This is a genomic window from Amantichitinum ursilacus (assembly GCF_001294205.1).
Taxonomy (GTDB): domain Bacteria; phylum Pseudomonadota; class Gammaproteobacteria; order Burkholderiales; family Chitinibacteraceae; genus Amantichitinum; species Amantichitinum ursilacus.
In genome coordinates this window covers 56,333-114,003 of sequence record NZ_LAQT01000007.1, presented here as the reverse complement: position 1 = coordinate 114,003, position 57,671 = coordinate 56,333, and the positions used below count along the sequence as shown (strand labels likewise).

At 59.8% G+C, this 57,671-nt stretch carries 47 protein-coding genes, 1 tRNA gene, 1 pseudogene and 1 CRISPR repeat array (2 of these 50 running past the window's edge); of the genes and pseudogenes, 32 read left to right on the top strand and 17 right to left on the bottom strand.

What is annotated here, in order from left to right:
• The 3 genes from fabF to pabC form a co-directional block, all read left to right on the top strand.
• A protein-coding gene (gene fabF / locus WG78_RS09145) for a beta-ketoacyl-ACP synthase II (RefSeq protein ID WP_053937508.1) crosses the window boundary here: on the top strand, positions 1-587 show its end. The gene continues 658 nt to the left of window position 1, outside the view; 587 of the gene's 1,245 nt are visible here — the last part of the coding sequence; its start codon lies beyond the left edge, outside the window; it ends in the stop codon at positions 585-587.
• A 147-nt stretch (positions 588-734) separates the two neighbouring features.
• A complete protein-coding gene (locus WG78_RS09140) occupies positions 735-2,039 on the top strand; it encodes an aminodeoxychorismate synthase component I (RefSeq protein ID WP_053937507.1) in 1,305 nt (434 codons plus the stop codon).
• On the top strand, positions 2,036-2,881 hold the full coding sequence (gene pabC, locus WG78_RS09135; protein WP_053937506.1) for an aminodeoxychorismate lyase: 846 nt from the start codon (positions 2,036-2,038) through the stop codon (positions 2,879-2,881). The genes WG78_RS09140 and pabC overlap by 4 nt, the downstream gene beginning before the upstream one ends.
• Before the next feature lie 424 nt (positions 2,882-3,305).
• Here pabC and WG78_RS09130 read toward each other — a convergent pair.
• A tRNA-Ser gene (locus tag WG78_RS09130) sits at positions 3,306-3,396 on the bottom strand.
• A 108-nt stretch (positions 3,397-3,504) separates the two neighbouring features.
• On the opposite strand from WG78_RS09130, the gene mltF reads away from it, so the two are divergent.
• From mltF to WG78_RS09105, 5 genes are all read left to right on the top strand, one after another.
• The gene (gene mltF / locus WG78_RS09125) at positions 3,505-5,034 is read left to right on the top strand and encodes a membrane-bound lytic murein transglycosylase MltF (protein WP_083458878.1); all 1,530 of its coding nucleotides are present in this window, start codon (positions 3,505-3,507) and stop codon (positions 5,032-5,034) included.
• 132 nt (positions 5,035-5,166) lie between these two features.
• Positions 5,167-6,576, top strand: a complete 1,410-nt coding sequence (gene gltX / locus WG78_RS09120; RefSeq protein ID WP_053937684.1) for a glutamate--tRNA ligase — start codon at positions 5,167-5,169, stop codon at positions 6,574-6,576.
• Between the two features lie 8 nt (positions 6,577-6,584).
• Positions 6,585-8,126, top strand: a complete 1,542-nt coding sequence (gene nagZ / locus WG78_RS09115) for a beta-N-acetylhexosaminidase (RefSeq protein WP_053937504.1) — start codon at positions 6,585-6,587, stop codon at positions 8,124-8,126.
• 3 nt (positions 8,127-8,129) lie between these two features.
• Positions 8,130-8,900 carry a heparan-alpha-glucosaminide N-acetyltransferase gene (locus WG78_RS09110; RefSeq protein WP_053937503.1) on the top strand — a complete coding sequence of 257 codons (771 nt, stop codon included), beginning with the start codon at positions 8,130-8,132 and terminating at the stop codon, positions 8,898-8,900.
• Between the two features lie 149 nt (positions 8,901-9,049).
• Complete coding sequence (locus WG78_RS09105; protein ID WP_053937502.1) at positions 9,050-9,445, top strand: hypothetical protein; 396 nt, start codon at positions 9,050-9,052, stop codon at positions 9,443-9,445.
• Between the two features lie 109 nt (positions 9,446-9,554).
• Here WG78_RS09105 and WG78_RS09100 read toward each other — a convergent pair whose 3' ends face one another.
• The 8 genes from WG78_RS09100 to WG78_RS09065 form a co-directional block, all read right to left on the bottom strand.
• Positions 9,555-10,124 carry an NUDIX domain-containing protein gene (locus tag WG78_RS09100; RefSeq protein WP_053937501.1) on the bottom strand — a complete coding sequence of 190 codons (570 nt, stop codon included), beginning with the start codon at positions 10,122-10,124 and terminating at the stop codon, positions 9,555-9,557.
• 74 nt (positions 10,125-10,198) lie between these two features.
• Positions 10,199-12,646, bottom strand: coding sequence for a glycogen/starch/alpha-glucan family phosphorylase (glgP, locus tag WG78_RS09095; protein ID WP_053937500.1), 2,448 nt, complete (start codon positions 12,644-12,646; stop codon positions 10,199-10,201).
• 22 nt (positions 12,647-12,668) lie between these two features.
• Positions 12,669-14,108, bottom strand: coding sequence for a glycogen synthase GlgA (glgA, locus tag WG78_RS09090; protein WP_053937499.1), 1,440 nt, complete (start codon positions 14,106-14,108; stop codon positions 12,669-12,671).
• A gap of 147 nt (positions 14,109-14,255) precedes the next feature.
• Positions 14,256-15,530: a glucose-1-phosphate adenylyltransferase gene (gene glgC / locus WG78_RS09085; protein WP_053937683.1), complete on the bottom strand. Its 1,275-nt coding sequence runs from the start codon at positions 15,528-15,530 to the stop codon at positions 14,256-14,258.
• A 55-nt stretch (positions 15,531-15,585) separates the two neighbouring features.
• Positions 15,586-17,214, bottom strand: a complete 1,629-nt coding sequence (locus tag WG78_RS09080) for an alpha-D-glucose phosphate-specific phosphoglucomutase (protein WP_053937498.1) — start codon at positions 17,212-17,214, stop codon at positions 15,586-15,588.
• Positions 17,211-19,307: a glycogen debranching protein GlgX gene (gene glgX, locus WG78_RS09075; protein ID WP_053937497.1), complete on the bottom strand. Its 2,097-nt coding sequence runs from the start codon at positions 19,305-19,307 to the stop codon at positions 17,211-17,213. The genes WG78_RS09080 and glgX overlap by 4 nt, the downstream gene beginning before the upstream one ends.
• A gap of 3 nt (positions 19,308-19,310) precedes the next feature.
• Entirely contained in the window at positions 19,311-21,488 is a 2,178-nt protein-coding gene (glgB, locus tag WG78_RS09070; protein WP_053937496.1) for a 1,4-alpha-glucan branching protein GlgB, read from the bottom strand.
• Positions 21,489-22,215: 727 nt separating this feature from the next.
• Positions 22,216-23,136 (bottom strand): LysR family transcriptional regulator, encoded by a 921-nt coding sequence (locus WG78_RS09065; RefSeq protein ID WP_053937495.1) that lies wholly within the window; start codon positions 23,134-23,136, stop codon positions 22,216-22,218.
• Positions 23,137-23,242: 106 nt separating this feature from the next.
• Here WG78_RS09065 and WG78_RS09060 point away from each other — a divergent pair, with 106 nt between their 5' ends.
• Complete coding sequence (locus WG78_RS09060) at positions 23,243-24,253, top strand: zinc-dependent alcohol dehydrogenase family protein (protein WP_053937494.1); 1,011 nt, start codon at positions 23,243-23,245, stop codon at positions 24,251-24,253.
• 117 nt (positions 24,254-24,370) lie between these two features.
• On the opposite strand, the gene WG78_RS09055 is transcribed toward WG78_RS09060, so the two are convergent.
• Positions 24,371-25,795 carry a filamentous hemagglutinin N-terminal domain-containing protein gene (locus tag WG78_RS09055; RefSeq protein ID WP_161805089.1) on the bottom strand — a complete coding sequence of 475 codons (1,425 nt, stop codon included), beginning with the start codon at positions 25,793-25,795 and terminating at the stop codon, positions 24,371-24,373.
• 24 nt (positions 25,796-25,819) lie between these two features.
• Entirely contained in the window at positions 25,820-27,535 is a 1,716-nt protein-coding gene (locus WG78_RS09050) for a ShlB/FhaC/HecB family hemolysin secretion/activation protein (RefSeq protein ID WP_152969136.1), read from the bottom strand.
• Positions 27,536-27,763: 228 nt separating this feature from the next.
• On the opposite strand from WG78_RS09050, the gene cysE reads away from it, so the two are divergent.
• From cysE to WG78_RS08990, 12 genes are all read left to right on the top strand, one after another.
• On the top strand, positions 27,764-28,516 hold the full coding sequence (gene cysE, locus WG78_RS09045) for a serine O-acetyltransferase (protein WP_053937491.1): 753 nt from the start codon (positions 27,764-27,766) through the stop codon (positions 28,514-28,516).
• A gap of 127 nt (positions 28,517-28,643) precedes the next feature.
• Positions 28,644-29,141 (top strand): Fe-S cluster assembly transcriptional regulator IscR, encoded by a 498-nt coding sequence (gene iscR, locus WG78_RS09040; protein ID WP_053937490.1) that lies wholly within the window; start codon positions 28,644-28,646, stop codon positions 29,139-29,141.
• 48 nt (positions 29,142-29,189) lie between these two features.
• Positions 29,190-30,404 carry an IscS subfamily cysteine desulfurase gene (locus WG78_RS09035; protein ID WP_053937489.1) on the top strand — a complete coding sequence of 405 codons (1,215 nt, stop codon included), beginning with the start codon at positions 29,190-29,192 and terminating at the stop codon, positions 30,402-30,404.
• Between the two features lie 110 nt (positions 30,405-30,514).
• Positions 30,515-30,898 (top strand): Fe-S cluster assembly scaffold IscU, encoded by a 384-nt coding sequence (gene iscU / locus WG78_RS09030; protein WP_053937488.1) that lies wholly within the window; start codon positions 30,515-30,517, stop codon positions 30,896-30,898.
• Positions 30,899-30,943: 45 nt separating this feature from the next.
• The gene (iscA, locus tag WG78_RS09025; RefSeq protein WP_053937487.1) at positions 30,944-31,267 is read left to right on the top strand and encodes an iron-sulfur cluster assembly protein IscA; all 324 of its coding nucleotides are present in this window, start codon (positions 30,944-30,946) and stop codon (positions 31,265-31,267) included.
• Between the two features lie 243 nt (positions 31,268-31,510).
• A complete protein-coding gene (hscB, locus tag WG78_RS09020; RefSeq protein WP_053937486.1) occupies positions 31,511-32,044 on the top strand; it encodes a Fe-S protein assembly co-chaperone HscB in 534 nt (177 codons plus the stop codon).
• A gap of 87 nt (positions 32,045-32,131) precedes the next feature.
• On the top strand, positions 32,132-33,988 hold the full coding sequence (hscA, locus tag WG78_RS09015; protein ID WP_053937485.1) for a Fe-S protein assembly chaperone HscA: 1,857 nt from the start codon (positions 32,132-32,134) through the stop codon (positions 33,986-33,988).
• Positions 33,989-34,023: 35 nt separating this feature from the next.
• Entirely contained in the window at positions 34,024-34,362 is a 339-nt protein-coding gene (fdx, locus tag WG78_RS09010; RefSeq protein WP_053937484.1) for an ISC system 2Fe-2S type ferredoxin, read from the top strand.
• On the top strand, positions 34,349-34,876 hold the full coding sequence (locus WG78_RS09005) for a YbaK/EbsC family protein (RefSeq protein WP_236692011.1): 528 nt from the start codon (positions 34,349-34,351) through the stop codon (positions 34,874-34,876). The genes fdx and WG78_RS09005 overlap by 14 nt, the downstream gene beginning before the upstream one ends.
• Positions 34,873-35,064, top strand: coding sequence for a Fe-S cluster assembly protein IscX (gene iscX / locus WG78_RS09000; protein WP_053937482.1), 192 nt, complete (start codon positions 34,873-34,875; stop codon positions 35,062-35,064). The genes WG78_RS09005 and iscX overlap by 4 nt, the downstream gene beginning before the upstream one ends.
• Before the next feature lie 139 nt (positions 35,065-35,203).
• Positions 35,204-36,175 (top strand): HD-GYP domain-containing protein, encoded by a 972-nt coding sequence (locus WG78_RS08995; RefSeq protein ID WP_053937481.1) that lies wholly within the window; start codon positions 35,204-35,206, stop codon positions 36,173-36,175.
• A 65-nt stretch (positions 36,176-36,240) separates the two neighbouring features.
• Positions 36,241-36,552, top strand: coding sequence for a DUF2322 family protein (locus WG78_RS08990; protein ID WP_053937480.1), 312 nt, complete (start codon positions 36,241-36,243; stop codon positions 36,550-36,552).
• 66 nt (positions 36,553-36,618) lie between these two features.
• Here WG78_RS08990 and cysB read toward each other — a convergent pair whose 3' ends face one another.
• Complete coding sequence (gene cysB / locus WG78_RS08985) at positions 36,619-37,593, bottom strand: HTH-type transcriptional regulator CysB (RefSeq protein WP_053937479.1); 975 nt, start codon at positions 37,591-37,593, stop codon at positions 36,619-36,621.
• Between the two features lie 165 nt (positions 37,594-37,758).
• Here cysB and WG78_RS08980 point away from each other — a divergent pair, with 165 nt between their 5' ends.
• The 9 genes from WG78_RS08980 (at position 37,759) to WG78_RS08940 (ending at position 47,364) form a co-directional block, all read left to right on the top strand.
• The gene (locus WG78_RS08980) at positions 37,759-38,538 is read left to right on the top strand and encodes a sulfite exporter TauE/SafE family protein (protein ID WP_201782406.1); all 780 of its coding nucleotides are present in this window, start codon (positions 37,759-37,761) and stop codon (positions 38,536-38,538) included.
• A 27-nt stretch (positions 38,539-38,565) separates the two neighbouring features.
• A complete protein-coding gene (locus tag WG78_RS08975) occupies positions 38,566-39,303 on the top strand; it encodes a phosphoadenylyl-sulfate reductase (RefSeq protein ID WP_053937478.1) in 738 nt (245 codons plus the stop codon).
• A gap of 150 nt (positions 39,304-39,453) precedes the next feature.
• On the top strand, positions 39,454-40,332 hold the full coding sequence (locus tag WG78_RS08970) for a glucosamine kinase nucleotide-binding domain-containing protein (RefSeq protein ID WP_053937477.1): 879 nt from the start codon (positions 39,454-39,456) through the stop codon (positions 40,330-40,332).
• Positions 40,333-40,435: 103 nt separating this feature from the next.
• Complete coding sequence (locus WG78_RS08965) at positions 40,436-41,176, top strand: GntR family transcriptional regulator (RefSeq protein ID WP_053937681.1); 741 nt, start codon at positions 40,436-40,438, stop codon at positions 41,174-41,176.
• A 520-nt stretch (positions 41,177-41,696) separates the two neighbouring features.
• On the top strand, positions 41,697-42,953 hold the full coding sequence (locus WG78_RS08960) for an ABC transporter substrate-binding protein (RefSeq protein ID WP_236692010.1): 1,257 nt from the start codon (positions 41,697-41,699) through the stop codon (positions 42,951-42,953).
• A gap of 185 nt (positions 42,954-43,138) precedes the next feature.
• Complete coding sequence (locus WG78_RS08955; protein ID WP_053937475.1) at positions 43,139-44,386, top strand: ABC transporter substrate-binding protein; 1,248 nt, start codon at positions 43,139-43,141, stop codon at positions 44,384-44,386.
• A gap of 95 nt (positions 44,387-44,481) precedes the next feature.
• Positions 44,482-45,348: a carbohydrate ABC transporter permease gene (locus WG78_RS08950; protein WP_053937474.1), complete on the top strand. Its 867-nt coding sequence runs from the start codon at positions 44,482-44,484 to the stop codon at positions 45,346-45,348.
• Positions 45,349-45,396: 48 nt separating this feature from the next.
• Positions 45,397-46,206, top strand: a complete 810-nt coding sequence (locus WG78_RS08945; protein WP_053937473.1) for a carbohydrate ABC transporter permease — start codon at positions 45,397-45,399, stop codon at positions 46,204-46,206.
• Positions 46,207-46,263: 57 nt separating this feature from the next.
• Entirely contained in the window at positions 46,264-47,364 is a 1,101-nt protein-coding gene (locus WG78_RS08940) for an ABC transporter ATP-binding protein (RefSeq protein WP_053937472.1), read from the top strand.
• A gap of 168 nt (positions 47,365-47,532) precedes the next feature.
• Positions 47,533-50,141: a CRISPR direct-repeat array (repeat unit 28 nt; unit sequence CTTCTAAGCCGCCTGCACGGCGGCAAAC).
• 94 nt (positions 50,142-50,235) lie between these two features.
• Here WG78_RS08940 and cas1f read toward each other — a convergent pair.
• The 5 genes from cas1f to WG78_RS08915 are packed head-to-tail and all read right to left on the bottom strand — an operon-like array spanning position 50,236 to position 54,890.
• Positions 50,236-51,195, bottom strand: a complete 960-nt coding sequence (gene cas1f / locus WG78_RS08935; protein ID WP_053937471.1) for a type I-F CRISPR-associated endonuclease Cas1f — start codon at positions 51,193-51,195, stop codon at positions 50,236-50,238.
• A complete protein-coding gene (locus tag WG78_RS08930; RefSeq protein WP_053937470.1) occupies positions 51,192-51,731 on the bottom strand; it encodes a type I-F CRISPR-associated endoribonuclease Cas6/Csy4 in 540 nt (179 codons plus the stop codon). Before WG78_RS08930 ends, cas1f begins: the two co-directional genes overlap by 4 nt.
• The gene (csy3, locus tag WG78_RS08925; protein WP_053937469.1) at positions 51,728-52,855 is read right to left on the bottom strand and encodes a type I-F CRISPR-associated protein Csy3; all 1,128 of its coding nucleotides are present in this window, start codon (positions 52,853-52,855) and stop codon (positions 51,728-51,730) included. The genes WG78_RS08930 and csy3 overlap by 4 nt, the downstream gene beginning before the upstream one ends.
• 38 nt (positions 52,856-52,893) lie before the next feature.
• Positions 52,894-53,808, bottom strand: a complete 915-nt coding sequence (locus WG78_RS08920; protein WP_053937468.1) for a type I-F CRISPR-associated protein Csy2 — start codon at positions 53,806-53,808, stop codon at positions 52,894-52,896.
• Complete coding sequence (locus WG78_RS08915; protein ID WP_152969135.1) at positions 53,805-54,890, bottom strand: hypothetical protein; 1,086 nt, start codon at positions 54,888-54,890, stop codon at positions 53,805-53,807. Before WG78_RS08915 ends, WG78_RS08920 begins: the two co-directional genes overlap by 4 nt.
• Positions 54,891-55,141: 251 nt before the next feature.
• On the opposite strand from WG78_RS08915, the pseudogene WG78_RS23370 reads away from it, so the two are divergent.
• Positions 55,142-55,363, top strand: a pseudogene (locus WG78_RS23370) (hypothetical protein); the annotation flags it as partial.
• 236 nt (positions 55,364-55,599) lie between these two features.
• On the top strand, positions 55,600-57,671 hold the 5' portion of the coding sequence (locus tag WG78_RS08910; protein ID WP_053937466.1) for a P-loop NTPase family protein. The gene runs 637 nt beyond the window's last position; the window shows 2,072 of its 2,709 coding nt (coding positions 1-2,072); its start codon is at positions 55,600-55,602; its stop codon lies beyond the right edge, outside the window.

The window sequence follows — 57,671 nt, the reverse complement described above, 5'->3', positions numbered from 1 at the left end:
CTTCGCGGCCGTGGGATAAAGGCCGTGATGGCTTTGTGATGGGCGAAGGCGCTGGCGTGCTGGTGCTGGAAGACTATGACCATGCCGTCAAGCGCGGCGCAAAAATCTATGCCGAGCTGGTTGGCTTTGGCATGAGCTCCGACGCGCACCACATCACTGCCCCGAGCAGCGAAGGCCCGGCGCGTGGCGTGACCAATGCGTTGCGCGATGCCGGTCTTAACGTCGACCAGGTGGATTATGTGAATGCACACGGCACTTCCACGCCGTTGGGCGACGCCAATGAAACCACCGCGCTGAAGCTGGCGTTTGGTGATCATGCCAAAAAGCTGGTGGTAAACTCCACCAAGTCCATGACCGGCCACTTGCTGGGCGGCGCGGGCGGGGTAGAGGCGGTGTATTCGGTACTGGCGCTGCACAACCAGATTGCGCCTCCGACCATCAATATCTTCGAGCAGGATATCGAAGGCGGTTGCGATCTGGATTACGTGGCTAACACCGCGCGCGATATGAAGATCGATGTTGCGATCTCTAACTCGTTCGGCTTTGGCGGCACCAACGGCACGCTGGTATTCAAGCGCTTCGCGTAATCGCGATGCCGCTGAGCGCAGGCTCAAAAAGACGCCCCGATGGCTTAGGCCTCGGGGCGTTTTGTTTTGTCTCGTGTAGCACCTCACTGCGGGTACTGGAGGACGGTAGGTGCTTGGCTAGCCGAGCGCTTCAGCTAGAATGCCGCCATGTCGCTACTACCCACTTTCCATACGCAGGCGCTTAATACGCCGCCCGATCTGCTGGCCATCCACGCCAGCGATCCCGACCGGTTTCCGATGCTGCTGCAATCCAGCGGCCAGACAGGCTGGGATGTGCTGTTGGCGCTGCCTGAGCACACGCGCTATTACGCCCAGTCCGAAGCTGCGGCGTTTCTGCAAGACCTGGCCAATCTGCCGTGCCATGATGAGTTATCCGCGCCGCTGCCATTTATAGGCGGTTGGGGTGTCTATGCCGCCTACGAGCTGGCGCATACGTTTGAGCCCAGCGTCCCGCTGCGTGCGAGCGATGACGTGCCGCTGGCCGCACTGTGGCGTTGCCCGGCCGCCATCTTGCATGACCGCGCGCATGGCCAGGCGTTGCTGCTGGCGGAGACGGCTGAACAATTGGCCGAACTGGCGCAAGCCGTCGTCACCGTGCCCGCATTCACGCCCACAGAACTGGTCGTCACCGATGTGCAGGAAGATGACCCGCAGGCATTTCTGGACGGCGCGGCGCGCTGCAAACGTTATATCGAAGACGGCGATGTGTTTCAGGTCAATCTGTCGCGCGCTTGGGATATCCAGGTCGAAGCGGCCAGCCCCAGCGATGTCTACGCGCGTTTGCGCCAGGCTAACCCCGCGCCGTTCTCCGCGTTGTGCCGCCTTGGCGCGTACGACGTGGTCAGCTCATCACCCGAACGGCTGGTGCAGGTGCGCGATGGGGTTATCCAGACGCGCCCCATTGCCGGCACGCATCCGCGCTCGACCGATCCCGCCGAAGACGCTGAGCTGAAAGCCATGCTGCTGGCCACGCTGAAAGAGCGCGCTGAACACATCATGCTGGTCGATCTGGAACGCAATGATCTGGGCCGTGTGGCGGTGCCGGGCACGGTGGAAGTGGATGAGCTGATGGCCGTGGCCAGCTATGCCTACGTGCATCACATCGAATCAAATATCCGCGCGCGGTTACAGCCGCGGACCAATCCCGCGCAAGTGCTGCGCGCCTTGTTTCCTGGCGGCACCATCACCGGTTGCCCCAAAGTGCGCTGCATGCAGATTATCCGCGAGCTGGAACAGCGCCCGCGCCATGCCTATACCGGCAGCCTGGGGTATATCAGCCGCGACGGCAGCATGGACCTGAACATCCTGATTCGCACGTTCTTGCAGCGCGATCAGCATTTATATGTGCGCGCGGGCGCGGGCATCGTGGCGGATTCCGACCCCGCGCGCGAATTGCAAGAAACACGGCACAAAGCGCGCGGCTTGTTGCGCGCGCTGGGGCTGGCGGGATGAGCATGCTGGCGCGCATCAACGGCGTGGCGGCAACGCACATTGCGCTAACGGATCGCGGTTTGCAGTTTGGCGATGGCGTGTTTCGCACGCTGCGCATTGATGACGGCCGCATCGCCTTCTGGCAACGCCATAGCGACAAGCTGGCGCAGGACGCTTTGGCCTTGGGCATTACGCCACCGCCCGCGCAATTCTGGCTGGATGAAATCGCCGCGCTGGGTTTGCGCGACGCCACGCTCAAATTGATCATTACGCGCGGCAACACGCCACGCGGCTACGCCTGGCCCGCCGATCTGTCCGCCAATTGCATCGTGCAGGCCCATGCCGGGCCGGCACACCGCGCCGATCCTGCGGGATTAAAACTGTGCGTATGCCAGACGCCTGCCACCTGGCAGCCGCGGCTGGCGGGCATCAAACATTTAAATCGTCTCGAAAATGTATTGGCGCGGGCGGAAATTGCGGCTGCCGGTTGCGACGAAGGTGTGTTGCTGGATCGCGATGGCGCGGTGGTGGAGGGCTGCATGAGCAACATTCTGCTGTTGCTGCATGATCAGCACGGCCCTGCCTTGATCACGCCGCCGCTCCACGACAGCGGTGTGGCGGGTGTGATGCGCAGCGTGGCTATCGATGCGGCAGCGCAATTGGGCTGGGCGATACGCCTACAAGAAATCCGGCTGCCCGACGTGCTGGCGGCGGCACAAGTCTGGCTTAGCAACAGTTTGCTGGGCGTCCAGTATGTCAGCGGAGTCGGACGGCAAATATGGACGCCTACGGTGCACCACGCTGCGCTGCAGCAGTCGGTGCGGGCCTTGCTAAGTAAGGAATGGCACCAATTATTGAGTTAGCCGCCGCGCAAGCAACATGGATTTTCATGCGGACAAAAGGCGTAAAAAAGCGGCTGATCGGCGCTTACGGCACTTAAAGTAACGGATGAGGCGACGAACGGCAGGGAAGGCGGCAACGCGAGCTATAGCTTGAACCGCAGCGTTTCGACGTTTTTGTATGCTGTCGTTCAACTTGCAGCAAGCTGGAATCCGGTTAAGATCAACAACTGTGATTGCTCGCCGCAACGGCCGTCGGGCCGTTTTTTGTCAGACATATCCTGCAAGCGTGGCGGCAGCATACCGACTTACTTTGAAAGAGTTACGGGGCATGATCGGCACCCGTTCTCTGGCAACGCCAAGACGGACAAGCACCGAGATGAGCGCGCAGCAATACCGCGCGCACAAACGAAAAAGGCCGCTTGCGCGGCCTGACTCGTTTGGTTCCTGGCGGAAAGGGAGGGATTCGAACCCTCGATGAAGCGTAGCCCCATACTGGATTTCGAGTCCAGCGCATTCGACCACTCTGCCACCTTTCCGTAAGGAGAGCGGATCATATCGGGTTCACCGGACTTTGCCAAGTACTAACGTTTGTCTCTCGACAACATTGTTGGCAAAATGCCGGTTCCTCATCGATCTGGAGTCGCATGAAACGCTGGTTGATCTCATTGGCCGCAGTGGCGCTAGTCGGGTGTGGGGGCATGAACGAACAACAGCCCACCGTCGCCCCACAGCTTGCGTCATGGAGCGAATCGAAAGAGCTGGTTGTGCTGGTACAAAACGGCCCGACCTCGCTTTATATCGATGCCGAGGGTAACTATGCCGGTTTGGAATACGACCTGGTAACAAGATTTGCCCAATCCAATGGTCTGAAGGTGCGCTTTGTGGTGGAAAGCAGTTATTCCAACCTGATGCGCCGCCTGCAACGCCATGAAGCCCACCTGGCTGTCGGTGTACATGCTGATGAACATGTGGCTTCTGTGTCGTTCGGACCGTCCTATCAATCGGTTTCTCCGGTGCTCGTTTATCGATCGAGCCTGACTGAGAGCGCTGCCCTGGCAAAGCTCTACAGTGGTGAAGCCAGTCTGCGTACCCTGCCGCAATATGTGGCGGCTCTGAATCAGCAACAGAAGAGCCATCCCGCACTGAAGTGGCAAGTCGACGAAGACACCGACAGCGAAGGCTTGATGCAAGCCGTTGCCAGCGGTCAACTGGATTACGCACTGGTTGATTCGCATGCGGCCGATGTCGCGCAAAATTATTTTCCGCAGGTAGCGGCTACGGATGGCATCAGCGATCCGCAAGCGCTGGCGTGGGCCATGACCAATGGCGATACGCAGCTGCAAGGGCTGGTTAAACAGTTCTTTGGCACCATCACGGCGGATGGCACGCTCAACCGGTATATGGACCGCTATTACGGCCACGTAAACCGGCTGGATCAGCTGGACGCGCAAGCGTTTTTAAGCCGGCGTTCCAGTGTGTTGCCCGAGTTCAAGCACTGGTTTCAACAGGCGCAAGACAAAACGGGTATCGACTGGCGTCTGGTGGCGGCCCTGGCTTATCAGGAATCGCACTGGGATCCGACCGCGGTGTCGCCGTATGGCGTGCGCGGTTTGATGATGCTGACCACGCAAACCGCACAACGGATGGGCGTGGACCGGCTGGACCCCAAGCAAAGCATCATGGGTGGGGCGCGTTATATCTCCACCATGCGTGACAGCATTGCTGCGACGATTGCCGAGCCGGATCGCACCTGGCTGGCGCTGGCTGCGTACAACGTGGGCCTGGGCCATCTGGAGGACGCGCGTGAACTGGCGCGCAAACTGAAGAAAAACCCGGATAGCTGGGCCGACGTCAAAACCACGTTGCCGCTGTTGCGCAATCCGAAGTACTTCAGCCAGACCCGCTATGGCTATGCGCGTGGCGGGGAGCCGGTGATTTTTGTTGAATCGCTGCGTACGTATTACGACATCCTGGCGCGCTTTGAGCCGTCGACGGCCCTGGCGGCCGACACGAGCCCGGCGTTGTCCAGTGATATCGAAGTGCGCAATCCGAAGAACCTGCGGCTGGGCATCAACAACCAGTTGCAACCTGCCAAAGCCGACAAGGCTGGCAAGGCGCCGCTGGCCCGCGTAGCCAGTACCGCCGCCAAACTGCAGGTAGCGATGGCGCACTAAACGCCATCCACGCTGCCCGCACCACAAAGCCCGCTGTTGCGGGCTTTGTTTCGTCTGGCGCAAGCGTGCGCACGGGACATCGGCAAGGGCTTTTTTGCGCTGTGCCGCGCAGCCGGTACAATAGCCGGCTTGATGCTTGCAGAGAGTCTTATCGTGACTGTTCGTACCCGTTTTGCCCCCAGCCCCACCGGCCTGCTTCATATCGGTGGCGTGCGCACCGCGCTGTTCTCGTGGGCCCATGCCCGCAAACACGACGGCGTGTTTGTGCTGCGCATCGAAGACACCGATCTGGAGCGCTCCACGCCCGAATCGGTCCAGGCCATTCTGGACGGCATGCACTGGGTCGGCCTTGATTACGATGAAGGCCCGTTCTATCAAATGCAGCGCATGGACCGGTACAAAGCGGTGATCGGCCAGATGCTGCAATCGGGCGAAGCATATTACTGCTACTGCAGCAAAGAAGAACTCGAAACCATGCGCGCCGAACAGGAAGCGCGTGGCGAAAAACCGCGTTACGACCGCCGCTGGCGTCCCGAAGACGGCAAAACCCTGCCGACGCCGCCCGCGGACGTCAAACCGGTGGTGCGTTTCCGTAACCCCATTGATGGCGTAGTGGCCTGGGACGACCAGGTGAAAGGTCGCATCGAAATCAGCAATACCGAACTCGATGATCTGATCATCGCGCGCCCCGACGGCACACCCACGTACAACTTCTGCGTGGTGGTGGATGACTGGGATATGCAGATTACGCACGTGATCCGCGGCGATGACCACGTCAATAACACGCCGCGCCAGATCAATATTTTCAAGGCGCTGGGCGCAACGCTGCCGCTGTTTGCGCATTTGCCGATGATCCATAACGACCAAGGTCAAAAGCTGTCCAAACGGCGCGATGCCGTCAGCGTGGTGGACTACGACAAGGCCGGCTTTCTGCCCGAAGCGCTGCTCAACTACCTGGCGCGTCTGGGTTGGGGCCACGGCGATGATGAATTCTTTACGCTGGCGCAGTTTGTTGAATGGTTTGACCTGAAAGACGTCAGCCCCAGCCCCAGTCGCTTTGATCGCGAAAAGCTGCTGTGGCTGAACGCCCAACATATCAAGGCGGCCGAGCCAGCACGTCTGGCCGAGCGCGTGCAGCAATTTCTGGCCGACAAGGGCGTGGATACCAGCACCGGCCCCGATCTGGCCGCCGTGTGCACGCTGCTGAAAGACCGTTCGCAAACCCTGGTGGAAATGGCCGACCAGGCGGAATACTTCTACCGCGCCCTGGTGCCGACCACCGAAATCGTCGAAAAGCATCTGGGACCAGAAGACGAAGCACGCCTGGGGCTGTTTGCCGAAGGCGCCGCCACTCTGGCCGAATGGGATCAGCCCACGCTGAGCCAATACATCAAGGACTTCGTCAAAGCCCAAGGCGTGAAGATGCCGCTGGTTGGCATGCCACTGCGCGCCAAGGTACTCGGTACCACCTCCACGCCGTCGGTGGATGCCGTGCTGGCGCTGCTGGGCCGCGATGAAGTGCTGAAACGTCTGGCCGCCTGAGCGCAAACATGGCCGATCTCGCCCACCTCAGCCTCAAGCAGAAAATCGGCCAGTTGCTGATGGTGGGCTTTGACGGCTTGCGCGCCAATGCGCACATCGAAACGCTGCTGCGTGATCATCACGTCGGCGGCGTGATCCTGTTTCGCCGCAATGTAGATACGCCGGTACAAGTGGCCGCGCTGAACCGCCAGCTCCAGCAGATCAATGCCGAGCACAGTCAGATTCCGCTGTTGATTGGCGTCGATCAGGAAGGCGGCATGGTGGCGCGCGTGGAGGAGGGCGTCACGCCGTTGCCTTCCGCCATGGCATTTCGCGCTGCGGGCTCGGTGGACGCCTGCGAAACCTTGACGCGTTATGCCAATGCCGAGCTCCATGCGCTCGGCTTCAATATCAATTTCGCCCCCGACCTCGACGTGAATAACAACCCGCGCAATCCGGTGATCGGCGTGCGCGCTTTTGGCGATAACCCCGGCGATGTCATCGAATACGGCATGGCCGCGCTGCGCGGTATTCAGGCTGCGGGCATGGCGGCGACGGCCAAGCATTTTCCTGGTCACGGCGATACCGATGTCGATTCGCACCTCGGTTTGCCGCGCGTGCCGCATGCCCGCGCCCGGCTGGATGCGATCGAACTCGCGCCGTTTCGCGCCGCGATTGCCGCTGGCGTCGATACATTTATGTCGTCGCACGTGGTGTTCCCGGCGTTTGAGGCCGATGTTGATACGCCTGCCACGATGTCGCATGCCGTCCTGACGGGCTTGCTGCGCCAGCAACTGGGCTTCGAAGGCGTGGTGTTTACCGATTGCATGGAGATGGACGCCATCGCCAAAGGCGTCGGCACCGTCGCGGGTGCGGTAGCGGCGTTTAAAGCGGGTGCCGACATCGTGCTGGTTTCGCACACGCAGGCGCTCCAGCAAGGCGCGCTGGCGGCGCTGGAACACGCGGTGACCACCGGCGAAATCAGCGAGGCGCAAATCGATCAATCCGTCGCCCGCGTGCTGGCCCTGAAGGCGAAACGCGCGATGGCGCAATGGAATACGCTCAATACGGACCTGCTGCCGCTGATGCTGCGGCAACCGGCTGCAGTGGCGTTGTCCGAACAAGTACATGCACAGGCCGTCACGCTGGCGGGTCGCTGCGCGCCGCTGCAACCGGCATTGTCGGTGCTGCTGATTACGCTGGAGGTGCGCATGCGCTCCGAGATTGACGAAGTCGCGCGCCGCACGGACACGCTGGCTGCGCCACTGCGCGCGCTGGGCTATACGGTTGAAGAAGTCCGTTTACCCGCGTCGCCCGAAATTGTCGATCTGGAACGCGTGCAACGCCTGGCCGATGCCGCCGCGCAGGTCGTCTGCGTCAGTTACAACGCCGTGCTGAACCCGGCGCAGCAGCGCTTGATTGCGTTATTGCCCACGCAGCGCTTGTGGCTGATCGCGGGACGCTTGCCCTACGATCTCGATCTGGCCCCCGGCGCCGCAGGCCGCATGACCGCATATGCCAATCGGCCCGCAGCGCTGCAGGCGGTTGCGCAACGTTTGCGGGCCCCCTGAAGCATGGCGGTACGGCGGCGCAAACCTCCACGCATCCTCGACGTTACGCCCACGTCCGAGGCTCCGGCACGCTTGCCGATCATCGATGCGCTGCGTGGCTTTGCCGTGTGCATGATGATTGCGTATCACACCTGCTACGACACCACGTTCTTCCGTCTTACCCATTTTCAATTTCTGACCGACTGGCGTTGGATGGCGTGGCGCGATGGCATCGTCACCAGCTTTCTGCTGCTGGTGGGCTTAAGCCTGGTACTGGCCGAGCGCCAGTCTGCCCGTGGTTTTATCAAACGCTGGTGGCAAATCGTGGGCGGCGCGGCATGCGTGTCGGTTGCCAGCTATTACCTGTTCCCGAACTCGTTTATTTATTTTGGCATTCTGCATTTCAATGCCATCGCTGCTTTGATTGGCCGTGGCTTGCTGCCGCTGGGCTGGCGCGTCGGCGTGTTGGCTGTGTTGGCGCTGGCGATTGGCCTTTTTGTGCAAATCCCGGCGATGAACCCCAACTGGCTTAACTGGATCGGGCTGGTTACGCAGAAGCCAGTGACTGAGGATTACGTCCCGCTGTTGCCGTGGCTGGGCGTGGTATTTGCCGGTATGGCGCTCGGTTTTTGCTGGAAGCGCACGCAGTTTGCGCTGCCGCAATGGGTGCGTGCGCTGCAGCCGCATCTGCCCCAACCCTTGCTCTGGCTGGGTCGCCACAGTTTGCTGGTGTACCTGATTCATCAGCCCATACTGTTTGCACTGTTCTACGCGCAGTACACCCTCACGCGTTAGCCGCGCACATATCGTAAAAATTACCGCGCCCAGAATTACGAGACTGCAACGTTATACTGCAACCTTTGCGCGCTTTAAGCGTTAAAACGAATCAGGCTTTTCCAGTCTTCGCACTGGGGCTCTCGATAGACCAAGTTCAGGATTACCCGATGCAACGAATTCTTAAACTGGTGGTTGGCGCGCTGCTGCTGTCTGCCGCCACTGTCTACGCCGATGACGCGCCGCTGCCTTTCGATGACCCATCGTCCATGCCGCCGCCCGCGCAAGTCCACAAAGTAATGACCCCGGCCCACAGCAGCAAGGCCACCGCCGCTCCGGCCAAGGCTGGCAAACGCAGCCACGGCAAAGCGCACAGCAAGGCGGGCAAGAAAGCGTCGAGCAAAGCGGGCAAGGTGCAAACCACCGCTCCAGCCGCCACGCCGAAAGCCGCGCAACCCGGCGTTGGCAAGGCCAAACAGCCGGCGTCCAGCCGCAAAGCCGCCAAACCGGCCCACAGCAGCAAAGCCAGAAAGTCGGCCGCGCCGCGGCACAAGAAAAAGGGCTGATCCCGTCAGGCCTGCTCCCTCAACAAAGCCGGCCTTGCCGGCTTTGTGATTTTGTTTATTCCACTTTTTCTCGCGCAGGATGATTTCAGGATAGTGAGGGCGGTGCGCCTCAATCTTCCTTGATCACACTCATCGCCGCGGGCAAATTCTGCAGCCAGAACGCGCCGGTGATGGTCTTCGCATCTGTTACCTCGCCTTGCAGAATGCCCGTCACCAGCTCCGCCTGGCTGACGGCCACGCATTCCACAAACTCGCCTTCGTCCAGTTGCGCTGCGCCCTCGGTCAGGCCGTGAGCCAGGTACAGGTGGATCATCTCGGTGGTGTAGCTGATGATCGGGTGCAGCACGCCCAGCTTTTGCCAGTGCTGCGCGGTGTAGCCGGTTTCTTCCAGCAGTTCGCGCTTGCCGCATTCGAGCGGATCTTCGCCAATTTCCAGCTTGCCAGCCGGAAACTCCAGAAACACCTGTTTTAGCGGATAGCGGTACTGCCGTTCCATCAGCAAACGGCCGTCAGGCAGCACCGGCACCACCATCACCGCGCCCGGGTGTTCGATATATTCACGCGTGGCGCCGCTGCCGTCGGGCAAGCGCACAGTGTCGCGGTTGATGTGCAGCAGCTTGCCGTCGAACACGCGTTCGGTTGCCACAAAATGTTCGATCAGATGATCATCGTTAGCCATTCTTGTTTTCTTCCGTATAGATAAACACACGGCGGCACCAGGCCGCCGTGTTTCAGAGTATTGCCCCGCCCTGGTTAAAGTTTGACGGGTTTTACGTTCCAGATGTCTTCGGCGTATTCGCGGATGGTGCGATCGGACGAGAACGGCCCCATGCTGGCGATATTGATCGCCGCCGCGCGGGTCCATGCATCCTGCTTGCGGTACAGCGCGTCCACCTTGTCTTGCGTGTCGACATAAGAGCGGTAGTCGGCCAGCAGTTGGTAGTGGTCGCCCCAGTTAACCAGCACATCAAAGATGGTGCGATAACGCTCGGGATCATCCGGGCTGAACACGCCAGACGCCAGCATATTCAGCACTTCGCGCAGTTCTTCGTCTTCGTCGTAGTACTTGCGCGGGTTGTAGCCCTGGGCGCGCAGCGCTTCGACCTGGGGCGTGGTGTTGCCGAAAATAAAGATATTCTCGTCGCCCACCGCTTCTTTGATCTCGACATTGGCGCCATCCAGCGTGCCGATGGTCAGCGCGCCGTTGAGGGCAAATTTCATATTGCCGGTGCCCGACGCTTCGGTGCCCGCCAACGAAATCTGTTCCGACAAATCTGCCGCCGGGATGATCAACTCCGCCAGGCTCACGCCATAGTTGGGGATGAACACCACTTTCAGCTTGTCGCCCACGTTGGGATCGTTGTTGATCTTGCGGCCCACGTCGTTGATCAGCTTGATGATGGTTTTGGCCATCTTGTAGGCCGACGCCGCTTTGCCGGCAAAGATCACCACGCGCGGCACTACGTCTTTCTCGGGATGCTTCAGGATGCGGTTGTAGCGCGTAATCACGTGCAGCACATTCAGCAACTGGCGCTTGTATTCGTGGATGCGCTTGACCTGCACATCAAACAAGGAATGCGGATCGACCACCCCGCCCAGCTTGCGCGCGATATGCAGCGCCAGTCGGCGTTTGTTTTCGAACTTGGCGTCGGCAATGGCTTTGGTAAACGCCGGAAAATCGATGTGCTCGCGCAGTTCAGCCAGCTCATCCAGATTGCCGCGCCAGGTTTTACCGATATAGCGGTCAATCACGCCCGACAGCGACGGGTTGGCTTGCGCCAGCCAGCGCCGTGGCGTAATGCCGTTGGTTTTGTTGTTAAAGCGGCCGGGGAACAGCTCGGCAAAGTCTTTAAAGATGGACTGCACCATCAGTTCGGAGTGCAGCGCCGACACCCCATTGATCTTGTGGCTGGCCACCACCGCCAGCCAGGCCATGCGCACGCGGCGTTCGCCCGACTCGTCGATCAGCGAGATGCGCCGGATCAGCTCGGTATCGCCCTTGTGATGCGCGCGCGTGTCGTCCAGAAAGCGCTCGTTGATCTCGAAGATCAGCTTCATATGGCGCGGCAACACGCGGCCGACCAGATCCACTGCCCACGTTTCCAGCGCTTCCTGCATCAGCGTGTGGTTGGTATAGCTGAAAGTCTTTTGCGTGATGTCCCACGCGTCGTCCCAAGGCACTTCGTATTCGTCCACCAGAATGCGCATCAGCTCAGGAATCGCCAGCACCGGGTGGGTATCGTTCAGGTGGATCGATACCTTGTCGGGGAATTTGCTGAAGTCATCATCGGTCTGGCGGAAGCGCCGGATGATGTCTTGCAGACTGGCCGAGGTAAAGAAGTACTCCTGGCGCAAACGCAGTTCTTTGCCGCCATAGGTGGAGTCATCGGGGTAGAGCACGCGCGATACGTTCTCGGACAAGTTCTTGTCTTCGACTGCGGCAAAATAATCGCCCTGGTTGAATTTGGTCAGGTTGATTTCGTTGGAAGCGCGCGCCGACCATAGCCGCAGCGTATTGGTGGCGGTGGTGTCGTAGCCGGGGATGATCTGATCGTGCGCCTGGGCAAACACGTCATGCGTTTCAATCCAGCGCGTGCGATGGTTTTCTTCTTGCAGACGGCCGCCAAAGCGCACCAGATATTGCACTTCGGGGCGGGCAAATTCCCACGGATAACCGTAGGCCAGCCAGTAATCGGGGGTTTCGACCTGGTTACCGTCGATGATGCGTTGCTTGAACATGCCGTAGTCGTAACGGATGCCGTAGCCGTAGCCCGGCAGCGCCAGCGTGGCCATCGAATCCAGAAAGCATGCCGCCAGACGGCCGAGGCCACCGTTGCCCAGTGCGGCATCGGGTTCCAGCTCGACCAACTCGTTGTAATCCATGCCCAGTTCATCCAGCGCGCCACGCACTTCGTCGTACAGACCCAAGGCCAGCAAGGCATTGGTCAGCGCGCGGCCGATCAGGAATTCCATCGAGAGGTAATAAACGCGTTTGACGTCTTGCGAATACTGGGCGCGCGTCGTGCGCATCCAGCGTTCGATCAGGCGGTCGCGCACCGCCAGGAAGGTGGCATTAAGCCAGTCGCGTTGTTGTGCCGAAATCGGGTCTTTGCCAATGGCAAACACCAGCTTGTTGGCAATCGAGCGCTTGAGCGCGGCAACATCGGTGCCCGGTGAGTCATGGACGAACGACACAGTCATGTTCGAACTCCAGAAGTTTTTGTCAGTGAGCCAACAGTCTTTCGTAGAGGTGGTAGTACGAGCGCGCCGAGGCTTCCCAGCCAAAGTCTTGTTGCATGGCGTTCTTGCGTACCGCTTTCCATTCCTTTTGCTTTGACCATAGCGCAAATGCACGGCGCATGGCGCGGCGAAGATCATTCACATCAAAGTCATTGAACACAAAACCGGTCGCCGTATTGTCGGCGATATCTTCGAGTGTGCTGTCGACAACGGTATCGGCCAGGCCGCCCACGTGGCGCACCAGCGGCAGCGCGCCGTACTTCAATCCGTAAAGCTGCGTCAGTCCACATGGTTCAAAGCGGCTGGGCACTAAAACGACGTCAGCAGCGGCCATGATAGAGTGCGACCACGCTTCGTCATAGCCGATCTGTACGGACACTTGTCCTGGATCACGCATCCCGGCAGCGCTGAAGGCACGTTCCAGCTCGGGGTCGCCGGTGCCCAGCAACACAAACTGGCCGCCTGCGGCCACCAGTTCCGGAAGCAATTCCAGGACCAGATGCAGGCCTTTCTGTTCGGTCAGGCGGCTGACCACGGCAAACAGCGGGGCATCCACATCCGATTGCAGGCTGGTGTGTTCTTGCAGCGCCACTTTGCAACGCGTTTTGTTCTGCGGCTTGGCCACGCTGTAATTGGCGCCGATCAGCGGGTCCGAATCCGGGTTCCACACTTTGGGATCAACGCCATTCAGGATGCCGGTCAGATGCCCGCTGCGATCACGCAACAAGCCATCCAGGCCGCAGCCTTGCTCAGGCGTGGTGATTTCGGCGGCATAGGTGGGGCTGACCGTGGTGATGTGGTCGGCGTAGTACAAGCCAGCCTTCAAAAAAGAAATCTGGCCATGGAACTCAACGCCTTCCACCGAGAAAAAGTCGCCAGGCAATTGCAGTTCGCCAAAGTGATGCGGCGCAAATACGCCCTGATAAGCCAGGTTGTGGATGGTGAATACCGATTTGGCCGGACGGCCGCGCGCAGCCAGATACGCGGGCAGCAAGCCAGCGTGCCAGTCATGGCCGTGCACAACTTCGGGGCGCCAGAATGGATCGCGGCCGCTGGCCAGTTCCGCGCCCACATAACCCAGCAATGCAAAACGCAGATGGTTATCCGAATACGGTTCCTGGCGCGGGTCCATATACGGATTGCCGCTGCGGTTATACAGCGACGGCGCATCAATCACATACACGCCCAGATGCGTGTCGGGCAGGTGGCCGTACAACAAGCGCACCGGGCCGGCGAAGGTATCGAATTCAGCGACCACGCCTTCTTCGACCAGGCCATTGCGAATGGCCGGAAAGCCTGGCAACAGCACGCGCACATCAGCGCCCAGTTCTTGCAAGGCCAGCGGCAATGCGCCGGTCACATCGGCCAGGCCGCCAGTTTTTAATAGTGGAAAGAGTTCGGAGCAGACGTGCAGAACCAGCATGGTCGGTTTCCTTGGTCGCGAAGAGCGGGAGATCTACAGAATGACGCCCGCATCGGTGTCTGCGCCGCACAACGGCAGCAGACCCAGATACAGGCGTAGCACAGCGCACCACCCCACACAGCATACGCAGGCGGGGTGGCAAAGACTTTACAGCGCGGCGAGCATGTCTTTGGTGACCAGCACAATGCCGCCTTCCGAGCGATGGAAACGGCGCTTGTCTTCTTCGACATTCTCGCCAATCACCATGCCTTCAGGGATGGTACAACCGCGGTCGATGACGCAACGGCGCAGGCGCGCCGAGCGGCCGATGGTGACGTCCGGCAGAATCACCGCCGAATCCACCGTGCAGAACGAATGCACGCGCACCTTGTTAAACAGCACCGAATTGAGCACCAGCGAGCCGCTGACGATACAACCGCCCGACACCAAAGAGTTGAGCGTCATGCCGTGGCTGCCGTTGCGATCCTGCACAAACTTGGCGGGCGGCAGTTGTTCCTGGTAGCTCCAGATCGGCCAGTCCTGGTCATACACATCCAGTTCCGGGGTGACGGAGGCCAGATCCAGGTTGGCTTTCCAGTACGCATCCACGGTACCGACGTCACGCCAGTAGGCCGGGCCGGACGGGTCGCTGGACACGCACGACAAATCAAACGGATGCGCAATGGCCGTGCCCTCGGAGACCGCTTTCGGGATCAAATCCTTGCCGAAGTCATGCGCCGATTTGTCGTCCTCGATATCTTGCTCAAGCAGCGAATACATATAGTCGGCGTCAAACACATAGATACCCATCGACGCCAGCGCCACTTCGGGCTTGCCCGGCATCGGCGGCGGGTCGGCCGGTTTCTCGACAAAGTCGATAATCTTGCGATATTCGTCGATGTGGATTACGCCAAACGCGGTGGCTTCTTCACGCGGCACTTCGATGCATGCTACGGTGCACTTGGCGCCTTGCTCGACGTGGTCGAGCAGCATGCGTGAGTAATCCATTTTGTAGATATGATCGCCCGCCAGAATCACGACATATTCCGGGCGGTAGCTGCGGATGATGTCCAGGTTCTGATACACCGCATCGGCCGTGCCGCGATACCAGTGTTCTTCGTCAATACGTTGCTGCGCCGGCAGCAAATCGATGAACTCGTTCATCTCGTTGCGCAAGAACGACCAGCCGCGTTGCAGATGGCGCAACAGGCTGTGCGACTTGTATTGCGTAATCACGCCGATGCGCCGGATGCCCGAGTTCAGGCAGTTGGAAAGCGCAAAGTCGATAATGCGGAACTTGCCGCCGAAATGCACCGCTGGTTTGGCGCGGTGGTCGGTCAGGGCTTTCAGGCGCGAGCCGCGTCCACCCGCGAGCACCAGCGCCACCGATTTATTCGGCAACTGCCGGGCCAGGGTGATTTTGTCCATGATGGGGTACTGCATGGTGTTCTCCACGTGTTGCGGGTGTGCGCCCATAGTTAGCGTCCTGCTACTGGTTTTACGTCACGACGGTGGGTTCTGTCCGCCCGGTTAACTCCGATATCCGTGCCAGATCGCGCGAAAGTTCGATCAGGTCAGACAGTGCGGTTTGCGTTTCCAGACCATGGCGGCTGGGGTTGGCTTCGTACCGTTCAATGTAGACCCGCAGCGTGGCGCCTTCGGTACCGGTGCCGGACAAGCGATAAACGATACGGCTGCCGTCTTCAAACACCAGACGCAGGCCTTGTTTTTGCGACATCGAACCATCAACCGGATCGTGATAGGCAAAATCGTCGGCCAATGCCACTTTGCGACCGCGCAACGGCGTGCCGGTCAGTTGCGGCAGACGCTCGCGCAGGCTGTCCATCAGCTTGTTGGCGGCGTCGGTATCGATGCCTTCAAAGTCATGGCGCGAATAAAAATGGCGGCCGTATTTGGCCCAGTGCGCCTCGACGATTTCGTTAACGCTCTTGCCGGTGGCGGCCAGGATGTTCAGCCAGAACAACACAGCCCACACGCCGTCTTTTTCACGCACGTGGTCCGAACCGGTGCCATAACTTTCTTCGCCGCACAGCGTGGCTTTGCCCGCATCCAGCAGATTGCCGAAGAATTTCCAGCCGGTGGGGGTTTCAAACGCCGGGATATTCAGCGCCTTGGCCACAGCATCCACCGCGCAAGACGTCGGCATCGAGCGCGCTACGCCCGCCAGGCCTTTGTGATAACCGGGTACCAGCGTCGCGTTGGCGGCCATGATGGCCAAGCTGTCGGACGGGGTAACCACCAGGTTGCGGCCCACAATCATGTTGCGGTCGGCATCGCCATCCGAAGCGGCGCCCAGGTCGGCAGCATCGGCGGCGTTCATGTGTTCGATCAGATCGGTGGCGTAGGCCGGGTTCGGATCAGGATGGTGGCCGCCAAAATCTTCCAGCGGAATCCCGTTCACCACCGAGCCTTTCGGCGCGCCCAACAGGCCTTCGATAATGCGCGTGGCGTAGGGGCCGGACACCGCGGAGAGCGAATCAAAACGGATGCTGTGGCCATTGGCCAGCCAGTTCTTGATCGCCGGAAAATCAAACAGCTGCTGCATCAGATCGGCATAGTCTTCCACCGAATCGATCACTTCGACTTCCAGATCGCCCAGTTTGCCCAGGCCCAGCGTGTCGATATCGTAATCAGGCGCATCCACGGTCAGATAGCGTGTGATGGTGGTCGATTTTTCGTAAATGGCGTCGGTGACTTTCTCGGGCGCCGGGCCGCCATTTTCGGTGTTGTACTTGATGCCGAAATCGCCATCCGGACCACCCGGGTTGTGCGATGCCGACAGAATGATGCCGCCCGACAATTTGCGTTTGCGGATCACGCAGCTGGTGCCCGGCGTTGACAGAATGCCGCCCTGGCCCACCACCACGCGCTTGATGCCATTGGCTGCGGCCATTTTCAGGATGGTCTGCACCGCGTTGCGGTTGTAATAGCGGCCGTCGCCACCCAGCGCAATTTCGCGCCCGCGCACGTCGCCCAGCGCATCAAAAATGGACTGGACAAAGTTCTCCAGATAATTCGGTTGCTGGAATACCGTCACCTTCTTGCGCAAACCAGAGGTACCCGGTTTTTGCCCCGCAATCGGTTGTGTGGCGATTTCTTTGCTCATCGTTTTGCTTCCGTTGAAATGTCACAGGTTTGATCCAGCGTGCGCGTCAGCAAAGTCATGCTGCGCGCGCTGGCACGATATTCGTCTTGATGCGCGCCGGTTTGCTGATCGTGCGCGCTATCCAGTTGTACACACCAGTCGCCTGGCGGCAGGCGGAATTCGATCTGGTGCGCGCTGCCGTTGCACAGAATCAGGAATTCGCCGCACAGCAAAATGCCCATCGCGCGCGCGCCGTTGTCTTCCCAATCGTGCTGGCGCAGCGGCCCGCCCGACGGGTTGAGCCATTGCACGTCGTATTCGCCGGTTTGCGCGTCGGGCGTATCTTGCCACCACAAGCCCGATTGCAGCGCCCGGCAACGGCGGCGCAGCCGCAATAGCGCGGCCACAAATTCAATCTGGTCTTGATCGGCATGCGGCCAGTCCAGCCACGTCGTGGCGTTGTCCTGGCAGTAGGCGTTGTTATTGCCTTGCTGGCTATGGCCAAACTCGTCGCCCGCCAACAGCATCGGCGTGCCTTGCGCCAGCAACAAAGACGCCAGCAGGGCGCGGCGCGAGCGTTCGCGCAGCAACAGCACATCGGCGTCGTCGGTGGGGCCTTCCACGCCGCAATTCCACGACTGGTTTTCGTTATGGCCGTCGCGGTTATGTTCGCCGTTGGCGTCGTTATGCTTCTGGTTGTAGCTGGTCAGGTCGGCCAGCGTAAAACCATCGTGCGCGGTGATCAGATTGACGGACGCATACGGCTTGCGGCCGCGGCGCTGGAAAATGTCGCTTGATGCCGCCAACCGTTGCGCCAACTGGCCACGGTTAACGCCGTCGTGCAGCCAGAAGCGGCGCAACGAATCGCGAAACTGGTCGTTCCACTCGGCCCAACCGGCCGGAAATTGCCCAACCTGATAGCCATCGGGGCCAATATCCCACGGCTCGGCAATCAGTTTGACGCGCGACAGCAGCGGGTCTTGCGCCAGCGCGGCAAACAGGCCCGCCTGGGTGGAGAAGCGGCCATTGGCGCGGCCCAGCACAGGCGCCAGATCAAAGCGGAAACCATCCACATGGCATTCGCTGACCCAGTAACGCAGGCTGTCCATCAACAACTGCAGCATGCGCGGCTCGCCCAGGTTGAGCGTATTGCCGCAGCCGGTCCAGTTCTGATATTCGCCATTGCTGCCCAGGTGGTAGTAGGCGGCGTTGTCGATACCGCGCAGCGATAAGGTCGGGCCCAGTTCATCCAGCTCGGCGGTGTGGTTAAACACCACATCCAGAATCACTTCAATGCCGGCCTGATGCAGCGCTTTGACCATATCGCGGAATTCAGACAGCGGTGTGGTGTTGGCGCGGCCGGACCAGAAGCGCGGTTCCAGCGCCATAAACGCCAGCGGGTTGTAGCCCCAGTAATTGCGCAGATTCATGCGCTGCAGGCGCGGCTCGTCGGCGTGCATCGTCACCGGCATCAGTTCCAGCGCGGTAATGCCCAGCTTTTGCAGGTAAGCAATCATCACCGGATGCGCAATGCCGGCATAACTGCCGCGCAATTCGGTCGGGATATCGGGGTGTTGCATGGTCAGGCCGCGCGGATGCGCTTCGTAGATCACCGTTTCTGCCCACGGACGATCCAGCGGCTGGTCGCCTTCCCAGTCATATTTTTCGTCGATGACGCGCGCTTTGGGCGCCAGTTCGCCGTTATCGATCGGGTCGGGCTGGCCGGGTTTGCTCAGATCTTCACCGTTAAAGGCCGGGTGATCCAGTGCGCGGCCAACCACGGCGCGGGCGTAGGGGTCCAGCAGCAATTTGGCCGGATTGTGGCGATGACCTTGCAGCGGCGCGTACGGGCCATGCACGCGATAGCCGTACAGCAAACCGGCCGTGGCGCGCGGCAGATAACCGTGCCACACGCCGTTGTCGTTCACCGGCAGATCAAAGCGTTGCAGCGCATTGCCGCCCAGCTCGTCGTACAGACACAACTCAACGCGCGTGGCATTGCCAGCAAACAGCGCAAAGTTGACGCCACCCGCGTCCAGCGACGCGCCCAGGGGCCAGGCGTTGCCGATCTGTAGCTTGTCGATGGTCTGAGGCGCGGTCTGGCCCAGCGGCATGGTTTAGCCCACCCGCTTCAGGTAGATGGTGGCCAGTGGCGGCACGGTCAGGTTCAGCGACTGGGCATGGCCATGCGCGCCGATGCCATCGGTGTGGACTTCGCCGTTGCCGACGTTGCTGCCGCAGTAATGGCCCGCATCGGTATTCAGCACTTCCACATAGCGACCGGCCAGCGGCACGCCAATGCGATAGTCGTAACGCGGCACCGGGGTAAAGTTGCTCAGCACGATAATCTGGTCGTTCGGGTCTTTAGCGTGGCGGATAAACGAAAACACCGAGTTCTCGCCGTCGTCATGCGCAATCCAGCTAAAGCCCGCGCCTTCAAAATCCACCTGGTACAGTGCCGGATTGGCCTTGTACGTGGTGTTGAGATCGCGCACCAGATCATGCACGCCGCGGTGCCAGTCCACATTCAGCAAGTGCCAGTCCAGGCTCTTGTCGTGGTTCCATTCCGCGCCCTGGGCAAATTCGCCGCCCATAAACAGCAGCTTCTTGCCCGGGTGCGCCCACATAAAGCCGTAATAGGCGCGCAGGTTGGCAAATTTTTGCCAGGTGTCGCCGGGCATGCGCGTAATCAACGAGCCCTTGCCATGCACCACTTCGTCATGCGACAGCGGCAGCACAAAGTTCTCGTTAAACGCGTACACCATGCCAAACGTCATCTGGTGATGATGATATTTGCGGTTGATCGGGTCGGTGCCCATGTATTCGAGCGTGTCGTGCATCCAGCCCATATTCCACTTGTAGTGAAAACCCAGGCCGCCCATTTCGGGCGGACGCGACACGGCTGGGAAGGCGGTTGATTCTTCGGCCGAGGTGATGGCTTCGGGGCGGTTGCTGCCCACGATGCTGTTCATGCGCTTGAGGAATTCAATGGCTTCCAGATTCTCGCGGCCGCCAAATTCATTGGGCACCCATTCGCCTTCTTTACGGCTGTAATCGCGATACAGCATCGAGGCCACGGCATCCACACGCAGACCATCCACGCCGTAACGCTCAATCCAGTACAGCGCATTGCCGGTCAGATAGTTGCTGACTTCGCGGCGGCCGTAGTTATAGATCAGCGTGTTCCAGTCCTGATGAAAGCCTTCGCGCGGATCGGCGTGTTCATACAGATGCGTGCCGTCAAATTGCGCCAGGCCATGCGCATCGCTGGGAAAATGCCCCGGCACCCAGTCCAGAATCATGCCGATGCCATTGGCGTGGGCGGTCTCGACCAGGTAACGGAAGTCTTCGGGTGTGCCAAAGCGCGACGTCGGCGCATACATGCCCAACGGCTGATAACCCCAGGAGCCATCAAATGGATGCTCGTTGATGGGCAGCAATTCCAGGTGGGTAAAGCCGAGGTCTTTAACGTACGACACCAGTTGATCGGCCAGCTCGCGATAGCTGAGCCAGCGGTCGCCTTCTTCAGGCACGCGTCGCCACGAACCCAGATGCACCTCGTAGATGGACATCGGCGCATCCAGCGCATTGGCTTGTTTTCGTTGTTCGGTGGGTTCAATCCACGCGGGCAGTTTGGCCACGCAGGACGCCGTGCTGGGGCGCAATTCAGCCGAGAAACCATACGGATCGGCTTTCAGAAACACATGGCCATTGGCATCGCGGATTTCGTATTTAAAGTTCTGCCCGATTTGCGCATTGGGCACAAACAGCTCCCACACGCCGGCTTCGGCGCGCAGACGCATCGGATGGCGACGGCCATCCCAGAAATTGAATTCGCCGACCACCGAAACGCGGCGCGCATTGGGCGCCCACACCGCAAAGGCCACGCCGCCCACGCCTTCCATGGTGGTGGGGTGGCTGCCCAAGCGTTCAAACGGCCGCATATGCGTGCCCTCGGCCAGCAACCACACATCCACATCGCCCAGACACGGGCCAAAGCGATAAGCGTCTTCCAGCTCCACGGCGCCATCGGGCCAGGTCACTTTCAGACGATACGGAAACCGGTTTTTACGGCGCGGGATGGGGCCGGCAAAAAAGCCGCGCTCATCTACCCTATGCAGTGCGGCAATCTTTTTGCCTGCGGTATCCACCACGACCACTTCGGAAGCGCCCGGTTGCAAGGTGCGCACCACCAGGCTGTCTTCGACGCTATGCAAACCCAGAACAGAAAACGGATCGGCGTGCGTTCCGGCAAATAACGCATCGATGGCGACGGTATCCACGTAGTGCGGCATGGCGTTGTTCTCTTTTTAGCGGTGTGCAGCGGCGAATCCTGATTAGCAAACCAGGCGCTTGCGCTTGCAACAGTAAATTATTTATCGCCAGTATGAAAGCTGGCTGGCGCTTTATCCCAGCAAGACGGCAGAGATATATAAGTTTCTGCTGTTAAAGCGGGGCTTTAAAACCGGGGTTGATGCAATGGGTTGGGGCTGTATCCCCCGTTCATGGCGGCTACAAAACTGCGAGGATGGTAATGGAGGCCGCGTCGGGATTCTGCCGGGTGTTCGCCTACAAAGCGCATGTTTGTTGGGCTTGAAACGTTTGGATGGGTGGCCGCGACGCCCATGTCACTGGCGTGAAAGGCAGCGCAATCCGCAAGGCGCAGATTGCGCAATTAGCGCGCTGATTAGCTTACAAAACAGATGCTTCGGAAAAGCACCGCAATCGGCATCCGAACAGACACTATTGTTTTTTTGTGGCTGGATTTAGCGGCCTCGGCGCATTCGGGCATATCGCGTTTAAAACCGGTTTGCCTGATTGAATTGTTGGCGAATAAAACCAATCGGTTATTTGATTTTCGATATTAGTAATGCCCGAAGATTGATTGCGCAGCACAAAAGTTTTCTGAATAAACCACGGCGACAATTATTTAAAGGCGCGAATCGGACCAGGCGGTGATTTCGATTCCGTCCGCTGCAGTTGAGCGCAGATAGGCTGCTGTTGCGCTGCGCCCATTGCGCCTTAGCGCGGATTAACGCGCACCTCCAGCTGATCCACTAGCAGATCGACCGCTGCGCGAATTTTGGGTGGCAGATGCGGCGTCTTACGCCAGACCGCGTGCGCGACGTGGCTAATGCCTTCGTGGTGTTGCAATACGCGTACCAGTTGGCCATCGCGTAATGCATGGCGCGCCAGCCAACTGGGCAAATGCGCAATGCCGTGGCCCGCAATCGCGGCATCGGCCAACGCCTGCAAGTCGTCCATCAATATGCGATGCGGCGGCAGGATCTCGCGGATGCGGCCATCCGGTTGCGCAAACTGCCACGCCTTCGGGCCATTGCTGTACTTGTAAATCAGGCCCGGCAAATCGGCGAGATCATCCAGACTCTGCGGCGCGCCATAACGCGCCAGCCAATGCGGCGCGGCGTACAGATGCATGTAATGCGTGGCCACCGGGCGCGCGATCAGATCGGCGCGGTCGGCCAGGGTGCCATTACGGATGGCCAGATCAAAACCGTCTTCGACCAGATCGACCAGGCGATCGCTGAATGAAAATTCCAGCGTCAGCTCGGGATGCTGCGTCACCAATTGCGTTAGCACCGGGGCGACGCACATGCGCCCAAACAGCACCGACACTGCCACGCGCAAGCGGCCGCTGACTTGCTGCTTGCCTGATTCCAGCATGTCGGTGGCCATGCGGATTTCTTCCAGCGCGCGTAGGCAGCGTTCGTAAAACAGGCTGCCGTCGGCCGTCAGTTGCTGGCTGCGCGTGGTGCGATGAAACAAGCGCACGCCCAGCCGGTCTTCCAGCCGCGCGATGGTCTTGCCCACGGCGGAGCGCGTCAGATGCAAACGCTCGGCCGCTTCGGCAAAGCTGCCGGCTTCAACGGCGGTAACAAATACGGGAATGTCTTTCAGTTGCTGGCTGGCGTTCAGGCTCATGTTTTTGGTGCCTTGCAGGATGCAATGGTGAGAAATGTTATCGCCACTGGCGCGATGGCGGCAACGATATGCTGGCCTTCCACCAATTCACCACGGAGCCAACACCATGTATCGCTGGAGCATGAATGCCATTGGGCGCGAACACCTGCAGTACAACCAGACCGAACTGCCGCAACCGGGGCCCGGCCAGGTGCGCGTCAAGGTGGGCGCGGTGTCGCTTAATTTTCGCGACAAATTGATGATCGATAACGGCATGGGCTTGCCGTTGCAATTTCCGTTTATCCCGGCCTCGGATATGGCCGGGGCGGTGGATGCGCTGGGGCCAGGCGTTAGCCGTTTCGCGGTGGGCGCGCGCGTGATCTCCACCTTTGCGCCGGGCTGGATCGATGGCAAACCCGGCGGCACCGGGCGCGATCCGCTCTATCACTCTTTGGGCGGACGCGAGCAGGGCGTGCTGGCCGAGTACGTTGTGCTGGATGAAAACTGGCTTGCCGCCGCGCCAGCCAGCTTGAATGACGCCGAAGCCAGCACCTTGCCGTGCGCGGGTTTAACGGCGTGGTTTGCGCTGGTCGAACTCGGGCGGCTGCAACAGGGCGAGAGCGTATTGGTGCAAGGCACGGGTGGCGTGGCGTTGCTGGGTTTGCAGATTGCGCATGCGCTGGGGGCCAAAGTGCTGGTCACATCGGGCGACGCCGACAAACTGCAACGCGCGCTGGCGCTGGGCGCGACGCACGGTATTCACCGCAAGCAGATCGATTGGGCGACGGCGGCGCTGGAGCTGACTGAGGATCGCGGCATCGACCACATCCTCGACACGGTGGGCGGCGGCAATCTGGCGCAATCGTTGCGCGCGGTGGCAGTGGCGGGGCGGATTTCGCTGATCGGCGTGCTGGATGGCTTTGAGGTGTCCGGCCCGTCGGGGCCGTTTTTGCTGAAACAGGTGACGGTGCAGGGCATTACGGTGGGCCATCGGCGTGCGCTGGAAGACCTGGTGCGCTTTGTCGACGCGCATCAGATCAAGCCGGTGATTGATCAGCAATACCGCTTTGCTGATCTGCCCAAAGCGCTGGCGCATCTGGATCGCGGGGCGTTTGGCAAGATCGTGCTGACGCCGTAATCCATGCATAAAAAAAGGCGTGCCGCAGGGGAGGGCACGCCTTGTATCTAACTACACTTGCGGTGTTCTGGTTTTAAAACACTGCGCCGCTGGGTGTCACGATGGCGTTTAGAGCAATCAGATCAGGCCCAGACGCGCCATTTCTTCCATGCGCGCGCGGCGAGCAGCCTTTTCGGCGGCCAGTTGCGCGGCGGCGGCGGCGACCATGGCATCCGCGTCGCCCTGTGGCATGGCTTCCATTTCGGTCTGGCGACGCGCCTGCTCGGCCAGGCGTGCGGCTTCTTCAGCCTGGCGCTGGGCTTCGACGGCGGCGCGTGCGGCCTGGTCTTGCTCGTAGGCCAGTTGCTCGGCGGCGCGGCGCGCCTCGATGCGCGCTTGCTCAGCGGCCGCTTGCTCGGCTTGTGCTTGCTCTGCGGCGGCTTGCTGCGTCGGGCTCAGCAGCGACGGGTTAAACGCGTGGCGTTGTACCCATTGCACTTCGGCCCATTTTTGCGCCTCGTTCCAGTCGTTCATGGCGGCGACGTTGTGCGCAGCGGCCTCGGCGGCAGCGCGGTCACGCATTTGCGCGCGGTTTTGCTCGTAGGCTTGCTGTTCGGTCAGGCCCGCTTGCGCCACCCCGGCCGGCACCACGTACATATGGCCTTCCGCACCGATCAGGCCGTTGTTTTGCAGACGGCCATTAAACAGTTCGACCGCCAGTCCGCCCTGGCCCGCCGCAATCGCGCCGCGGTTGTTAACACCGAGGCCTTTCTCGGAGCCTTCCAGCGTGATCTTGTTGGCATACATGCCGCCCAGCGCCGACACATCGATGGCGTTGAATGCCGGCACCACGCCGTTGACGTTCTGCACCAGTTTGCCGTTGAAGTGGCCTGCGGCGTCACCTTCAAACTCGGTGCCGCCATGCGCTGCGACTTCCCAGCCTTTGACGGCGGCATTGATCAGCGTGGCGCGCGACAGCAGGTTGAGCTGGCCTGCGCCGACATCGATCCCCGCACCATCAACGCGGATTGTGGCCGGGGCCAGCGCGTTATCGGTTTGCGCCACCAGCGCCAGATCGCTGTCAGCCCGCGGAGCAAAGCGGGCAGCGGCCAGCGTCAGTACCGGCGTGTTGATGGTGGTCAGGCCATTGGCCGAAATACCTGCGGCGTTGGCGATCAGCACATGTGCGCCGCTGCCCGCGACCTCAATCGCGCCATTCAGTTGCGAGGCCTGTTTGGCGTTAACGTCAGCCACGATCACTTTGGCGGCCGTGCCGTTGAGGTTGGCATTGGCTTGCAGCTTGCCCGCCAACTGGCTTTGGCCGGCTGCGGTCAGGTTATTGAACACCACGCCGTTGCGGTCGACATTGAACTGCTCGAACGTATTGTGCGAAATGCCCTTGGCGTTGGCGGCATCAATATTGATGACGGGCGTCGCGCCCGCCGCGTTGACTTGCGTATTGCCGGTGGCGACCACACCGGCGGCCAGTGCCGGAACAGCGGCGCTGGCAAGGGCGGCCACGGCGGCCAGATGCAGCAGGCTAAAGCGGTTTTGTTGTTTCATGGTTTGGTTTTCCATCCTGGTAGTTTAAAAAGCCGCGCCCAACTGAACGTTGAACGTGACGGGGTCGGCCTCCAGCCGCACAGGGGCGTACAGCGGGCTGCCAATTAATAGAGAAGCGGCGATGCCGCGGAATGAAGCGCGTGCGCCCACGGCCGCGCCGATGACGTTGCCGCCCGACAGGGGCTCGCCTGCGATCGGGGTGATGCGGCCAGCGTCGAACGCGCCCAGCAGCGTGACCGGGCCCAGCCATGGCGCGTCGAGCTGCCAGTCGATTTCGTTGCGCCAGTAGCCGCCGCTTTCGCCATACAGGTACTGATCTTTAAAACCGCGCACCGAGGTCTCGCTGCCCACGGTCAGGCGTTCGCTGCTGTACAGCGTGTCGGGCGACCACTGCGCATACAGCGCGCTTTGCCAACTGAGCGCGGGCGCCAGCGGCAGCCAGGCGTTGGCGGCGAATGACCATTTGCTGAAGTCGGCCGCCGGTCCGCCGCGGGCGCTTTGATCGACGCTGTGCCACGGCAGGCCACGGCTGAGCATCGGGTTGACGCTGTAATAGCCGTTGCCCGTGCGCCAGGCGTGGTTGAGGCCCAGTCGCACGGTGGTAGCGCGCTCACCGCTGTTTTGCAGCGCGTACTCGTCCAGAAACGCGCTGCTGCGCAGATGACCGAGGCTGAGCGTGGCGTCGGTCTTGCTGCGTCCGTCGCGCGCCAGCGTGCGGGTGGCGCTGATTTGCTGTTGCAGATTGCTGCCGTGGTAATCGAGCGCGCTGCCATAAAACTGCAGCGGCAAGGCATAACGGCCCGCGCTGACGCTGTAATCAAAGGTCCAGTAGCCCCACGGCAGGCTGATCTGCGCGCCGTAGCTGCGTTGATAACGCTCGCGCCCCGGCGTGGCGGTGGCATACAGCGAAATCTGGTCATCCAGCCGCAAGGTATTGCGCAGGTTAAGGCTGGCGCTGGCTTGCGTGTGGCCGGTGGCTGCGCCGTTGTTGTCCACGGCCACCTGGGAGCGCACCGACGGCGACAACTCACCCGACAAGATCAGGCGCGAATAGCCGGGCGCTTCGGCGGCGACGATCTTCAGCTTGACCGGACCCTGCGCGGCACGCTCCAGCTGTTCGATGCCTTGTTCGATATCGCGCAGATTGAGCGGCTTGTCTTGCAGACCCGGCAGCGCCATCCGCACCGCGCCTGCGGCAGCCGGACTATCGGGCTGGAACGCGATGGCGCCGACTTTGCCTTCCACGGCCGCCACCACCAGTTTGCCCTCGGGCAGTGTTTGCTCGGGCAGCCAGGCGTGGCTGGTAATCATGCCGTGCGCCACGTACCAGTCGTTGACGCTGTCCAGCAAACGCGCCAGATCGGGCTGGGTGACGCAGCGGCCGTTATGGTCGAGATCAATCTGCTGCTTTAGCGCGGCGGGCAAAGTGGCCGCGCCTTCAAATAACACGCCTTGCACGGTGCGGCAGACCAGCGCGTCGGCATGCAGCGGCAAGGTGCGCGCGGGCAGGTCGGCCCGCGCGGGCGGTGTGTCGACGGCTTGCAGATCCAGCCGTTGCTGGCGGGCGTTATCGAGGCGGCGTTGTTGTTCTTGCTGCTGCAAGGTTTGGTCAACCGGGCTGAGCCTCTCCGCGCCGTGTAACAGCGAAGCGCAGCCGAGCCACACCCCGCAGCCGCACAGCCACGCCCAACGCGTAGTGCGCAGACGAGCAGCGGACAGAGAGAAAGGGGCAGGGGGCATGGCGATGGTCCGGGCGGTCTTGATCACAAAAGGCCGGATTCTCGGGGGAGGGTATTTCGGGGCGGAATCGGACGCGTCCGAACGGCATGCCACGGTCCTCGACCCCACCCGACGCAAGTGGTCAGCGCCACATCGTGCCTGGAGCCGCTGCCGCGGCGCTGATCATCTGGCCGTCCGTCGATTAGTCGAGTAAAATACTCAGCCTTTCATGCCTCCACCGGGAATGCCATGCTTGATCGCTTGCGTGAGACCATCCGTGTGATCCTTGATCACGACCCAGCCGCTCGTTCGACGCTTGAGGTTGTGCTGTGTTATCCGGGTTTCCACGCGCAGGCTTTTCACCAGGTGGCGCATGGCTTGTGGCAGCGCGACTGTAAATTGCTGGCGCGCATGGTGTCGCATACGTCGCGCTGGCTGACCGGCATCGAAATCCATCCGGGCGCCACGTTGGGCCGCCGTGTGTTTATCGACCACGGCATGGGGACGGTGATCGGCGAAACCACCGTGGTGGGCGATGATTGCACCTTGTACCAGGGCGTGACCTTGGGGGGCGTGTCGCTGAATGAAGGCAAACGCCATCCCACGCTGGAAGCCGGCGTTATCGTCGGCGCGGGCGCCAAGGTGCTGGGCGGCTTTACCGTGGGCGCGGGCGCGCGTATCGGCTCCAATGCCGTGGTGATCAAAGAAGTGCCTGCGGGCGCGACGATGGTGGCCAACGTGGCGCGCGAGGTGGATAAAACCCGCGACAAGGCGCGCGCCGAGCAAGCGCAGAAAATGGGCTTCAGCGCCTATGGTATCTCGGGCGATATGGCCGATCCGCTGGTGCAAGCCATCCACGGCTTGCTGGATCACTCGATGGCCACCGATCGCAAGCTGGAAAGCCTGCTGGCCCGGCTGGAGAAAATGGGCGTGGATTGCACCGAGGAGCGCGCGCAACCCGACGCGTTTGACCCCGGCTATCTGAACCGCATCGTCGAATAAGCGGCCAGCAAACCCAATAAAACCCTACAAATTAGCCGGGAATAGTTGAGCGCAACACCAGGCTTTTTAGTTGACTAAATTTGTAGGGTATTTTACGATTCCATCCGTAGATTAACGAGACAACGCAATGCGACTCACGACCAAAGGCCGGTTTGCAGTGACAGCGATGCTGGATTTGGCGCTGCGTGAAGCCAATGGCCCGGTCACGCTGGCCGGAATCAGCGAGCGCCAGCAGATTTCGCTGTCTTATCTGGAACAACTGTTTGGCAAGCTACGCCGGCGCGAGCTGGTGGAAAGCGTGCGCGGCCCGGGCGGTGGTTACTGTCTGGCGCGCGAAGCCACGATCATCACCGTCGCCGAAATCATCAAGGCGGTGGACGAGCCGATCGACGCCACCCAGTGCGGGGGCAAAGAAAACTGTCTGGAAGAATCACGCTGTATGACCCACGACTTGTGGGCCAGCCTGAATCGCACCATCTATGACTATCTGTCATCGGTGACGCTGGCGCAGCTGATGGAACAGCAACTGGAAAAACAACGCCGCCTGCAGCAATGCCAGGCGAGTGTGCTGCACGACCAACGCCAGCCGCGCCCCGCCGAAGCGGTGGGTGCGCCTGGCCAGTAAGCCCCCAAGATCAATATCAATATCAAGAAAGACGTTACGGAGTACCCCATGGATCGCCAGCTGCCGATTTACCTCGATTATTCCGCCACAACGCCGGTAGACCCGCGCGTGGCCGAAAAGATGATTCCGTACCTGACCAATATGTTTGGCAACCCGGCATCGCGTTCGCATGCCTATGGCTGGACAGCGGAAGAAGCCGTCGAGGATGCCCGTGCTGAAGTCGCCGCGCTGCTGAATTGCGATCCGAAAGAAATCGTCTGGACTTCGGGCGCGACCGAATCCGACAACCTGGCCATCAAGGGCGCTGCGCACTTTTATCAAAGCAAGGGCAAGCACCTGATTACGGTCAAGACCGAACACAAGGCCGTGCTCGACACCATGCGTGAACTGGAGCGCGAAGGCTTTGAAGTCACGTATATGGACGTCAAGGCCGATGGCCTGCTGGATCTGGACGCGCTGAAAGCCACCATCCGCCCGGACACCATCCTGATTTCGGTGATGCTGGTAAACAACGAAATCGGCGTGATTCAGGATGTGGATGCCATTGGCGAACTGTGCCGCGAAAAAGGCATCGTGTTCCACGTTGATGCTGCGCAAGCCACGGGCAAAGTGGTGATCGATCTGCAGAAATCCAAAATTGATTTGATGGCGCTGTCGGCGCACAAAACCTACGGCCCGAAGGGCGTGGGCGCGCTGTATATCCGCCGCAAGCCGCGTATCCGTCTGGAAGCGCAAATGCACGGTGGCGGCCACGAACGCGGTTTCCGCTCGGGCACGCTGGCCACACACCAGATCGTGGGCATGGGCGAAGCGTACCGCCTGGCGCGCGTTGAAATGAATGAAGAACTGGCGCGCATCCGCGGTCTGCGTGATCGCCTGTGGGCCGGTGTATCGAATATCGAAGAAGTGCATCTGAATGGCGACATGGATGCGCGCGTGCCGCACAACCTGAACGTCAGCTTTAACTTCGTCGAAGGCGAATCGCTGATCATGGCGCTGAAAGAACTGGCGGTTTCGAGCGGCTCGGCGTGTACCTCCGCCAGCCTGGAACCGTCTTATGTACTGCGTGCGCTGGGCCGTTCGGATGAACTGGCGCATTCGTCGATCCGCTTTACCATCGGCCGTTTTACCACTGAGGAAGACATCGATTTCACCATCAAGCTGATCCACGACAAGATCGGCAAGCTGCGTGAACTGTCGCCGCTGTGGGAAATGTACAAAGACGGCGTGGATATCAGCCAGATCGAGTGGGCTGCTCACTAAGGAATTTTTCCTGGAGCAAGCCTGGCGCGCAGAGCGGTTGCAAGCCTGCGCATTGCACTAATAGTTAAACGAATGTTGTGCGGGCCGAGATGGCCGCGTGGAGAAAGCAAATGGCATATAGCGAAAAGGTTCTGGATCATTACGAAAACCCGCGTAACGTGGGCTCGTTTGAAAAGGGCGATGACAGCATCGGCACCGGCATGGTCGGCGCGCCGGCCTGTGGCGACGTGATGAAGCTGCAAATCAAGGTGGGTGTGGACGGCGTCATCGAAGATGCCAAGTTCAAGACCTATGGCTGTGGTTCGGCCATTGCTTCTTCGTCGCTGATTACCGAATGGGTGAAGGGCAAGACGCTGGACGAAGCGCTGGCCATCAAGAACACCCACATCGCCGAAGAACTGGCGCTGCCGCCGGTAAAAATCCACTGCTCGATTCTGGCGGAAGACGCCATCAAGGCCGCAGTGGAAGATTACAAGAAGAAGCACGACGCGTAATGGTTGCCGCCGTGATTGCACGGCGGGCTGACAGGAGTTTTTGCGATGGCTTTATCTTTGACTGAACGCGCTGCGGTGCATGTCGCCGGCTTTCTGGCCCGCCGCGGCAAGGGTCTGGGCGTGCGGCTGGCGGTCAAGACGGCCGGTTGTTCGGGCATGGCGTACAAACTTGAGTTTGTGGATGCGCTGAACGAAACCGACATGGAATTCGAGAGCCACGGCGTCAAGATTTATACCGATGCCAAGAGCCTGGCGTATATCGACGGCACTGAACTCGATTACACCAAGGAAGGGTTGAACGAGGGGTTTAAATTTAATAATCCCAACGTCAAGAACGAGTGCGGCTGCGGCGAATCGTTTCATGTCTAAGCGAGCCATCGCCGCGTAGGTGCAGGCTTTGCGTCGCGGTTCAGACCCACCACTCAAAGCCGCAAACAGCACTGATCGGGCTCGGGTTCGTCGTAATCGCAGGTGGCTTTGTACGGTGGGTTACGCCTTGCAGGCTAACCCACCCTATGGTTTCTGCAGGTGGATCCGCAATGGCAGCACGGCAAGTGCGCTGCGCCTGGTTACAATGTCGTTAGTCCCCCGAATCCTTCACTTGCGTAGCCCATGACCTTCGACTTTGCCCAGAACCATTTCGAGTTGTTTCAGCTGCCCATCCTGTTTGCGTTAGATAACAAACAGCTGGACGCGCAATACCGTGCGCTGCAGGCCGAATGGCACCCGGATCGCTTTGCCAGCGGCAGCGACGCCGAGCGGCGCTTGTCGTTGCAGGCCTCCACGCAAGTCAACGAAGCCTGGCAGACCTTGCGCTCGCCTGTGGCGCGCGCGCGTTATCTGCTGGCGCTGCAAGGCGTGGATACGCAAGAAGAAACCAATACCGCCATGCCGATGGATTTTCTGATGAACCAGATGATCTGGCGTGAACATATTGCTGAAGGCAAAGCCTCGCAAAATGTGGAACGGCTGGAAGAACTCAATAGCGAACTGCGCGAAGAAATGGGCGCGCTTGAATCCGAACTGGCCCAACAGCTGGATGTGGCGCAAGACTTTGCCGCCGCCGCGCTCAGCGTGCGCAAGCTGCGCTTTATGGAAAAGCTGGACCAGGAAATCGGCGACGCGATCGAATCCGTGTTGTTCTGAGCGAGGGTTTGATGGCGCCTGGCGTCGTCCCCTGGCTTTACCTTTGGCGCGCGCCTTGACGCGCGCCTTTTGACATCTGAAGACGCTATGGCATTACTGCAAATCTCTGAACCGGGCATGTCCGCCGCACCGCACCAGCATCGCCTGGCGGTGGGCATCGATCTGGGCACCACCAATTCGCTGGTCGCCACCGTGCGCAGCGGCAGCACCGCCTGCCTGCCCGATAGCGAAGGCCGCACTTTGCTGCCGTCGGTGGTGCATTACAGCGCCAGCGGTGTCGATGCAGTCGGCCACAAGGCGCAAGCGCGCCAGAATGCCGATCCGGCCAATACCATTGTCTCGGTCAAACGCTTTATGGGCCGCGGCCTGAAAGACATCGGCGATCTGGCCACGCCGTACCGCTTTGTCGAAGAGCCGGGCATGCTCAAGCTGCATACCGCGGCGGGCATCAAAAGCCCGGTGGAAGTCTCCGCCGATATCCTGCGCACGTTAAAAGACCGCGCCGAAGCCAGCTTGGGCGGCGAACTGGTCGGCGCAGTGATTACTGTGCCCGCGTATTTTGATGATGCGCAGCGCCAGGCCACCAAAGACGCCGCCAAACTGGCCGGTCTGAATGTGTTGCGCTTGCTGAATGAACCAACCGCCGCCGCCATCGCCTACGGGCTGGATAACGGCGCGGAAGGCACTTATGTGATTTATGACCTGGGCGGCGGCACCTTTGATGTGTCGGTGCTGGAACTGACCCGCGGCGTATTCGAAGTCAAAGCCACGTCGGGCGATTCGCAACTGGGCGGCGATGATTTTGATCATCGCATCCACTGCTGGGTGCTCGAACAAGCCGGCCTGTCGCAACTGAACGCGCACGATACGCGTCTGCTGCTGACCCGCGCGCGCGAAGCCAAAGAAGCGCTGACCGACCACGACGTGACGCATATCGCTGCCACCTTGTCGGATGGCCAGGCCATCGATGTTGAATTTACCGTGGCGCAATTCCAGCAACTGACTGCGCACCTGGTACAAAAGACGCTGACGCCGGTCAAGAAAGCGCTGCGCGACGCCAAAATCACCGCCGCCGATGTCAACGGCGTGGTGCTGGTGGGCGGCGCGACGCGCATGCCGCATGTGCGCCAGGCCGTCGAAACGCTGTTTGGCCAGACCCCGCTGACCAATCTGGACCCGGACAAAGTGGTCGCGCTGGGCGCGGCGATGCAGGCCGATGTGCTGGCAGGCAACAAGGGCGAAGACGACTGGCTGCTGCTGGATGTCATCCCCTTGTCGCTGGGGCTGGAGACCATGGGTGATCTGGTCGAGAAAGTCATCCCGCGCAACTCCACCATCCCGACCGCGCGCGCCCAGGAATTTACGACGTTTAAAGATGGCCAGACCGCGATGGCCATCCATGTATTGCAAGGCGAGCGCGAGATGGTGCGTGATTGCCGTTCGCTGGCGCGCTTTGAATTGCGCGGCATTCCGCCGATGGTGGCCGGTGCGGCGCGCATCCGCGTCACTTTCCAGGTGGATGCTGATGGCTTGCTGTCGGTGTCGGCGCGCGAGATGTCGAGTGGCATCGAGGCCAGCATCGCGGTCAAGCCCTCGTATGGCCTGGGCGACGATGAAATCGGCCGCATGCTGATCGATTCGATGAAACACGCCAACGACGACATGACGCAACGCAAGCTGGCCGAAGCGCGCGTGGATGCGCTCAGCCTGCTGCAGGCCACGCAAAATGCGCTGGCGCTGGATGGTGACTTGGTGGATGCCGAAGAACGCGCGGTCATCGACGCCGTGCTGGCCAATCTGCAGCAAAAAATGGCTGCGGACGACGCCGACGCCATCCGCATCACCGCCGAAAAACTTAACGAAGTGACCGCCACGTTTGCGGCGCGGCGCATGGATGCCGCAGTCAAACGCGGGCTGGCCGGCCACAAGATCGGCGATCTGTAAAACAGCCGAGCCGAACAAGACGATCAGGACTCAACATGACACAAGTAGTGGTTTTGCCGCATCCCCAGTTGTGCCCCGATGGCGCTGTGCTCGACGTGGAGCCGGGCGTTTCGATATGCGATGCACTGCTGGACGCGGACATCGAAATTGAGCACGCCTGCGAGAAATCGTGTGCCTGCACCACCTGCCACGTGATCGTGCGCGAGGGCGGCAGTAGCCTGAACGAAGCCGACGAGCTGGAAGAAGACATGCTGGATAAAGCATGGGGTCTGGAGGCGCAATCGCGCTTGTCGTGTCAGGCCATCGTTGCGGCCACCGATCTGGTGGTCGAGATTCCCAAATACACCATCAACCACGCGCGTGAGCATCACTAAGATGACGGCTCCGGTCGAAACGCAAGTCGCGGCCAGCGCCAGTCAGCAGCGCGTGGCCGATGTATTGGCGCAGCACGGCATCGCCGCACGCATCGTTACCTTTGATGCATCTACGCGTACCGCCGCTGATGCCGCCGCCGCCATTGGTTGCGATGTGGCCCAGATCGCCAAATCCATCATTCTGAAAGCCAAGGCCAGCGACCGGCTGGTGCTGGTGGTGACCAGTGGGCGCAATCGGGTCGACGAGAAAGCCGTCAGCGCGTTGATTGGTGAGAAAACCGGCCGCGCCGACGCTGATTTTGTGCGCGCCAAAACCGGCTTTGCCATCGGCGGCGTTGCGCCAGTGGCACACGTTGAAACGCCGATTACCCTGATCGACCAGGATTTGTTTGAATACGCAGAAATCTGGGCTGCCGCGGGCACGCCCAACAGCGTATTCCGGCTGACTCCGGATGAATTGCTGACGCTGACCGCTGGCCGCGTGGCACGCGTCAAAGAGGAAACGACCGCATGAAATGGACTGATTCGCTGGATATCGCGATCGAGCTGGCTGATCGCTACCCCGAAGTCGACCCGCGCACGGTTCGGTTTACCGAACTGATGGATCTGGTGCTGGCGCTGGATGACTTTGACGATGATCCCAAGCGCTGCGGTGAAAAGATCCTTGAGGCCATCCAGCAAGCCTGGATCGACGAGATCTGATCACGCGGGCGCGCCGCGGGTGGGGTGATTGTCCCACGCGTGTTCCATCCCGACGGCCGTTGCCGGGCTGGCGGATTCGCGCCATGATCCCTCGTCATTTCCCCGATGTAACCCGGTTTTTAGTGGAGCACTGATCTCGATGCCGCCCGCGCTTGCCTCTGGCGATTCCGCCACCCCGACCACTCGCGGTCTGTCTGTTGCCAGCCAGATACTGCAGGCGCGTTTTCGCCTGTTGCAGGTGCTGGAGCAAGCAGAAACCATCAACGATCTGCCGCAACGCATTACCGAAATTGCTCAGCAAATCCAGCTGGCGTGTATGCAGGACAGCGATGTGGCGTTGGCCGTGATTCTGCATGCGCAAGAAGGTGGTTACGGCGTACGCCATGCAGCGGATACCGCCACCGTGGTCGAGATTGTGGCGCGCCGGGTCGGGATGCCGTTGCTGGAACGCCAGTCGGTGGTCTGCGCCGCGCTGACCATGAATATCGCCATGCTGGCGCTGCAGGAAACGCTGACCCAACAAGCAGGCCCGCTCACGCCCGCACAGCGCATCACCATGCAGGAACACCCGCAATTGGGCCGTGATATGTTGCGCGGTCTGGGCGTGGCGGACCTGACCTGGCTGGATTGCGTGCTGCAGCACCACGAAGCGCCTGACGGCAGCGGTTATCCGGCCAGACTGAGCGGCGAACAGATCCGCTTTGAAGCGCGTTTGATCGGCCTGGCCGACCGTTATTGCGCCATGCTGACGCAGAGCGCATGGCGTAAGGCTTCGGCGGTGGATAACGCGATGTTTGAGAGCCTGGCGCAAAACGGCGGCGTTGATGCCAAATTTGGCGCGCTGTTCCGCGAAACCATTGGCGTGTATCCGCCCGGTGCGGTCGTGCAATTGCGTAACGGCGAAGTGGCCGTGGTGCGCCACGCCGGCGACGATGACCACGCACCGTCGGTGGTGTCGTTGCTGGACGCCAAAGGCAACCCGGTGCCCGATTCGCCGCCGCGCGATACCGCGCAAGCAGGCTATCAGATCGCCCACGTGCTTGATCCGCGTTTGCTGGCCGGACGCCTGCGTTCCACCCACGTCTGGGGCGCCACCGCCGCCGGATTGTAAGCATCGTCGGTGCGGATGCTCGTCACCGGCGCTTTGATTTCTTCCCTTGTTGATCGTGAATCACTATGACGTTTAAAGAAATTCTGGACACGCTGCCCAGCGTGGCGCATCTGGCTGCGCTGGAAATCCTTGATGGCGACACCGTCACCGGCCGCCTGGACAATCAACCCGGCCAAGCGGGCAGCGTGCGCGTCTACCACGCGCTGTATCAGGAATTTGGCGCGCTCGACGCCGTGGCGGCGGATAAAGGCTTGCGCCTGTACGCCGAACATACCGCCGATGCGGTGGCCAACCCGGGCAAGCATCCGAATATTGATCGGTTGCTGGTGCTGGCCGAGGGCGGCCAGGCGCTGGCGGTGCGGCTGATCGCGGCTTGAGTTGGTTCTAGACGAAAAAAAACGGCGCTCGATGCGCCGTTTTTTTATGCCTGGACCGCCGATGATTTACTCGTCGTCATCGCCAATATCAATGGCGTGATCACCGCCATCTGGTTCGTTCATCAGCAGCGCCGCGTGCACCACTTCGCGGTTTAGATGGGGCGAGAACAGCTCAATAAAATCAAAGGCATAGCCACGCAAATAGGCGTCACGGCGCACACCGATGCGGGTGGTGGATGGCTCGAACAGATGGCTGGCGTCTATGGCCACCAGGCCGTGGTCGCGGTCGGGTTCAAAGGCCATGCTCGCCAGGATGCCGACGCCCAGACCGAGGCCGACGTAGGTTTTGATCACGTCCGAATCGATGGCGGTCAGCACCACATTCGGCGTCAGACCACGTTGTTCGAACGCGCGATTAATCAGCGAGCGGCCGGTAAAGGCAAAGTCATAGGTAATCAGCGGATAGGCCGCCACGTCTTCCAAACGGATAGCGTGGTCAAGCGCCGTCAGCGGGTGGTCGGCCGGCACCACAATCGAGCGGTTCCAGTCGTAGCACGGCAGCATGGCCAGCTCGTGATAATGATCGATGCCTTCGGTGGCGATGGCCAGATCCGCCGCGCCTTCGACCACCATTTCGCTGATCTGCGTGGGGCTGCCCTGTTTGATCGACAAGCGCACCTTGGGGTAGCGCGACAAGAAGGCCTTGATGGTGCGGGGCAGGGCGTAGCGCGCCTGGGTATGCGTGGTGGCAATGGTCAGGCTGCCGCCTTCCACGTTGACGAATTCCTCGCCAATGCGTTTGAGGTTTTGCGCTTGCATCAGGATGCGTTCAGAAATGCGCAGAATTTCGCGGCCTGGCGCGGTGACATCCACGACACGCTTGCCGTTACGGATAAACACCTGCACGCCCAGTTCGTCTTCGAGCAAACGAATCTGCTTGGAAATCCCGGGTTGCGAGGTATGCAGTTTCTCCGCCGCTTCGGAGACGTTGAGCCCTTGTTTTGCTACTTCTACCAGGTATCGTAATTGTTGTAATTTCATCGCAGCACCAATAAATAACCAGACCTTCTAAAATCTTAACATAACAGTCTAAAGCAATATAAACCCGTTGCTATAATCGCGCGTTCTGCGGTTTTTAATCCATTCCCCACTGCTTTGCGCCCCTGCGCCAAAGCGGTCGGCAAGTTCCGGTTGGCAAGGGTCCAAGTGAATACAGGCTTTATCGTTGCGGGTTTGCTGGTTGGTTTTATCGTGGGCATGACCGGTGTAGGCGGCGGTTCCTTGATGACGCCCATCCTGTTGTATTTCGGCATCAACCCGGCCACCGCCGTCGGCACCGATTTGCTGTACGCCGCCATCACCAAGGGCAGCAGCGTCTGGGTTCATCACAAACATCGCAATATTGATTGGCGCGTGACCGGCTGGCTGGCCGTGGGCAGCGTGCCTGCCGCCATCGTCACGCTGGTGCTGCTGCACGTATGCGGCGCGGACACCAAAGCCATCAATGCGCTGATCAAATCAACGCTGGGCGTGGCTTTGCTGTTGACCTCCGCCGCCATTTTGCTCAAACCGGTGCTGCAACGCCTGATGGGGCGGGGGGCCGTGGTCAGCGCCGAGACCATGCGCTCGCGCAAGACCGTCGCCGCCACCGTGTTCACCGGTGTGGTGCTGGGCGTGATTGTGACGTTGTCGTCGATTGGCGCAGGCGCGTTGGGCACCGTGGCGTTGTTTGCGCTGTACCCGCTGCTGCCCACGTCGCGCCTGGTGGGCACCGAGATTGCTCACGCCGTGCCGTTAACGTTGGTGGCCGGGCTGGGCCACGCTGGTCTGGGCAATCTGGATTTGCATATACTCGGCTTCTTGTTAATGGGCTCCTTGCCCGGCATCTATGTGGGGAGCCATCTGGCGGGCCGTTTGCCCGATCGCTTTCTGCGCCCGGCGCTGGCGGTGATGCTGGCCATCGTGGGTGCCAAACTGGTGTTTTAAAACCCCGGATTTAATTGCGGAGCAGGTATGGATCTGGAACAAAAAATCGCCGATACCCTGGCGTTATTGCAGCGCATCGGCACGGAATTCAAACCGGCCGTGTTTGCCAATTCGTTTGGCGCAGAAGACATGGTGCTGACCGACCTGATTGCAAAGCACAACATCAATATCCAGTCATTCAGCCTGGACACCGGGCGCTTGCCCAATGAAACCTACGAGCTGATGCAAAAGGTGCACGAGCGTTATCCGTCGCATCCGGTGCAGGTGTTTTTCCCCGATGCGGGCCAGATAGAAAGCTGGGTGAACGCCAACGGTATCAACTCGATTTACGATTCGATCGAATTGCGCAAAGCCTGTTGCCACATCCGCAAAGGCGAACCGCTTAAACGCGCGCTGGCGGGCAAAACCGCGTGGGTAACCGGCTTGCGTCGCGAACAATCGCCCACGCGCACCGACCTGGGCAATCAGGAATACGACAGCGGCAATGGTCTGGAAAAATTCAATCCACTGATTGAATGGACCGAAAAAGATGTGTGGGCTTATCTGCGCGCCAACAACGTGCCGTATAACGCTTTGCATGATAAACACTATCCGTCGATTGGTTGCGCGCCCTGTACGCGCGCCATCGCGGTGGGCGAAGACGTACGCGCCGGCCGCTGGTGGTGGGAAAATCCGGAGAACAAAGAATGCGGTCTGCACGTGAAAAGCGACGTGGTCAGCATTATTCCTGTCTCTAGTTCATTGTCTGCGGCCCCGGGTCGTTGACAGTCAGGTATTGCCTGACTAGATTCACTGGTTATGCCTTCAGAATGCCGCCGCTTATGGCGGCATTCGCTTGACCGGGATGACCCGGCAATTAAAAAAGCAACAAATACAAACGATTTACCCAGTGGATGCTAGAGGAAGGAAACGGTCATGCAAGACATTCAATATCTGATTGGCGTTGATGGTGGCGGCACCGGCACGCGGATTGCCATTTCGGGCCTGGACGGCGTGGAGCTGGTTCGCGCCGAAGGCGGCGCATCGGCGCTGCAACAAGGCATCGAAAAAGCGTGGGTTAATATCAACGAGACCATCGCCAAGGGTTTTGATGCGCTGGGCATTACGCCCGATCGCAGCCGTTGCGCCGTGGGCTTTGGGTTGTCTGGCGTGCACAACCGCGCCTGGGCCGCCGAATTTGAAAATACCAATCCCGGCTATGGCCGCGTGATTGTCGAATCCGATGGGTTTTCCACTTTGCTGGGCGCGCATAACGGCGCGCATGGCGGCATTATCGCCGTCGGCACCGGCTCGATTGGCGAGGCGTGGTTGCCCGATGGCGCGCGCATCGAAGTGGGCGGCTGGGGCTTTCCGACCTCGGACGAAGGCTCGGGCGCCTATCTGGGCCTGAAGGCGATCAACCACGTGCAACGCGTGTTTGACGGCCGCGAGCCGCTGACCGACTTCGGTCGCAAACTGTTTAGCGTGGTGGGTGAAACCAAAGAAGCCATCTTCGCCTGGATGGGCAAGATGAAGCAGGGCGAATGCGCCTCGCTGTCGCCGATTGTGGTTGAGTTTGGCACCACCGACGCCGTGGCCGCGCGCTTTCTGGCCGAAGCTGGCCGCGAAATCGAAATTATTGGTAAAGCATTACGCGCCACCGCGCCGGCCTTGCCGCTGGCGATTTGCGGCGGTGGTTTGTCTGAAGCACTGCGTCCGTATATTCCGGCCGATTTCCTGGCGACTACCAGCCGTCCGCAAAAAGATTCCTGCGCTGGCGCGTTGATCCTGATCCACAAAGCCATTACTGGCTAACGCGGCGCTCACGCTGGCGCGGTTTGAAGCCAAACCCGCCAGCGCGTACTTTGCGATGACATCGGCCGTGCGTTTGCGCGCGGTCGCGAAGGAGAACATGGCGATGGATCAACAGCAAAAGCTGCTGTTTCTGAAGCCGGACGCGGACAGCGCCACACCGCTGTATCTGCAACTGAGCCACAAACTGGCAGCCGCCATCCATGCCGGCTTCTGGAAAGCCGATGATCCGCTGCCGTCCGAGCGCACCTTCTGTGAGGTGCTGGGCGTTTCGCGCGTTACCGCGCGCAAGTCGCTCGACCTGTTGTACGAACAAGGCATGATCGTGCGCCGTCAGGGCGCGGGCACGTTTATCACGCCCAAGCTGGAGCAATCGCTGTCGCGCCTGACCAACTTGTCTGAGATGTTGAAACAAAGAGGTTTTACGCCAGGCAGCAGGTGGTTACGTCGCGAGGTGGGCCCGGCCACCGCAGAAGAGCTGATGCGACTGAATCTGGCCCCCAACGCCAAGGTTTCGCGCTTGTTGCGCGTGCGGACCGCGAACGAAGTGGTTATGGCCGTCGAAGAAACTGCGCTGCCGCATCATCTGGTCAGCGATCCGCACAAGATTGGGGATTCGCTGTACGAGTACATGCAGAACGCCAAGCTAAGTGTTGTACGCGCGATACAGAATATCGCTGCGGTCAACGCAAATTCTCGAATTGCAGACCTTGCCGGAATCCCGGAAGGCCACGCGATGCTGCATTTGGTGCGTGTGGGTTATCTGGAAAACGGCTTGCCGGTGGAGTTGACGCATTCGTGGTTCCGCAGCGATTACTACGACTTTGTGGTCGAGTTGCACCGATAAAGCCAATCATTTCAAACGCTTTACATGCTTTGCCGTTGGTCCGTACGTAGTGGCCGTTCATACGCGTGGTGTATTTGACTACATGCTGTCAGCATAGGGCAGGGTGATTGCCGGATTCTGGTGCGCCGCCAGCCTGAATCTGGGGCGATGGAAGTGTTTCACCGTATTGATATTTTGTTGTAATCTGCCTGAGCCTCGAAAACGGGGTGGCAAGGCCCGGCGACCGCGGGGCGTTGAAACAAGTACATAAGCCCGCCAACAACGAGCGGGTAGCAGAGGATGGATGGATCAGGTCTGCGACCTTTATAAAACAACGCAGCCGGTGCATCCGCGGAATCGAACGACGATCACATAGAACCCGATGCCCTTGGCGCGTCCGGGTTTCGTCTGGGCCGGCACGTCTGTAGTTTCTGGATGAGCTTCTCGCTGTATGTTGTTTGCGCTGCGTAGTCCCTCCTGAGCCGTAAGTGGCGCACAGCAATGTGCGACCCGACAAACCGGAACACAGAGGAAACGCGAGATGAAGCTCAACAAAATCATGCTGGCCGTTACGGTCGCATGCTGCGCAATGGCATCGCTCCCGGCTGCGGCCGCCGACAAGACCAAAATCGAATTCTGGTCCAACAGTCTGTCCCCCAAGTTTGACGCGGTCATGAAAGAGCTGACTGCCAAATTCAATAGCTCACAAAACGACATCGAAGCCGTTTGGGTTGATGTCGACTGGGATGCCTTCCAGCCGCGCTTTGTGGCCGCCGTCGCCGGTGGCACTGCGCCGTCGCTGGTTAACCTGCCCGTGCCTTGGGCGGCAGAATATGCGCAAAAAGGTCTGATCGAGCCACTTGATAGCAAGATCGCCAGCTTTAAAAACACTTACGCTGATGGCGCCATCAAAGACGTGACCTACGGCGGCAAAGTCTACGGTCTGCCCTGGTACAACTCGGTGTCGATCATTGCCTATAACAAGGCGCTGTTTGATAAAGCCGGCCTGAAAGATGCCCCCAAAACGCTGGACCAATTGTTCAGTGATTCCAAAGCACTGAAAGACAAAGCCGGTGTGGCTGGCTTTGCCCCCAAGCTGCAAGAATTTTCCAGCTGGTTTATGTATGAAGGCCTGCCCGTCATCAAAGATGGCAAGGCGGTCTTTAATAGCCCGGCGCACGTCAAATTTGTTGAGCGTTTTGCCCAGGCTTATAAAGACGGTTCAATTCCGAAAGACGTTTTCAAGATGGAATTCGAGCAAGAAATTGCCGCTTATGATTCGGGCAAGATTGCGATGATGACCACCGCGCCGCAAGCGCTCAAGCGCACGCAAACCGACGCCAAAACCATCTACGCCCAGACTGTGACTGCGCCGTTCCCGGTATCCAAAGGCAATACGCCGTTTGGTGGCTATCTGTTCTTCTGGTCGGTGCCCAAAGGCACCAAAAACGTGGATGCCGCCGTCAAACTGGGTCAGTTTCTGACCAATGACGAGAACCAGCTGCGCTTTTCCAAAGCCACTGAAACCACGTTCCCGTCCACACGCAAATCCGTTACTGATGCGTATTTCCAGGCGGGCGCCAATTCGGCTGATCCAATTGAGCATGGTCGCGCCGTGGCTGCCAAAGCCATTGTGAATGCGCGTACTTTGACCGTCACCGGCCTGCCCGATGAAGCATCGATGAACAAGAAATTGCAGGATGAATTGCAGTCAGCCATTGAAGGTCGCAAGTCGGCCAAAGACGCGCTGGATGCCGCCGTCGCTTACTGGAATCAGAAGCTGTCTGCAACAAAATAATAGGTATTAGCCGCAATTGACAGCGGCATGCAAAGATGGATTTTGCTGTGGGAATTTTCTGATACACTGCCGCAGCAAAACAGAAAATCCGCATGATCTGGTGAGATACGCCGGGTTCAATGTGGTGTACCGCGAGGAACAGGAAATCCTGGCGTATTTGTCGATAACTCCAAGAGGAAGACAAGATGAAGCTCAATAAGATGTTGACCGTTGGCGCCGTAGTATTCGGCTTTGCTGCCCTGCACGCTCAGGCAGATACCGAACTCGAATTCTGGACCATGAACCTGGCTCCTAAATTCAACGACTATTTCAACAAAGCCGTTACCGATTTCAACAAAGCCAACCCGGGCCTGACCGCCAAGTGGGTTGACATGAACTGGGATCAGATCGAGCCGAAACTGATCGCTTCGATCGCCGCAGGCAGCCCGCCCGCGCTGGTTAACTTCAACGTGCCTTGGGTTCACGCTCATGCACAAGCCGGCGACATTCTGCCGATCGACCAGTACCTGGGCGCTGCCAAGGGCTCGTACTCCGTCGGCGCGCTGAAAGACGTGACCGTCAACGGCAAGGTGTATGCCTTCCCGTGGTACAACTCCGTTTCGATCATCGCTTACAACAAGGATCTGCTGGCCAAGGCTGGCGTGAAGGCCGCTCCGGCTTCGTTTGATCAGTTTGTGGCTGATGGCAAGCAGATCACCGCCAAGACCGGCGTTCCGGCTTATGCGCCGAAGCTGGGCAACTTTGTAGGCTGGTTCTACTACGCTGGCCTGCCGGTGATCGAAGGCAACAAGGCTGTGTTCAATTCGCCGAAACACGTGGCTTTCGTACAGAAGTTTGCTGATCTGTACAAAGCCGGCGTAATGCCGAAAGACGTGTTCAAGGTTGAGTTCGAGCAAGAAATCGCTGCTTACAACTCCGGCAAGATCGCCATGATGACGACCGCGCCGCAAGCCCTCAAGCGCACCGAAACCGATGCCAAGGCTGTATACGCCAAGACTGGCGTGGCTGCTTTCCCGACTGATGCCGGCAAGATGGCATTCGGCGCATGGCTGATGGACTTCGTGGTACCGAAAGGCACCAAGGATCCGGCCGCTGCCGCCAAGCTGGGTCTGTTCCTGACTGGCGATGCACAGCAAGTTGCTTTCTCGAAGGCAACCGAAACCACCTTCCCGTCGACCAAGAAGGGCAACCTGGACCCGTACTTCCAGTCGGGCGCCAAGTCGGCTGATCCGGTTGAGCAAGGCCGTGCCGTTGCTGCCAAGTCGATGGACAAGGCTGTAACGCTGACCATCCCGCCGGGCGTGCTGCCGGACGAAGCTGCAATGACCAAGAAACTGCAAGACGAAATCCAGGACGCGATCGAAGGCCGCAAGCCGGTCAAGGCCGCGCTGGACGAAGCAGTTGCTGCATGGAACGAAAAGCTGGCCAAGTAATTTGATTTAAGCCAGACCCGGTGCGGAACACGCAGCAAATGCGGTTCCGCACCGATCTTTGCAATATAAAAATAAAGCTACAGTCGAGTTATGCCGTGAAGAATACCCGCAGTTACGCCGCCATTGCCTATCTGTTCCTGGCCCCGGCTTTGATCCTGATGGGCGTATTTACATTCTGGCCAGTAGGCTTTAATACGTATCTGGCTTTCCAGGATTATTCCATCGCCGATGGCACCGCCACCTGGAATAACTTCGCGCATTTCAAATATATCTTCCATGAAGAATTATTCTGGAATGCCCTCAAGAATTCGCTGCTGTATTTGCTGATCGTGCCGGTCATTCAGCTGGGCGCATTGGTATTGGCCAAACTGGTCAATAACAAATTGCCGGGCATGACTTTTTTCCGCGCCACGTTTTATATCCCGGTAATTACTTCGATTTCGATTGCCGGTGTGGTCTGGATTTACGTTTACAAATACGACGGCATGCTCACCTGGTTGCTGACCAGCCTGGGTCTGTTGCATGAACAGATCGACTGGTTGGGCGAACCTAAAATCGCGCTGTACATGATGATGATCTTTACCTTCTGGAAAGGGATTGGTTATTACATGGTGCTGTATCTTGCCGGCCTGCAAGCCATTCCGAGCGAAGTGGAAGAAGCCGCCGTGCTCGATGGCGCCAATGCCTGGCAGCGTTTCTGGAAGATCACCGTGCCGATGGTCAAACCGACCATCCTGTTGTGCACGCTGCTGTCGACCATTGCCGCAATCAAGGTCATGCAAGAACCGATCGTGCTGACCAAGGGTGGCAAGGGCGACACGTATACCGCGCTGTTCTACGTATACGACCAGGCGTTCCGCAACTTCAATTTTGGCCGGGCTGCGGCCGCAGGTTTGGTAATCACCTTCTTCTGCGTGCTTCTCGCCATCATCCAGTTCCGCTTCTTTGGCGAAAAGAAATAAGGCAGGGGTAAATATATTATGGCCATGGGTAGAAATTCGCGGCGGATCATGGGTTTGACCGGGCATTACGCCGGTCTGATCGCATTCGCCATCTTTACCGCCTTCCCGTTGTGGTGGGCGGCCTCGGTCGGTTTATCGACCAATCCCGAAAACATGTACTCGTTTCCACGTTCGTTCTGGCCCACTGAGCCCGGCTTGCTGTGGTTCGCCAAAGTGTTTACGGACATGCCGTTCCTCACCTACCTGAAAAACTCCACCATCATGGCCGTCATGACCGTGGTCGGTGTGGTGATTGTGTCGGTGCTGGCGGGTTATCCGTTGGCGCGGCTCAAGTTTGTGGGTAGCAAAACCATCTTCGTGATCATCATCCTGACCATGATGCTGCCGTCCGAAGTCGCGATGATTCCTAACTTCATCACGATGAAACACCTGCATCTGATCAACGAATACCTGGGCGCCACCGTCATCAACTTCTCGGCCGCCTTTGGTATTTTCCTGATGAAACAAGCGTTCGAGATGGTGCCGCAAGACTTGATCGACGCCGCACGCGTGGATGGCGCCACCGAGATGCAGATTCTGTGGCGCATCATGGTGCCGGTCTCGGCGCCGTCGATTGCCGCGCTGGGCATCTTTACGCTGGTTAACGCGTGGAATGATTATCTGTGGCCCTCCATTATTCTCACCAGCCGTGAGAAACTGCCGCTGGCCGTAGGTGTCTTCAATGATCTGACCGGCCCGTTCGCTACGTCAGACAGCATGGTGATGGCTGCCATCGTGATGACGGTGATCCCCGTACTGGTGTTCTTCGCCTTTACCCAACGCTACTTTGTCAGCGGTATGGATGGCGCGGTCAAATAAGACCGGCACACCACAGATACGCTTCAGAACCATCAAGAATTTTAGGGAATCGAGTAAATGGCATCGGTTACGCTCAAGGGCATTAAAAAGAGTTACACCAAAGACGTTACGGTCATCAAAGGCGTCGATCTGCAAATTAAAGACGGCGAATTCGTCGTTTTCGTCGGCCCGTCGGGCTGCGGTAAATCCACGCTGCTGCGCATGATCGCCGGCCTGGAAGACATCACCGAAGGCGAATTGATGATTGGCGACGCGCTCGCCAACGATGTGCACGCATCCAAACGCGGCATCGCCATGGTGTTCCAGAGCTATGCGCTGTACCCGCATATGAGCGTGTACGACAACATGGCGTTCTCGCTGAAACTGGCGGGCGCGGACAAAGCTGAAATCGACAAACGCGTGCAACGCGCTGCCGAGATTCTGCAAATCACCCACCTGCTGGAACGCAAGCCCAAAGCCCTGTCGGGCGGCCAGCGCCAACGTGTGGCCATCGGCCGCGCCATCGTGCGCGAGCCGCAAGTGTTCTTGTTTGACGAGCCGTTGTCGAACCTGGACGCATCGCTGCGTCTGAATATGCGCGTCGAGTTGTCCAAGCTGCACGCCGATCTCAAGACCACCATGATCTACGTCACGCACGATCAGGTTGAAGCCATGACCCTGGCCGACCGTATCGTGGTGTTTAACGCAGGCGTGGTGCAGCAAGTGGGTTCGCCGCTGGAAATGTATGAAAACCCGGCCAACCTGTTTGTGGCTGGCTTCCTCGGCTCGCCCAAGATGAACCTGCTGGAAGCGCAACTGGTGGGTGTCGAAAACGGCCTGGCCGTGGTGCGCCTGCCCAAGGGCATCACCGTGCGCGCCGCCGTCGACGCTTCGCGCGCAACAGCGGGCTCCAAAGTGACGCTGGGCGTGCGTCCGGAACATATCCAGCTGGCCACCGAAGGCGATGTCGGCATCCCGGCACGCGTTGATCTGGTGGAACACTTGGGCGATATCGTGCTGGCGTATGTCGAGATTCCGGGCGTGAACGACATCCTCGCCGTCAAACTGCCGGGCCACTACACCAACCTGAAACGCGGCGACGCGGTCCGCCTGGTGTTCCCGGAAACCAGCGCACTGGTGTTTGATGAGGCTGGCCTGGCGTTCAAGCGTACGGTTTGATGCTTGAAGGTGGTTGGATGTGAAAATGCCCCGCGGATGCGGGGCATTTTTGTTGGTGCGGGTTGGGGGTGGAGAAGGGCGGGAGCCCTGTGTTGAGTGGGATGGGCTTTCATATGCTGCCTGCACGGCGGCAGACAGGGGGCGCAGCGTGCCCATGCTGCCTTTGGCCTTCTAAGCCACCTGCACGGCGGCAGACGCTTTAGCCTGCGCTAGGGCCGCATCATCCGACTTCTAAGCCGCCTGCACGGCGGCAAACAGGCGGACGAGGTCGGCGCCCCGCGTGTCGTCCTTCTAAGCCGCCTGCACAGCGGCAAACTCTGGCCGGGATAATGGCCCGTGGCTTCCACTCTTCTAAGCCGCCTGCACGGCGGCAAACGCTGGGCATCTCGCCCCAAGCGGTCCAGCAATCTTCTAAACCGCCTGCACGGCGGCAAACAGATACGTCTTGCCAGCGGCGCGCATGGTCTTCTTCTAAGCCGCCTGCACGGCGGCAAACCCACCGGACTCTGTGCGCACAATGGCGGCCATCTTCTAAGCCGCCTGCACGGCGGCAAACACCGCGCTTGATCGTCTCGCGCTTCACATCCACTTCTAAGCCGCCTGCCCGGCGGCAAACGAGCAGGATGCGCAAATCACGATGTTGATTGCCTTCTAAGCCGCCTGCACGGCGGCAAACGAGACCCGGCAATACGGCCGCTTGATTGAAATCTTCTAAGCCGCCTGCACGGCGGCAAACCTCGATGCCCCGGCGCATCTCGTCGGTGATCACTTCTAAGCCGCCTGCACGGCGGCAAACTTTGAGTTCGTTCGCTTCGCGCGCCTTGCGCTTCTTCTAAGCCGCCTGCACGGCGGCAAACTAATCAAGTCGCGCATGGTGCGCATTATTTCGCTTCTAAGCCGCCTGCACGGCGGCAAACGTGGGCGCGGTCCTGGTCGTCGCCGGGCTTATCTTCTAAGCCGCCTGCACGGCGGCAAACGCCGGTGCCTGATTTGAAAACCCATATTCCAACTTCTAAGCCGCCTGCACGGCGGCAAACTGCTTCATCACATTCATGATCGCGCCCAGCCGCTTCTAAGCCGCCTGCACGGCGGCAAACTTCGAAACGGGCTGCTTGGTGAGGTCCAGCATCTTCTAAGCCGCCTGCACGGCGGCAAACCGATTCAATCGCCCACGTACGCTGATTAACTTCTTCTAAGCCGCCTGCACGGCGGCAAACCCGCTCGGCGAAGTGACGTCGGCCCATATCCTCTTCTAAGCCGCCTGCACGGCGGCAAACCCACCATGGCAGCATTTCGCGCCGGGCTGGCACTTCTAAGCCGCCTGCACGGCGGCAAACTGGCGCTGCTTGTCTTGTGTTTTCGCTCAACACTTCTAAGCTGCCTGCACGGCGGCAAACACCGTATACGCTCAATATGTCGGCGGTATAGTCTTCTAAGCCGCCTGCACGGCGGCAAACTTTTAACGGCGCCATTGATCAATTTGCAGATGCTTCTAAGCCGCCTTCACGGCGGCAAATTGCAACACCATCGTGCAGCGCTCTGGCGCCACCTTCTAAGCCGCCTTCACGGCGGCAAACCGAGCGCAAGGCGCGTATGACTAAAGCGAAGCCTTCTAAGCCGCCTTCACGGCGGCAAACGGCGTTATCTACCCACTTTGTGGCCCGCTTGCCTTCTAAGCCGCCTGCACGGCGGCAAACTTGCGGCGCCGCGATCGCTTCGGCGCCAGCGTCTTCTAAGCCGCCTGCACGGCGGCAAACCTACCCCTTTCGATTTTCGCACTGATCGTGGTCTTCTAAGCCGCCTGCACGGCGGCAAACAAAGAAGGCATCATCGACGACTTTTCCGGTCACTTCTAAGCCGCCTGCACGGCGGCAAACCCCCTGGCCTGACTTGTCTGGGCCGCGAAGAACTTCTAAGCCGCCTGCACGGCGGCAAACCAAACGAGAAAGCCCCGCGCTTTGCCCCTCGACTTCTAAGCCGCCTGCACGGCGGCAAACCGCACTATTCCCCGCAGCGGCCGTATAGGCTTCTTCTAAGCCGCCTGCACGGCGGCAAACGCGTCGTATGCGTCGTCTTTTTCTTTTTCGGTCTTCTAAGCCGCCTGCACGGCGGCAAACGGGGCGCAGGAAGCGCAAGAAGTCCCCAATGTCTTCTAAGCCGCCTGCACGGCGGCAAACGAGCTTTGCCCCGCGCCGCGTCTCGATACTCTCTTCTAAGCCGCCTGCACGGCGGCAAACATGATGCCGAGAAGTTCGAGATCCGCGAAATTCTTCTAAGCCGCCTGCACGGCGGCAAACTGGTTGGCGCCGGCGATGGAGTCGGCCGGCATCTTCTAAGCCGCCTGCACGGCGGCAAACAGCCTCGGTGAGCGCATGGAGTCGTATCAGAACTTCTAAGCCGCCTGCACGGCGGCAAACTTACTGGTCGCCTGCATCGCAGCCACGTCCATCTTCTAAGCCGCCTGCACGGCGGCAAACCCATACCGACTCAACATGGGGGTGTAACGTGGCTTCTAAGCCGCCTGCACGGCGGCAAACGGGCCGAATCAGATACAGACTGGCACGCAGCACTTCTAAGCCGCCTGCACGGCGGCAAACAGTTCCCTGCCGTTCGGCAGCGAGCAAAAAAACTTCTAAGCCGCCTGCACGGCGGCAAACAGTCACAATCGCGTTGGTGGTGTCCTTACCCACTTCTAAGCCGCCTGCACGGCGGCAAACATGCTACACGGGCGCTATTGCTACGCGGGACTCTTCTAAGCCGCCTGCACGGCGGCAAACTGAAAATCCCAGTTCCAAACCTCAACCCAATCAATCACCTACCTTCGTTTTATGCCGATTGACTTCATTTTTTTGCATCCCCGCTAACTCCTTGTTAACAATCGTATTTCTGGCACGTCGATTTAACGAAGCCAAACAGATAATCCAGCGCCTCGCTTTCCTGCAGCGTTTCGATCATGCGGCCGCGGAATTCCTGGTCTGTGCAGCGCAGGTTCGCGCCGCATTCAAACGCCAGCGGCATAACCAGCGCGTCTTTGACCAGATCGGCGATATCAAACACCAGCGCGCCACGGCGGGTTTTGCCGTGCAGCAGTGGAAAACAGAAGCTGATGCCCAAGCCATTAAGCGCGACCGCCGCCAGGCCATAAGCCAAGTAGTTGCCGTGATCCAGAAAGCTGTTGATGCGCTCGGCCTTGCTGTCCTTGGCGCCGACACCTTCCGCGCGGCTGAAGTCAACCTGGTGCTGGCGCGCCAGAAGTGCATACAGTTGGCGCGCCCAGGCGGCCTCGGCCAGCAGCAGATCCTGCGTGCTGATGGCTGCGGTGATGACCTGTTCAAAGCGCCCGGCGGCCAGCCCCGAGGGTTGCACCTTGTGCTGGCGCAGATATTCGTTGCTGGCCCAACTGGCCCGGCAATAGCGGATGCGCTCGCGCAATGCATCCCGCGCGGCATCCAGCCTTTTCGCTTCGTCAAACCACAGCCGCGCCCATGCCTGCATGTATTCGGTGGGCCCGTATTCCGATTGTGGTGACAAGAAAACAGGCTCGGTCGATGCGAACAGCGGCGTGCCACCGCTGCCGCAAAAGCCCAGCATTACATTGGATTCGGCCAGCCGCCGCACCGCCGCGTCGGTAATCGAACAGCCCTTGCCCAACAGCAGCAATGCCGTATTGCGCTCAGGAATGTTGAAGTACTGGTCGATGTCGTTGAGCGTCTCGGTTAAATAGAGCACGCGCTCGTCCTTTTGCAGAACGCGCGCGTGTTCCAGATAAAACAGATTCGCCCGTTTCGATAGCAGAATCTGCTGAGGTTTACGCGGGCGGCCCTGGCTCAAGGCAGCACCGGCAGCGCAAACGGCCGGGTGGCGCTGGCTAGCCCATACCCGTCGGGCAGTAACGCGGTGGCGTTCGGCTCGGCCGGGCACGGCTGAATATAGAGCCGGAAATTCTGCCCCGTGCTTTTGCTGCGCATATCAAAGAACGGCAGCCGCAATGCGTCGGCCTGCAAGATGCGCCGCACGCGCACCGTGCCACCCGCGTTGCGCTCCGCTTTGCGCGTGGGAATGCGGTAGCGCCGATAGCTGACCCATAGGCCATCAAACGGCTGAGGTACCGCAGCCACCGCGCGAAAGTAGCCAAATTGATGGATGGCGGGCTCATCTTGCAAGTGCGCGTGCAAGTCGTGCAGCGCGGGCGCGGTTTCGGCAAAGATGCGGATGCGTTTGAATGGATTAGCGTCAGGTAGTGCGATTGCGTAAGTGTCAGGCACGAATTTAAAGGCGTGGTGTAACGCCCGCACGACCTGCGCCGCTGTACCAGGAACGGGCTGTCCGCTCGCGACGATATCAAGGTAGAAGGCGGCGTGGTTCATTCTGTTGCATCCTCGTTTTTCTTTTCTTCAGTACTGCTGCTGAACACCCCGCCGCGGATCAGGCTGGCGATCATGTACATCCCGCCGTCGCTGTCGGGATCAAGCCCGCGCATCTTGCCTGCGTATATCCACGCGCTTGTATTGGTTTTTGGATCGCGAAAACGCCGCTGCGCATCAAGGTTGGCGCCATTGGGTTCAACCGGAATGGGGCGGCCGATTTCGGGATATGCCGGATACCACGTGTCGATCGTGCGCAGCGCATTGCTGACTTTCTGGTCACGCAACGCGGCGTGGCCCATCACCCGGGTGGCGACAAAGTCGAGCTTGATTTCTGGATTGCTGTCTCGTGGTTCGGGCACCCCTAAGGCATAGAGCGGCCGCGCAAAGCCCTTGGGCTTCTCTTCCACGTAATTTTGCGATGGATAAACTTCGACCGCGCCGCGCAACCCGAAGTCGAGCGTGGCGCTGATGCGCAAGGTGGTAGCGGTGGTGTTTCCGCACAAACCCTCCGCGATGATGTTGCCGACCGAAATTTCAGCCGCGCTGTAGTCGCCAAACTGGCTAGTCGAAATAGCGAGCGCGTCTTGCGTATAGACCTTGTCATTGGCGTTGGTGACCCGAACCGTGATCGCACACGCCAGCGTTCGATTGCGCCACAGCCAGCGCCCGTTAAAGATGTTGCGGGCTATGCGTCTTGCCACTTCTTGCAGACCCGCTGATGAATAAGCGCGTTCGATAAACTCATCGAAGCTGGCACGGAATTCGGCGACCTCTTCGCCCTTCTGTTTTTTGCCCAACGCGCAGGTAAACAGTGATCCCTTCAGGTCGAGCATGCGCAGATCAAAACGCACCTCCAGCGCCACCGCCTCGCAATCCAGCCGCGCACTGTCGGTAATCTGGATCTGGCTGACCTCCACGCGCTCGGCAGTGCCAGTCGTCGAGGTCTCTTTATTCCCGTCTTGATTGGTGTTCTGCGTACCACGTATGCCGTGGCGAATGACCTGCACCGGAGACGTGCTGCCATCGGGCATTACGCTGTAAAAGGCGGCGTCGCTGAGCAGCAGGCTACGTTGAAAGGCCAGTACGCCGGGTAGCTTGCTTGCGGGTTTGTTTTTGCTTGGCATAAAAACATCCTTTGATTGAGTAAGGTGGAACCTGAGAGCTAAAAAGAGGCGATTGGAGGTGCGGACATACGTACGGCAAACACGTCGTCGCGCAGCCAGGTGGGGTACCAGAACGGCAGGGGCGCAACATCAGGCAAGCTCGCCCAGTGGCGCTGGCTGACGTACTGCACCAGCCCCAGCATGGCTTCGCCCCAGGCATGCAATGGAATCTCGTCGGGTGCTCCGTCCAGCCCCAAGGCCATGCGTACGCCGGTACGGCATGCAAAGTCGGTTGCGGCGGCATAGGCAAGCACGGCGGGGGCTAGCCACGATGTGGGTAAGGCGGGTTCGATTTTCGCGGTCTCTTCCGTCTCGGCGTCGGCCGGTTCTTCCGCTACGGGTTCTCTGGCCTGGCGGCCCAATGCGGCAATCAACGCGTCGAGCGGATTGCCCTCTAGCAGGTCGCTGCGGTCGATGATCCAGTAGCCTTGCGGCAGTTTCAGCGATTGCCATTCCGCTTCGATCTGCAACTCGCCATGGCCGATGACCAGGCCGCCTGCAATGCGAGCTCGCTGCAAAAAGCGGGCGAGTTTTAACTCCGAAAACGCGCCTGGCAGATGCACAACCAGCGACACCGTCAGATGGCAGGTGGCCACCGGCTGCAGCGACAAAGCGGACTTGCTGCCTTGGGCATAGTCGTTGTTGTCGATCAGCGCCGCGCCACGGCGTTGCTGCGGATGAAAAGCGGCAGACTTTTTATTCATCGCGTAGGGGGCTTCTCCGAGCATCTGCGCGTCGTGATGAATGATGGCGACGCCGACCGCAGAGTAGTCAAAGCCCGTTGGCAGTACATGGCGCGCCAGGTTGTGGGCAAACAGCGTTATTGCCATTACCTGTGCCGGGCTGATGGCGTAGCGACCGACGAACGCATTGGCATGGTTGATACGCAGGCGTGGAATCAGCACGTAGCTCATAGCGCCCCCTCGATGGTGGTGGCCAACCAGTGGATGGCGGCGGGATCAAGCGAAGCGGTGCGCTGCGTGTCGAGGTACGAATAACTGGCCATGGCCTGTGCCAGCCGGGCACCAAACTGTTCGCGCCATTCAGCGCTACGTTCCTCCGGCAACACCAGACCACGCGGCACTAGCGCAACGCTGGCGGCGAGCAGGCTATCGTCCTTGGTGGGCAAGTACGCCCGGTGGCGGTGCAAGGTTTGAGCTTTGGTCCGATTTGCGGCCAAGACGTCAAACACGATGCGTCGGATGACGTCACGTTCTGTAGCCCGTGCGACAGCGGAGTTGGACCCCGTGGTTTGAACCCGGACCAGGCTGGCGCGCCATTCCCGCATCAGCGTGTGTCGAAGCGTGATTGAGCCACCGTGGTAGAACAGATGCAGCGCGTGTTTGATATTGCGGTTTTCAACGGGCGCTGCACAAACCAGGGGTTTGAAATGGCGGACCAGACTGCCGGCGTTTTGCCATTTGGTGCCACCGATGCCGATAACGGCACGGGGTATCCATCGAAGCTCACCGCCTTTCGGCTGCTCTTTGCAACGCGTGTGGTGAGCGTCGATGTGCTGATCTATCAGTTTTGCCAGCGATGCTGAAGCCAGTGGGGTAAATGCGCGGTATTCGCCATTGCCCACCGGTAATAGCAGCTGGGATAGCCGCATCGAAATGAACGCCGTGCCAGTCTCGAAATGTTGTTGTGCTGCTTCATTCCAGCCTTCATCAATTTCGTTAATTTCAGCCTTGTCGGCGTTGGCACGAACGGCGGAATCAATTCGCGCAGCATTTATTTGTTTGAATGCCTGCGATTTGGACGTGTGCAGAACCGCGTAATCCAGATCCAGTTCTTCCGTGTGCGCCAGCAGAGTGCGCACGGACACGTAGGGCAGAGGCAGTGCACTGGATTTGGCCAATCGCACGCCTGCCCGTGTTTTTGAATTGCTGATTTTGGCTGAAAGATGAACCAGTCCTTTGATAGTTTTCCGATATGCATCCGGCGGCAGCGGCTGCCACTCAAGAGCAGCTTTCTGTGATTTCTTACTCGCCATTTCTCACGCCCTTTTCAACATGAATGCCCCAGCGTAGCGCCACCCGAATGCCTGAAATCCTGGGCTAGATCAAAACTTGTGAGCGCATTGCGCCTCCGGTAGTGCGTCCAGTCGGGTTGTGGCGAGGCGGGTTTTAATAGCGCGCTGGCGTGCATTATTTAATTGACATCGGCAAGTAAAATGCTACCAGCGCGGCTGCGTGGTGGGGCGCTCACACTACGATTTCCCGCTGCCACACCGCACTCGTCGCCATGCACATCACGCTGATTTCCGCCTGCCACCACCGCGCGCTCAGACGCACGCGCGCGGTGCTCGACAGCTATGCCGTTCGTACGGGCGAACGCAGTTGGGCCACACCCATTACCAGCGAAGGCATGCAGGCCTTGCGTAGCCTGTTGCGACAAAAAGCCACGCGCCAGACGGCCGTGGCGTGTTATCGCAACGAAGGTCGGCAGCGTATGAAACTGCTGTGGGTAGTCGGCGCGCGCAGCGCCTTTGGCCCGGACGGGCAATACGCAGTCGGCACCACCCGGCGCAAGCGCAAACCCACGCCCGCGTGGCTGCGCGCGGTGTGTCTGTTGGCCAGCGCCGCAGGTTGGGCGCACGATCTGGGCAAGGCGGAACAGGCATTTGCGGCCAGGCTTTTGGCCCCGGCCAGCTCGCCAGATCAACGCGCCACGCATTTCCGCTGCGCCACGAGTGGCTTTCGATGCATTTGTTGGGACAGTTGTTGCAGGGCAAAGACTGGCCGCAAGCATGGTCATCGCTCCAGCCTGCGCTGCTGCAGGAAACCGGCCGAGGCGTGGCGGATTGGCAGCACGGCATTCGCAACTGGCAATCAGCGCTGGCGTTTATTGTGGCCAGCCATCACAAACTGCCTGGACCGCTCACCGGATACAGCGCGCCAGATGGTAGCCGGCACGTGCCCCCGGCCCTGGATATGCCAAAGCAGGAAAAGCCCGAGCTGGATGCCGCTACGCTCAAGCAACTGGCGGCAGCCATGGCGCGGCTGGCGGCCGCCACACCCACCTTGGCCGAGCCAGAACTGTATTGGCGCGGGCTGACGCTGTTGGCGCGCGCGGCGCTGATTCTGGCGGACCATAGCGTGTCGGCAATCGATTATCAGAAACAGCACGGCGCGACCGGAAAGCCGCCGTACGCCAATACCAAAAGCACGCCCGCTGGCGCACGCCGTCTGGACCAGCCGCTGAACTGGCATCTGCAACACGTGGCGCAGCGCGCCGCCGATTATGCCTGGCGCATGCATCAGCCGTCGTGGCCGGGCCTGTCGCCGGAATCGGCACAACGGATTCTGGCTCCGGCGGATACCCCCGCATTTGCCTGGCAAGATCAAGCGGTGCGCGCCATCAGCACCTATCGGCAGCAATCGCAGACGCCGCTGTTGGTGCTGAATGTGGCGGGCACCGGCTCGGGTAAAACGCGCGCCAATGCCAAGATGGCCTGCGCCCTGCGCGACGAGCCACGCTTTGTGATTGCGCTTAATCTGCGCACGCTGACGCTGCAAACGGGCGAAGCACTGCGCACGGGCTTTGGCATCGGCGCGGACGAACTGGCGACGGTGATTGGCGATCAATTGCTGGCCCGACTGGCGCAACGCGATTCCCCCACCGCTTTTGATCTGGATGATGAAGACCCGGTGGACGTGGATACCGTAGGCGCCGATTTCGATGCGCCCGCCTGGACGGCGATTCTTACCCATGGCAAACCGCGTACGCGCCGTTTGTTGGCTGCGCCCATCCTGGTTTCAACGGTGGATTTCATCATTCATGCGGGCAATCCTGGCCAGCAAGCACGCCATGTGCAGGCTTTGCTGCGCTTGCAGGATAGCGATCTGGTGCTGGATGAGCTGGATTCCTATGATCCCCCGGCCTTGATTGCGGTCTTGCGGGTGGTGCAGATGGCGGCGCTGTTGGGGCGCAACGTCATCTGCGCGTCGGCCACGCTCGCGGAACCGGTGGCCAGCGCCGTACAGCAAGCGTTTGCACACGGCCTGGCCATGCGCGCCGCGTTGCACGGCGAGGTCATGGCAGGGCAGGCCTTGCTCATCAACGACCGTATCGCGCCGCAATGGCTCGATCTGACGCCGGACTTTAACGCTGGCTATCGCGAGTACCTGGAGGGATTGCTGGCCGCGTTGCCCCGACAACCGATACGGCTAGCCTGCCTTGCGCCGGTGCCAGCGCGTGATGCGGGCCTGATGGGTGCGCAGCGGCCGATCATGCAGGCGATTGTGCAAGCGGTCAGCCAATTACACGCCGCACATGCCTGGCCCGTGCCTGCAGCACAGAAATCGCTGACATTCGGCCTGGTGCGCATCGCTAACGTGGTGCAGGCGATTGAGGTAGCGCGCGTATTGGCCGACGCGCTGCCGCATGCGCAAATCGCCTGTTATCACGCCAACGATTTCATGATGCAGCGTTACCTGAAAGAACAACGCCTGGACTATTTGCTGACGCGCAAAGGTAGAGGCGAGCAGGCCAATGCGCATACCGCCAATGACCCGCTCATCCGCCAGGCGCTGGCAGCGTCGAGTTCGTCCAGCGTGCCTTTTATTGTGGTGGCCACGCCGGTCGAAGAGGTGGGTCGCGATCATGATTTCGATTGGGCGGTGATTGAGCCATCCAGCGTGCATTCGATCGTGCAGACGGTGGGGCGGGTTAATCGGCACCGGCAAACACCGGTTTCCGCGCCGAATGTGGCGCTGTTGCAGCGTAATTTCCGGTGGGCGCGGGGGCTGGATCTGTACGAGAACGGCATGCA

Excerpts from the sequence above, each read along its gene's own strand:
- hscB (WP_053937486.1), top strand. The coding sequence starts at position 31,511 with ATGACCTTCGACTTTGCCCAGAACCATTTCGAGTTGTTTCAGCTGCCC.
- WG78_RS08970 (WP_053937477.1), top strand. The coding sequence starts at position 39,454 with ATGCAAGACATTCAATATCTGATTGGCGTTGATGGTGGCGGCACCGGC.
- csy3 (WP_053937469.1), bottom strand. The coding sequence starts at position 52,855 with ATGCCAAGCAAAAACAAACCCGCAAGCAAGCTACCCGGCGTACTGGCC.
- glgB (WP_053937496.1), bottom strand. The coding sequence starts at position 21,488 with ATGCCGCACTACGTGGATACCGTCGCCATCGATGCGTTATTTGCCGGA.
- glgA (WP_053937499.1), bottom strand. The coding sequence starts at position 14,108 with ATGCTGGTTCTGCACGTCTGCTCCGAACTCTTTCCACTATTAAAAACT.
- iscX (WP_053937482.1), top strand. The coding sequence starts at position 34,873 with ATGAAATGGACTGATTCGCTGGATATCGCGATCGAGCTGGCTGATCGC.
- WG78_RS08930 (WP_053937470.1), bottom strand. The coding sequence starts at position 51,731 with ATGAACCACGCCGCCTTCTACCTTGATATCGTCGCGAGCGGACAGCCC.
- WG78_RS08995 (WP_053937481.1), top strand. The coding sequence starts at position 35,204 with ATGCCGCCCGCGCTTGCCTCTGGCGATTCCGCCACCCCGACCACTCGC.
- WG78_RS08955 (WP_053937475.1), top strand. The coding sequence starts at position 43,139 with ATGAAGCTCAATAAGATGTTGACCGTTGGCGCCGTAGTATTCGGCTTT.
- nagZ (WP_053937504.1), top strand. The coding sequence starts at position 6,585 with ATGGCCGATCTCGCCCACCTCAGCCTCAAGCAGAAAATCGGCCAGTTG.
- gltX (WP_053937684.1), top strand. The coding sequence starts at position 5,167 with ATGCTTGCAGAGAGTCTTATCGTGACTGTTCGTACCCGTTTTGCCCCC.
- cysE (WP_053937491.1), top strand. The coding sequence starts at position 27,764 with ATGCTTGATCGCTTGCGTGAGACCATCCGTGTGATCCTTGATCACGAC.
- WG78_RS08920 (WP_053937468.1), bottom strand. The coding sequence starts at position 53,808 with ATGAGCTACGTGCTGATTCCACGCCTGCGTATCAACCATGCCAATGCG.
- WG78_RS08975 (WP_053937478.1), top strand. The coding sequence starts at position 38,566 with ATGGATCTGGAACAAAAAATCGCCGATACCCTGGCGTTATTGCAGCGC.
- WG78_RS09140 (WP_053937507.1), top strand. The coding sequence starts at position 735 with ATGTCGCTACTACCCACTTTCCATACGCAGGCGCTTAATACGCCGCCC.
- cysB (WP_053937479.1), bottom strand. The coding sequence starts at position 37,593 with ATGAAATTACAACAATTACGATACCTGGTAGAAGTAGCAAAACAAGGG.
- glgX (WP_053937497.1), bottom strand. The coding sequence starts at position 19,307 with ATGCCGCTGGGCCAGACCGCGCCTCAGACCATCGACAAGCTACAGATC.
- WG78_RS08990 (WP_053937480.1), top strand. The coding sequence starts at position 36,241 with ATGACGTTTAAAGAAATTCTGGACACGCTGCCCAGCGTGGCGCATCTG.
- iscA (WP_053937487.1), top strand. The coding sequence starts at position 30,944 with ATGGCTTTATCTTTGACTGAACGCGCTGCGGTGCATGTCGCCGGCTTT.
- WG78_RS09035 (WP_053937489.1), top strand. The coding sequence starts at position 29,190 with ATGGATCGCCAGCTGCCGATTTACCTCGATTATTCCGCCACAACGCCG.
- glgC (WP_053937683.1), bottom strand. The coding sequence starts at position 15,530 with ATGCAGTACCCCATCATGGACAAAATCACCCTGGCCCGGCAGTTGCCG.
- WG78_RS08945 (WP_053937473.1), top strand. The coding sequence starts at position 45,397 with ATGGGTTTGACCGGGCATTACGCCGGTCTGATCGCATTCGCCATCTTT.
- iscU (WP_053937488.1), top strand. The coding sequence starts at position 30,515 with ATGGCATATAGCGAAAAGGTTCTGGATCATTACGAAAACCCGCGTAAC.
- WG78_RS09110 (WP_053937503.1), top strand. The coding sequence starts at position 8,130 with ATGGCGGTACGGCGGCGCAAACCTCCACGCATCCTCGACGTTACGCCC.
- WG78_RS09105 (WP_053937502.1), top strand. The coding sequence starts at position 9,050 with ATGCAACGAATTCTTAAACTGGTGGTTGGCGCGCTGCTGCTGTCTGCC.
- WG78_RS09100 (WP_053937501.1), bottom strand. The coding sequence starts at position 10,124 with ATGGCTAACGATGATCATCTGATCGAACATTTTGTGGCAACCGAACGC.
- WG78_RS08960 (WP_236692010.1), top strand. The coding sequence starts at position 41,697 with ATGAAGCTCAACAAAATCATGCTGGCCGTTACGGTCGCATGCTGCGCA.
- hscA (WP_053937485.1), top strand. The coding sequence starts at position 32,132 with ATGGCATTACTGCAAATCTCTGAACCGGGCATGTCCGCCGCACCGCAC.
- pabC (WP_053937506.1), top strand. The coding sequence starts at position 2,036 with ATGAGCATGCTGGCGCGCATCAACGGCGTGGCGGCAACGCACATTGCG.
- iscR (WP_053937490.1), top strand. The coding sequence starts at position 28,644 with ATGCGACTCACGACCAAAGGCCGGTTTGCAGTGACAGCGATGCTGGAT.
- WG78_RS08965 (WP_053937681.1), top strand. The coding sequence starts at position 40,436 with ATGGATCAACAGCAAAAGCTGCTGTTTCTGAAGCCGGACGCGGACAGC.
- WG78_RS09080 (WP_053937498.1), bottom strand. The coding sequence starts at position 17,214 with ATGAGCAAAGAAATCGCCACACAACCGATTGCGGGGCAAAAACCGGGT.
- fdx (WP_053937484.1), top strand. The coding sequence starts at position 34,024 with ATGACACAAGTAGTGGTTTTGCCGCATCCCCAGTTGTGCCCCGATGGC.
- glgP (WP_053937500.1), bottom strand. The coding sequence starts at position 12,646 with ATGACTGTGTCGTTCGTCCATGACTCACCGGGCACCGATGTTGCCGCG.
- WG78_RS09060 (WP_053937494.1), top strand. The coding sequence starts at position 23,243 with ATGTATCGCTGGAGCATGAATGCCATTGGGCGCGAACACCTGCAGTAC.
- mltF (WP_083458878.1), top strand. The coding sequence starts at position 3,505 with ATGAAACGCTGGTTGATCTCATTGGCCGCAGTGGCGCTAGTCGGGTGT.
- WG78_RS09050 (WP_152969136.1), bottom strand. The coding sequence starts at position 27,535 with ATGCCCCCTGCCCCTTTCTCTCTGTCCGCTGCTCGTCTGCGCACTACG.
- WG78_RS09065 (WP_053937495.1), bottom strand. The coding sequence starts at position 23,136 with ATGAGCCTGAACGCCAGCCAGCAACTGAAAGACATTCCCGTATTTGTT.
- WG78_RS08915 (WP_152969135.1), bottom strand. The coding sequence starts at position 54,890 with ATGGCGAGTAAGAAATCACAGAAAGCTGCTCTTGAGTGGCAGCCGCTG.
- WG78_RS09055 (WP_161805089.1), bottom strand. The coding sequence starts at position 25,795 with ATGAAACAACAAAACCGCTTTAGCCTGCTGCATCTGGCCGCCGTGGCC.
- WG78_RS08940 (WP_053937472.1), top strand. The coding sequence starts at position 46,264 with ATGGCATCGGTTACGCTCAAGGGCATTAAAAAGAGTTACACCAAAGAC.